Annotated in this window: 44 protein-coding genes (1 of these 44 cut by a window edge); 24 read left to right on the top strand and 20 right to left on the bottom strand. The window is 49.7% G+C overall.

Annotation, left to right across the window (positions count from 1 at the left end; genetic code table 11):
- From LX24_RS15310 to LX24_RS11055, 4 genes are all read left to right on the top strand, one after another.
- Window positions 1-96 (top strand): hypothetical protein (locus LX24_RS15310; protein ID WP_423244337.1); only part of this gene is annotated, 96 nt, incomplete at its 5' end.
- A gap of 420 nt (window positions 97-516) precedes the next feature.
- Window positions 517-861 (top strand): hypothetical protein, encoded by a 345-nt coding sequence (locus tag LX24_RS11065; RefSeq protein WP_166512218.1) that lies wholly within the window; start codon window positions 517-519, stop codon window positions 859-861.
- A 98-nt stretch (window positions 862-959) separates the two neighbouring features.
- A complete protein-coding gene (locus LX24_RS11060) occupies window positions 960-1,241 on the top strand; it encodes a DUF503 domain-containing protein (RefSeq protein WP_166512217.1) in 282 nt (93 codons plus the stop codon).
- Window positions 1,242-1,283: 42 nt separating this feature from the next.
- Window positions 1,284-1,880 carry a GNAT family N-acetyltransferase gene (locus LX24_RS11055; RefSeq protein ID WP_166512216.1) on the top strand — a complete coding sequence of 199 codons (597 nt, stop codon included), beginning with the start codon at window positions 1,284-1,286 and terminating at the stop codon, window positions 1,878-1,880.
- 175 nt (window positions 1,881-2,055) lie between these two features.
- Here the strand turns inward: LX24_RS11055 and LX24_RS11050 are convergent, their stop codons facing one another.
- Window positions 2,056-2,682, bottom strand: coding sequence for a GNAT family N-acetyltransferase (locus tag LX24_RS11050; RefSeq protein ID WP_207706593.1), 627 nt, complete (start codon window positions 2,680-2,682; stop codon window positions 2,056-2,058).
- A 147-nt stretch (window positions 2,683-2,829) separates the two neighbouring features.
- Entirely contained in the window at window positions 2,830-3,207 is a 378-nt protein-coding gene (locus tag LX24_RS11045) for a hypothetical protein (RefSeq protein WP_166512214.1), read from the bottom strand.
- 527 nt (window positions 3,208-3,734) lie between these two features.
- Here LX24_RS11045 and LX24_RS11040 point away from each other — a divergent pair.
- From LX24_RS11040 to LX24_RS11015, 6 genes are all read left to right on the top strand, one after another.
- Complete coding sequence (locus LX24_RS11040) at window positions 3,735-4,970, top strand: MFS transporter (protein WP_166512213.1); 1,236 nt, start codon at window positions 3,735-3,737, stop codon at window positions 4,968-4,970.
- A 218-nt stretch (window positions 4,971-5,188) separates the two neighbouring features.
- Window positions 5,189-5,962 carry a YkgJ family cysteine cluster protein gene (locus LX24_RS11035; RefSeq protein ID WP_166512212.1) on the top strand — a complete coding sequence of 258 codons (774 nt, stop codon included), beginning with the start codon at window positions 5,189-5,191 and terminating at the stop codon, window positions 5,960-5,962.
- Window positions 5,963-6,088: 126 nt separating this feature from the next.
- On the top strand, window positions 6,089-6,409 hold the full coding sequence (locus LX24_RS11030; protein WP_166512211.1) for a MoaD/ThiS family protein: 321 nt from the start codon (window positions 6,089-6,091) through the stop codon (window positions 6,407-6,409).
- A gap of 256 nt (window positions 6,410-6,665) precedes the next feature.
- Complete coding sequence (locus LX24_RS11025; protein WP_166512210.1) at window positions 6,666-6,845, top strand: hypothetical protein; 180 nt, start codon at window positions 6,666-6,668, stop codon at window positions 6,843-6,845.
- A gap of 61 nt (window positions 6,846-6,906) precedes the next feature.
- The gene (locus tag LX24_RS11020; protein WP_166512209.1) at window positions 6,907-8,142 is read left to right on the top strand and encodes a molybdopterin molybdotransferase MoeA; all 1,236 of its coding nucleotides are present in this window, start codon (window positions 6,907-6,909) and stop codon (window positions 8,140-8,142) included.
- 314 nt (window positions 8,143-8,456) lie between these two features.
- Complete coding sequence (locus tag LX24_RS11015; protein ID WP_166512208.1) at window positions 8,457-10,385, top strand: molybdopterin biosynthesis protein; 1,929 nt, start codon at window positions 8,457-8,459, stop codon at window positions 10,383-10,385.
- A 150-nt stretch (window positions 10,386-10,535) separates the two neighbouring features.
- Here LX24_RS11015 and fdhD read toward each other — a convergent pair whose 3' ends face one another.
- Window positions 10,536-11,312, bottom strand: coding sequence for a formate dehydrogenase accessory sulfurtransferase FdhD (gene fdhD, locus LX24_RS11010; RefSeq protein WP_166512207.1), 777 nt, complete (start codon window positions 11,310-11,312; stop codon window positions 10,536-10,538).
- Between the two features lie 173 nt (window positions 11,313-11,485).
- Between fdhD and LX24_RS11005 the strand changes: the two genes are divergently transcribed.
- The 6 genes from LX24_RS11005 (at window position 11,486) to LX24_RS10980 (ending at window position 18,124) form a co-directional block, all read left to right on the top strand.
- Complete coding sequence (locus LX24_RS11005; protein WP_166512206.1) at window positions 11,486-11,977, top strand: MogA/MoaB family molybdenum cofactor biosynthesis protein; 492 nt, start codon at window positions 11,486-11,488, stop codon at window positions 11,975-11,977.
- A gap of 386 nt (window positions 11,978-12,363) precedes the next feature.
- Window positions 12,364-12,648, top strand: coding sequence for a co-chaperone GroES (gene groES / locus LX24_RS11000; RefSeq protein ID WP_166512205.1), 285 nt, complete (start codon window positions 12,364-12,366; stop codon window positions 12,646-12,648).
- Between the two features lie 52 nt (window positions 12,649-12,700).
- Window positions 12,701-14,338 (top strand): chaperonin GroEL, encoded by a 1,638-nt coding sequence (gene groL / locus LX24_RS10995; RefSeq protein ID WP_166512204.1) that lies wholly within the window; start codon window positions 12,701-12,703, stop codon window positions 14,336-14,338.
- A 155-nt stretch (window positions 14,339-14,493) separates the two neighbouring features.
- Entirely contained in the window at window positions 14,494-15,435 is a 942-nt protein-coding gene (gene cysK / locus LX24_RS10990; RefSeq protein ID WP_166512225.1) for a cysteine synthase A, read from the top strand.
- Window positions 15,436-15,542: 107 nt separating this feature from the next.
- Entirely contained in the window at window positions 15,543-16,424 is an 882-nt protein-coding gene (locus tag LX24_RS10985) for a DMT family transporter (protein WP_166512224.1), read from the top strand.
- 95 nt (window positions 16,425-16,519) lie between these two features.
- Window positions 16,520-18,124, top strand: coding sequence for a putative polysaccharide biosynthesis protein (locus LX24_RS10980; protein ID WP_166512203.1), 1,605 nt, complete (start codon window positions 16,520-16,522; stop codon window positions 18,122-18,124).
- On the opposite strand, the gene LX24_RS10975 is transcribed toward LX24_RS10980, so the two are convergent.
- The 5 genes from LX24_RS10975 to LX24_RS10955 form a co-directional block, all read right to left on the bottom strand.
- Entirely contained in the window at window positions 18,121-18,795 is a 675-nt protein-coding gene (locus LX24_RS10975) for an HAD-IB family phosphatase (protein ID WP_166512202.1), read from the bottom strand. The two genes, LX24_RS10980 and LX24_RS10975, sit on opposite strands and share 4 nt — an antisense overlap.
- Window positions 18,796-18,930: 135 nt before the next feature.
- Window positions 18,931-19,221 (bottom strand): hypothetical protein, encoded by a 291-nt coding sequence (locus LX24_RS10970; protein WP_166512201.1) that lies wholly within the window; start codon window positions 19,219-19,221, stop codon window positions 18,931-18,933.
- A gap of 104 nt (window positions 19,222-19,325) precedes the next feature.
- Window positions 19,326-20,234 carry a 1,4-dihydroxy-2-naphthoate polyprenyltransferase gene (locus LX24_RS10965; RefSeq protein WP_166512200.1) on the bottom strand — a complete coding sequence of 303 codons (909 nt, stop codon included), beginning with the start codon at window positions 20,232-20,234 and terminating at the stop codon, window positions 19,326-19,328.
- Window positions 20,235-20,239: 5 nt separating this feature from the next.
- Window positions 20,240-20,740 carry a tRNA (N6-threonylcarbamoyladenosine(37)-N6)-methyltransferase TrmO gene (gene tsaA / locus LX24_RS10960; RefSeq protein ID WP_166512199.1) on the bottom strand — a complete coding sequence of 167 codons (501 nt, stop codon included), beginning with the start codon at window positions 20,738-20,740 and terminating at the stop codon, window positions 20,240-20,242.
- Between the two features lie 142 nt (window positions 20,741-20,882).
- Window positions 20,883-21,617 carry a heparan-alpha-glucosaminide N-acetyltransferase gene (locus LX24_RS10955; RefSeq protein ID WP_166512198.1) on the bottom strand — a complete coding sequence of 245 codons (735 nt, stop codon included), beginning with the start codon at window positions 21,615-21,617 and terminating at the stop codon, window positions 20,883-20,885.
- 294 nt (window positions 21,618-21,911) lie between these two features.
- Here LX24_RS10955 and nagB point away from each other — a divergent pair, with 294 nt between their 5' ends.
- Window positions 21,912-22,730: a glucosamine-6-phosphate deaminase gene (nagB, locus tag LX24_RS10950; RefSeq protein WP_166512197.1), complete on the top strand. Its 819-nt coding sequence runs from the start codon at window positions 21,912-21,914 to the stop codon at window positions 22,728-22,730.
- 66 nt (window positions 22,731-22,796) lie between these two features.
- Here the strand turns inward: nagB and LX24_RS10945 are convergent, their stop codons facing one another.
- Window positions 22,797-23,702, bottom strand: coding sequence for a hypothetical protein (locus LX24_RS10945; RefSeq protein WP_166512196.1), 906 nt, complete (start codon window positions 23,700-23,702; stop codon window positions 22,797-22,799).
- A gap of 312 nt (window positions 23,703-24,014) precedes the next feature.
- Window positions 24,015-24,755, bottom strand: a complete 741-nt coding sequence (locus LX24_RS10940) for a lipase family protein (protein WP_166512195.1) — start codon at window positions 24,753-24,755, stop codon at window positions 24,015-24,017.
- A 101-nt stretch (window positions 24,756-24,856) separates the two neighbouring features.
- Here LX24_RS10940 and LX24_RS10935 point away from each other — a divergent pair, with 101 nt between their 5' ends.
- Together LX24_RS10935 and LX24_RS10930 are read left to right on the top strand one after the other, a co-directional pair.
- Window positions 24,857-25,588 (top strand): hypothetical protein, encoded by a 732-nt coding sequence (locus tag LX24_RS10935; protein ID WP_166512194.1) that lies wholly within the window; start codon window positions 24,857-24,859, stop codon window positions 25,586-25,588.
- Between the two features lie 141 nt (window positions 25,589-25,729).
- Window positions 25,730-25,909, top strand: coding sequence for an HTH domain-containing protein (locus LX24_RS10930; RefSeq protein ID WP_166512193.1), 180 nt, complete (start codon window positions 25,730-25,732; stop codon window positions 25,907-25,909).
- A gap of 243 nt (window positions 25,910-26,152) precedes the next feature.
- On the opposite strand, the gene LX24_RS10925 is transcribed toward LX24_RS10930, so the two are convergent.
- The 7 genes from LX24_RS10925 to LX24_RS10895 all read right to left on the bottom strand — a co-directional run bounded on the left by LX24_RS10925 (window position 26,153) and on the right by LX24_RS10895 (window position 30,087).
- Entirely contained in the window at window positions 26,153-26,641 is a 489-nt protein-coding gene (locus LX24_RS10925) for a ferritin-like domain-containing protein (RefSeq protein ID WP_166512192.1), read from the bottom strand.
- A gap of 42 nt (window positions 26,642-26,683) precedes the next feature.
- The gene (locus LX24_RS10920; protein WP_166512191.1) at window positions 26,684-27,283 is read right to left on the bottom strand and encodes a flavodoxin family protein; all 600 of its coding nucleotides are present in this window, start codon (window positions 27,281-27,283) and stop codon (window positions 26,684-26,686) included.
- 6 nt (window positions 27,284-27,289) lie between these two features.
- The gene (gene rd / locus LX24_RS10915) at window positions 27,290-27,976 is read right to left on the bottom strand and encodes a rubredoxin (protein WP_207706592.1); all 687 of its coding nucleotides are present in this window, start codon (window positions 27,974-27,976) and stop codon (window positions 27,290-27,292) included.
- A gap of 78 nt (window positions 27,977-28,054) precedes the next feature.
- Window positions 28,055-28,627 (bottom strand): rubrerythrin, encoded by a 573-nt coding sequence (rbr, locus tag LX24_RS10910; protein ID WP_279233212.1) that lies wholly within the window; start codon window positions 28,625-28,627, stop codon window positions 28,055-28,057.
- Window positions 28,628-28,717: 90 nt separating this feature from the next.
- Complete coding sequence (locus LX24_RS10905) at window positions 28,718-28,909, bottom strand: rubredoxin (RefSeq protein WP_166512190.1); 192 nt, start codon at window positions 28,907-28,909, stop codon at window positions 28,718-28,720.
- Between the two features lie 18 nt (window positions 28,910-28,927).
- Window positions 28,928-29,308, bottom strand: a complete 381-nt coding sequence (locus LX24_RS10900) for a desulfoferrodoxin (protein ID WP_166512189.1) — start codon at window positions 29,306-29,308, stop codon at window positions 28,928-28,930.
- A 407-nt stretch (window positions 29,309-29,715) separates the two neighbouring features.
- Window positions 29,716-30,087 carry a universal stress protein gene (locus LX24_RS10895; protein ID WP_166512188.1) on the bottom strand — a complete coding sequence of 124 codons (372 nt, stop codon included), beginning with the start codon at window positions 30,085-30,087 and terminating at the stop codon, window positions 29,716-29,718.
- A 316-nt stretch (window positions 30,088-30,403) separates the two neighbouring features.
- Between LX24_RS10895 and dnaK the strand changes: the two genes are divergently transcribed.
- The 5 genes from dnaK (at window position 30,404) to LX24_RS10870 (ending at window position 37,844) form a co-directional block, all read left to right on the top strand.
- The gene (gene dnaK, locus LX24_RS10890; protein WP_166512187.1) at window positions 30,404-32,311 is read left to right on the top strand and encodes a molecular chaperone DnaK; all 1,908 of its coding nucleotides are present in this window, start codon (window positions 30,404-30,406) and stop codon (window positions 32,309-32,311) included.
- A gap of 43 nt (window positions 32,312-32,354) precedes the next feature.
- Window positions 32,355-33,350, top strand: a complete 996-nt coding sequence (locus LX24_RS10885; RefSeq protein WP_166512186.1) for a DnaJ C-terminal domain-containing protein — start codon at window positions 32,355-32,357, stop codon at window positions 33,348-33,350.
- Between the two features lie 3 nt (window positions 33,351-33,353).
- On the top strand, window positions 33,354-33,653 hold the full coding sequence (locus LX24_RS10880; protein ID WP_166512185.1) for a chaperone modulator CbpM: 300 nt from the start codon (window positions 33,354-33,356) through the stop codon (window positions 33,651-33,653).
- A gap of 49 nt (window positions 33,654-33,702) precedes the next feature.
- Window positions 33,703-36,303: an ATP-dependent chaperone ClpB gene (clpB, locus tag LX24_RS10875; RefSeq protein ID WP_166512184.1), complete on the top strand. Its 2,601-nt coding sequence runs from the start codon at window positions 33,703-33,705 to the stop codon at window positions 36,301-36,303.
- Window positions 36,304-36,458: 155 nt separating this feature from the next.
- A complete protein-coding gene (locus LX24_RS10870; protein WP_166512183.1) occupies window positions 36,459-37,844 on the top strand; it encodes a methyl-accepting chemotaxis protein in 1,386 nt (461 codons plus the stop codon).
- A gap of 235 nt (window positions 37,845-38,079) precedes the next feature.
- Here LX24_RS10870 and LX24_RS10865 read toward each other — a convergent pair whose 3' ends face one another.
- From LX24_RS10865 to LX24_RS10855, 3 genes are all read right to left on the bottom strand, one after another.
- Window positions 38,080-38,256 carry a hypothetical protein gene (locus tag LX24_RS10865; RefSeq protein WP_166512182.1) on the bottom strand — a complete coding sequence of 59 codons (177 nt, stop codon included), beginning with the start codon at window positions 38,254-38,256 and terminating at the stop codon, window positions 38,080-38,082.
- 471 nt (window positions 38,257-38,727) lie between these two features.
- Complete coding sequence (locus LX24_RS10860; protein ID WP_166512181.1) at window positions 38,728-40,086, bottom strand: acetyl-CoA hydrolase/transferase family protein; 1,359 nt, start codon at window positions 40,084-40,086, stop codon at window positions 38,728-38,730.
- A 246-nt stretch (window positions 40,087-40,332) separates the two neighbouring features.
- On the bottom strand, window positions 40,333-40,617 hold the 3' end of the coding sequence (locus LX24_RS10855; RefSeq protein ID WP_243131711.1) for a sigma-54 interaction domain-containing protein. Its footprint extends 1,104 nt past the window's final position; 285 of the gene's 1,389 nt are visible here — the last part of the coding sequence; its start codon lies off the right edge, out of view — the gene reads right to left on this strand; the stop codon is at window positions 40,333-40,335.

Below are 40,617 nucleotides of genomic sequence, written 5' to 3'. Positions count from 1 at the left end.
ATAGCTGACGAGACCATAGGCACCAGCGGTGAGGAAATCATGTCCTTCCTGGAAGAGAAAGGACACCCCGCCCTGACTATGGATCCGCTAATGTAGCTACCGGGTAGCTGACTATCAGTGTTATCTAATCGAACTGGATGGACTCTTTTAAATAATTAGCCGGCAGGTTACCCCTGGTGTCACAGGTAATGATTAACAACCGGCAAACCCGGATTAATTTTACCGGCCCACCGGGTAACCTGCAGGTTTATATAAATTTTAAATCTTGGCATACTTTAGCCTCCCCCTGGCCGGTAAAAAACTCCCCCCGACCAGGGACTTTTTTTTGGTTTACAATAAAAAGGATCTCACTCCAGGTATTATTAATGCTATACTAAATAGACACAGGTATTTTTGTCACTACACGATAGTTGCTGTACCCGCAAGAATAGTTGTTTATCCAATAAGTTGTTGACTTTGGTAATTGAAAAAAGTACAATAGTGATAAATATCACATACATTGCAGGTGGATTCAAAATGCTAAATAAAGTGTGTATTGCGTACAAAGATCACCTTCGACTGACACTTCTGGTGGCCGGTGGAGAAGCTCGAATAACGTATATTTACTGGCTTAAAGTACCTTTATTTAAAATGGAGGATTATGAGAGTTTTGAGGGAAGATGGGTGGAAGGTAATGTTGAAAAACCCGTTATATTATTTAATGGTACACCCGAAGGTATACAAAAAATTGATATTGCGCGCTATGTCGAAGAAATAGAGATTATACACCAGCTCATCGGTGTATCCCGATCGGGCAAACTAAGCTGGCGCACGGTTTCAGAAGAAGAGTATAATGAATTTATGAAAAATCTTGATTACTGACGACTTCCCCCTCCATTGCCGGTGAGGGGGTTTTTTATGGTTGCATCTTTATGATAATTTATATATGTATCGTAAATTGAAGTGTTGGAGGGAAGGTAATGGTGGTGGGAGTATTGACTCTGGAATTGTTACTGGCCGGTTCGGATTCATTAAAGGACAAGAGAAAGGTGCTGAAAAGCTTGCTGGAAAGGTTGAAGCACCGTTTCAATGTATCGGTGGCGGAGGTTGGCCGGCAGGACAACCGGAGATATTCAACAGTGGGCATAAGCGCTGTCAGCGGTGATATAGCCCATATACAAAGTGTTCTGGACACAGTTGTACGCTTTATTGAGAACCATAATGGAGTGGAAGTTATCAGTATGGAAAGGGAATTGCTGTAAAAAGTGAAAAAGCTAGCCTTCCGGCATGGAAATTGGATTGGTATGCAAATTGCAATTATAGGTTTTTTAGTGGATGTAAAACTGTCGGGGGGCGAGCGCATGGATCCTGCGGCGGTGTCCTTGTATTTGTATTACCCTGAAACGACTGCCCAAAGCAGCAGCAATATGGCATTTTCTTTTACCGGCCTGGCGGGTCGGATAACCTATTGGCAATTTATAGATTTTTTTATGCAATTCGAAGATATGGGTGAAATCAACCCTAACTATACGGGACTGAAGAGGTTAAAGGATAACTTAATACTGTTGATGGTGGAGAATACCGGTATGCCGCTGGCCTTTTGCGTGTTCAGAGTGCATAAAGCGGATTTGGTGGAAATCGATATTATCGTGGTGCGCCGGGATTTAAGAAGATTGGGACTGGGACGTATGTTATACAGCCGCTTGGAACAATGTTTTCCTGATGATACCGTTTTTTTTGTGGAGAATACAACCTTTGCAGGCAGCAGGTTCTTAAAAAGTTGTGGTTTTTACAAAGACGTGGACTTTATTAAAGTGTTGAAAGCAGCGAACAGAGTGGTATCCATTGAAAAGAGGGATAGGAGGCAGCCGGGCGGGGTGTGTAAAGGGGAAAAAAAATAGAAATCCGCCTGGCAAGGCGGTTTTTTAATTGTTGGAAATATATTATAACAATTAGTAACTTTAGCGTAAATATACAGATAATAACTTACAGTGTAAAGAGTTTTAAGTGCATAAAAGTGCAATGCAATGGGATTGACCAGGGTGACAATGCCAAAGGTTATGATAAAGAATCATATCAAAGCAGGTTTACTGCATTGCCGTACCTGTTCTGAAAACGCATGCTTTCAAATAAAGCCACGTCGCTGACGGCGACATTTTGGCCGATACGCGCCATCAGTACGTTGGCGGGGTGTTCCAGGATATCAGGGTCATCGGTGGCGGTTCTTTTCATACCTACGCTGCCAAACAGGTTGCAAAGAACTTTTTGGTAGGCCCAAATATCAAGTTTGGTATTGCGGGTATCCCAGTGCCAGCACATTTCCATAGTGATTACAATATAATCTTCCATTACCGGGTTGGAAAAACCCGCTTTGAGAATGTTTTCGGCAATTTTACAACGGCGCCAGTCCGAGCTTATTTCAATGCCCCCCAGTTCCAAAACCCGGGGGTGTTTAATCCAGCGTGAACTTTCGTCGGGACGGTGGAAGGTGATATAACCCACTATTTCCTTTTCATGCCGGGCTATATAAATCATACCGTGGGGCATTCCGGTAATGGCGATCAGTGCTTTTTTTTGTTTTTCCGGTGGGCGAAAATTGGTTAGCTTGCTGTTCATGGTCAGATCAGCCAGGTATGAGCCCGGGCAGGGACCTTCTATGTATATTGTTCCCTTGGGGGTTTCGTGGATAACCTGTTGGAACATGCTATTACCTCCTTCCATGCCTTAGTATCACCGTGTAACTCTGGTCGACAACTGTTTAATTTATTATAAATGTTATTTAAACTTATTTGCAATACATGGAAATTAAGTGTCTCTATTAAAAATTTTCTGCTTTTTGCTAATAATCACTTAAACCCAATATTCATAAAAACGCAGTTCTAATTCCTTTAAGCTAATCTTGCGGGTGGAGATTTTATTTAATATTGTTGCAGCGGTATCCAGGGCATATACACTGACTCCGATACTCCTGGGATCAACATCATCCAGCTCGATTTCGTGACCGCCCAGTCCCGCTGAGCGTATTTTGCCCCACAGGCTGGGTAATATTATTCCCACATAAGGCCGGTCAACCGGCACAATAATAACCTCGTATACCTTTTTTCGCACACCGTCGAATTCAAACTCCATTTTCATCACCGGGTCAACCTTTGACTCGTAGTTGTCCCAATCGATGATATCTTCATATATCAACAGGCCGATACCGAAATGTCTTACCATACCCGCCATGGATAAAAACCGCCTTTCTGAAAAAAGTTTGTAGTCAGAGATATTTAACATGTTATCGTCTATTATTTCCCATTATACGTGGCTAATTTGAGGTAATCATTACCTTGATGCAGTTGCCTTCCTGTCTTTAAAGATGCAGTAGCTTTCTAAAATACTGTCCAGTTTCATTTCATGGGTAATCAGCGGGGTACCGGCCCGGGTGTTTCCTCCAGTGAAAGCCGGTTGTTTTTTTTAAAGAATAAAGCTTTCATTATGAGGCATCATTCCTTTCCTTATTCAATTGCCAATTACACATTTAATCAATTATATCAATGTGGGGGCTGCCGGGAAAGATCTTCAAGCAAATTAGCTCAAAAACAACCGCAACTAGTCAGGCTATATCATGGCGGTATTATTTTGTATAATATACATAGAACAGCACCTAAAAATATATCATTATGTTGGCTATGATAAATCTTTGCTGCTCGTTTTTCAGTGGTGATTGCAACGGTCCCAACTTGTATGCCAAGAAAGCGGGGTAATTATTAATGGTCCGGACGTCCAGTCAAAAGAGTTTGCATGCGCCGGAGGCTTATTCCGGTAAACGTTTCTTGCCGGGAACAGCGGGTTTTAAAAGGGCTTCGCTGGCGCTATTTATTGCCTCATTTCTTACCTTTGCCAATTTATATCTTACCCAGCCACTGTTGCCGTTGTTTGTTGATGAGTTCGGGATATCCCCCGCCGCGTCCAGCCTGTCAATCTCCCTGGCTATTTTCTCTTTGGGTGCTGCGCTGCTTTTTTGGGGTCCTGTATCCGATGCAGTGGGGCGTCGCCAGGTGATGTTCTGGACCATGGCGCTGGCGGTGGTGCCGGCGCTGGTGGCCCCTTTTGTCGAATCATTTAATCAGTTACTGGTAATGCGTGTGGCCCAGGGGCTGCTGCTGGCCGGCCTGCCTTCGGTGGCCATGGCTTATTTGGGTGAGGAATTTGATATCCGGGCACTGGGATTGGCCATGGGTCTGTATATCAGTGGCAATTCCATTGGTGGCATGAGCGGGCGTATCATCAGTGGTATTTTAGCCGATGCTTATTCCTGGCGTGCTTCTTTTCTGGTTATGGGTATTGTCGGCGTAGTGGGGACGGTACTGTTTTATTATTTACTGCCCCCGTCCACTCATTTTAAGCCCCGTCCTGCGGGACTGCATACTGCGATTACGTCCATGTGGTCGCATATGAAAAATACCACATTACTAAAAGCGTATGGTATTGCCTTTGTTTGTATGTTTTGCTTTGTTGGTATATTTAATTACATAGCTTTTCGTCTGAGCGGTCCCCCTTATTATCTTTCCACCGCCGCCATAGGTTGGTTATTTCTGACTTATCTTGCGGGCACGGTGAGCTCCACGCTGTCAGGTCGTTTTATCGACGTGGCCGGCAACCGGTTGGCCGTGGTGCTGGGGGTGCTGGTGGCTCTGGGCGGAGTGTTTACCTTGCTATTGCCGTCCCTTTGGACAATTGTCGCCGGCCTATTAATATTTTGCTTTGGCTTCTTTGCCGCACACGCCGCCGCCAGCGCCTGGGTGAATAAACACGCGGTTAAAGCCAAAGCCAGTGCAACGGGACTCTACCTGGTGTGTTATTATACAGGCGGCAGTTTCGGCAGTACCGGCCTGGGGTTTTTGTGGCACGACCATGGCTGGCCGGGGGTCACTGCAGGTCTTGTTATTGCACTGGCCGTGGCATTGCTGCTGGGGTTATCCCTGCGGGAGAAACAACACCGGTAATACAGCAGGTGCTTGCCTCGACGGAGGCAGGGTGCTTAAAAGGTCGAAGTGTTTGCCAAAGCAGGCATTACGGTATATGATCGAATTAACAACATTTGTATTAAAGTTTTATAAGCTTTTATCCCGTATGTACGAGCGGTAACGGAAATCCTCATGATTTTAACAAAACGAAATAAATCAAGCCAATTACATATTATTCCCTGAGGTGATGTGATAATATGTCCAACCAACCATCCAACTCCCGGCCTTTGGCGGTGCAGGGACGGCATACCGAATTTGCCGGGGACACCAAGTTTCGATTTTTGTGTCACGAAAAATTGACGTGTTTTAACCGATGCTGCCGGGATATCAATATTTTTCTTTCCCCCTATGATGTGCTGCGCATGAGCAGAAAACTGGGTCTTGACACGGGCGATTTTCTGCAGCGCTATACCACCAGGCTACAGCTCCGGGGGCAGCGGTTTCCTTTGGTGATCATTAAAATGCGGGAGGATGCCGGCCTGGCTTGTCCCTTTGTTACGGAGCGGGGCTGTTCGATTTATGATGAAAGGCCCTGGTCCTGCCGGATGGCCCCGGTGGAAATCCGGGGTGAAAACAGGTACGGGTTTGCCTTTGACAGCGATCACTGCCACGGCTTACTGGAGGACCGGGAGTGGACAGTGGGGGAATGGATGCGGAACCAGCGTAACGATAACTACGGTGAACTGGAGCGGGGATTCGACAAAATCCCCCAATTAATAAATTTTACCGGGATGCTGGCCCTTGACGAGCATATACGGGAAACCTTTTACATGACCTGTTACGACCTGGACAAATTCCGCCGTTATGTATTTGAAGGGAGCTTTCTAACCGCCTTCGGGGTGGACGGGGATACGGCCAGGAAGATTAAAAACGACGATCTGGCACTGCTGCAGTTCGGCTTCCGCTGGCTGGCCCGGGATTTTGACCTGCGCAAATCGATGGAAATTAGGGATGAAGTCTTGGGGAGTTAACACCGGCTTTCATAAATAAAAAGATGTAGTTATGCTTTTTAAACCATATCGGAAAAAGTCTTATATATTATGATATACTAACGATACCTTACAAAATTGGTAGTATATTTGGGAGAGTGATTGGTGATGACGGTACCAAGTGGTGTCGTGGAGGTCAGAGGTTTTTCTTTTCTTAAAGAAATTTTTGATCAGCGTGGCTGGCCCTTTCCCGTGCAAGTGCCCCTTGATGGTAATTGTACTGCCGAAGAGTTGGCTCGGCGCATGGAACTTCCCCGGGAGAAAATAGAGGGAGTTTTTATCAACGGCCTGGCCGGGCCGCTGAATCGTACAGTGCACCCCGGTGATCGGGTGGCCTTTGTACCACCGGGAACCCCCGGTCCATACCGGGTTATTTTGGGTTTGGTCAAACCGCCCGAAAATCAACAAGACCAGAATAATGACAAATAATTTGCTATGACAAAGTGTACCGCAAATTTTATTCCTGCGGCGTGTAATTAATCGCCGACAGGTTTTTTTGTGGGTTAAGTTGTCTATAATTGTTGTACAATATGGCTATAAAGGGTCTCTTTATAAAAAATATACTTTTATCATCGCAAAGAGTGTCGCTGGGTGCAAGGAGCTTACTGCACCGGCTTACTATTTTAGTGCTGCATTGGGGTGAATGTGTAGTGGTTATGCCTCAATAAGAAAGGAGCTTTAAAAAATGGCCAAAAATATCGAGAAGATAAAAACAGCTTTACTAAACGCTGCCAAGGACGGTAAATTAAGCTGTACCGCAGCCAGAAAACTGGCCGAAGAATTGGGCGTTGCTCCCCGGGAAATCGGTCAGATGGCGGATGAATTGAAAATAAAAATTTACGGCTGCGAACTGGGCTGCTTCTAGTCCGGCTAGTTTTAATAATGTGACGCCGCTTTAGTAAGACAAGCGTTGGGAGGAAAATTTAATGGGTGAACTGTTTCAAGTCCGGACGGTGCGGGATGCTCGGGAATTGTTGAGAAAACATATTACTGCGACCTTACCGGTTGAGCAAGTCCCGCTTCTTGAGGCACTGGGCCGCCGGCTAGCCCGGGACCTGTCGGCTATGGACGCGGTACCGGGTTTTGACCGCTCTACCATGGACGGCTTTGCCGTGCGAGCCCGGGATACCTTTGGGGCAACAGAGAGCTTGCCTGCTTACCTTAATGTAACCGGTGAAGTGTTGATGGGCCGGAATACCACGGCTGCGGGAAAGTTGAATGCGGGCCAGGCCTGGCGCATACCCACCGGGGGGATGCTGCCGTCCGGGGCGGATGCGGTGGTGATGGTGGAATACACCGAGGAACTGGATGAGCGGACTATAGGGGTGACCAGGCCGGTGGCGCCGGGGGACCATATTGTGCGCGCCGGCGAAGATATAGCCCCTGGGGACGGGGTGCTGTCCCGGGGTCACGTGCTCAGGCCCCAGGATTTGGGGCTCTTGGCGGCGGTTGGACTATCCGGTGTGCCGGTGTTTGAACCGGTACGGGTAGGTATCATATCCACCGGCGATGAGCTGGTGGAAACCCTGGAGCAGCCCGGACCGGGCCAGGTACGGGATATTAATTCCTACGCCTTATACGGCCAGGCGGCGGCTGCCGGAGCCCGCCCTCGCATTTATGGCATCGTGCGGGATGACTTTGCATCTCTACTGGACAAACTCCGGCAGGCGCTGGTGGAATGTGATCTTGTGCTGCTTTCGGGCGGCAGCTCGGTAGGTATCAGGGACGTGGCCGCCCGGGCGCTGGATACCCTGGGAGCGCCGGGGGTGCTGTTCCATGGCATTTCCATCAAGCCCGGTAAACCCACGGTGGGGGCTGTGGTGGATGGTAAGCCAGTATTCGGGCTGCCTGGCCACCCGGTATCCGCCATGGTGGTCTTTGATTTACTTGTCACGCCCCTGTTGAGATACGGCGATTACCCCGACGATCCGCTGGAGTTTCCCGTACGCGCCAGGATGACCCGTAATATGCGTTCGGCTGCCGGTCGGGAGGATTATTTACGGGTCAGGCTGTACCGGGAAAACGGGATAATTTTCGCTGATCCCGTGCTGGGTAAATCAGGGCTCATCAGCACTATGGTGCGAGCCAGCGGCCTGGCCCGCATTCCCGCCGAAAAAGAAGGGGTTGAGGCCGGTGAGTACATCGAGGTCAAGCTGTTTTAAGGGGTCAGGCTTAAACTTTATTAAACTAATACTGGCGTAATTTATAGCTCAGCGAAATTTGCCTGCGGGGCTCCTGTCGTTTTGTTGCGGTGGCGATATGAAAATAGCCTGAATGTTTATGTTGCTAACACAACAACAATAATTACAGCCGGATTTACCGTGGTGACGGGTGTTGAAGTTAATAGCCTGAAAGAAATTATTTCATGAAGTTTTGTGCTCTGGAAAGGGATGTATATAAGGTTGTAAGTTTATACGTGAAACTAGTGAGGTAATGGTCCAATGTAATTAACTATATTGGCGAACGGAGTGAAATTATGAAAAGGGATGTTTATCTGGAGGACAAGCCGCTGGAAGAGGCGCAGCAAGAATATCTTGCCCACCTGGCCGGGGTTGGAGCCCTTGCCCCGGGGCCCAGTGAAGTGATTGCAGTGGAAGAAGGGGCGGGCCGGGTGACCGCGGCTCCTGTGTACGCCCGGACTTCTTCGCCCCACTATCACGCGGCGGCGATGGACGGGGTTGCGGTACGGGCTGCGGATACCTTTGGCGCGTCGGACGCCACGCCTAAAAAACTAACCCTGGGCGCCCCGGCGGCCGTGGTGGATACCGGGGATCCCCTGCCGCCCGAATGTGATGCTGTCATTATGATTGAGGATGTGCATTTTATAGACGAAAACGTATTTGAAATAACCGCCGGGGCGGTGCCCTGGCAGCATGTACGGGTAATCGGCGAGGATGTGGTGGCTACGGAAATGATCGTGCCCGCCAATCACCGGCTGCGTCCTGTTGACCTGGGGGGTATACTGGCCGGTGGGTTGACGGAAATTGCCGTGCATCCCCGGCCGAAGGTGGCGCTTTTACCCACGGGTACTGAACTGGTACAGCCCGGTGTACCCCTAAAGCCAGGCGACATCATTGAATACAACACCCGGGTACTTGGGGCCATGGTGGCTGAATGGGGTGGCTCCCCCCAGCGCAGGGAAATTACCGTAGACGATTACCAGGCCCTTAAAGAGCGGCTGGAGGAAGCGGTTGCGGAATGTGACGTGGTGCTGATTAACGCCGGCTCTTCGGCGGGCCGGGAGGATTATACCGCAGAGCTTATAGGCGAGTTGGGACGTGTGCTCACCCATGGTGTGGCCATTAAGCCCGGTAAGCCGGTGGTGCTTGGGGAGGTGGCGGGCAAGCCCGTGATTGGTGTACCCGGTTACTCGGTATCAGCGGTGCTGGCGGCCGAGTTGTTTGTTAAGCCCATCATCTACAGTAAATTGGGCGCAGTACCGCCCGTCCGGGAGAAAACCAATGCCATAGTATCCCGGAAAATAGTATCGCCCATGGGCACCGAAGAATTCGTCCGGGTTAAACTGGGGCAGGTGGGTGATAAAATTATCGCCACCGCCATATCCCGGGGGGCCGGTGTGATTATGTCCATGGTGAGGGCCGACGGCATATTGCGGGTACCCAGGCTTTCCGAAGGCTATAACGCCGGGGAGTCTGTGACGGTGGAATTAATGCGCCCGCTGGCCGAAGTGCGGGAAACAACGGTGATTATCGGTAGCCATGACATAGCTCTGGACGTGCTGGCCAATCACCTGCGTCAAAAATATCCATTTGCCACCCTTTCATCGGCCCATGTGGGCAGCCTGGGTGGTTTGAGCGCCTTGAAGCGGGGTGAGGCCCACTGTGCCGGTACCCATCTGCTGGACGAGGAAACCGGGGATTATAATGTATCTTATATTAAACGGCTGTTGGCGGACCAACCGGTGGTGCTGGTCAACCTGGTATACCGGGAGCAGGGGTTAATCGTGGCACCGGGCAATCCCCACGGTATTCGTGGAGTGGAGGATCTGGCGGCCCGGGGTCTATCTTACATTAACCGGCAACGGGGTGCGGGAACGCGTATTTTATTTGACTTTAAACTCAAAGAGCGGGGCATTGACCCGGATGACATCAAGGGTTACGAGCGTGAAGAATACACCCACATGGCTGTGGCCGCAGCGGTGGCCTCGGGATCAGCCGATGCCGGTATGGGCATCCGGGCAGCTGCCAAGGCCCTGGGACTGGACTTTGTGCCCGTGGTGGAGGAACGTTATGATTTATGTATTCCGGGCATTTATTACGATACACCTTATATAAAACGCCTGTTGGAGATTATGATTGAACCGGCCTTTCAGAAGGAAGTCCAGGGGTTGGGCGGCTACGACCTGCGGGACTGCGGTAAAATCATGTACGACAGCCGGGGTTGATTCCGGTGCCGCCGGTTTCGTGCAACCACCTCCGGTGCCACCAGTTTCGGTGCGGCTGCCCGGTGCCGCCAGCCCCGGTGCCGGGTGTTGAAAGATTGAAAGGTTAGAGATGGACACCCGGGGTTTCCTGGCTTAAGAGTTACTGGCTTTCTAAACGATTCGCTCGCCCCGGGTGTAAATATTCATTCGGTTGCCTCTAGCAAAGCCCACTACTGTAACATCCAGCTGGTTGGCCAGCTCCAGTGCCAGGTCGGTGGGGGCGGAGCGGGATACAATCACGGGTACACCCAGGCGGGCGGATTTAACAAGTATTTCCGAAGAAATTCGTCCGGAAAAAAGAAGCATTTTATCCCGGGTGGCTACACCTCCCAGCAGGCACCATCCTGTGACTTTATCCAGCGCATTGTGGCGGCCTACATCTTCAAAAAAACAAAGAATTTGTTTACCATCGCTGAGGGCGGCCCCGTGTACGCCCCCGGTACTGGCAAACAATGCAGAGCGGTGCTCCACTTGCTCCCGGAGGGAGGCAATGGCGGAAGTGGAAATGCGCAGCTCGGACGTTACAGGGACAATGCCGGTATCGTTGACAAAGTAAAAGGAAGCCCGCCCCCGGCCGCAGCAGGAGGCCACATGGCGTTTCAAAAAATTCTTTTCGGCCTGTACCTGGCGATGGGTTTCCACCCAGGCCAGGCCGTCCTGTTCATTAAATGAGAAACTGGCTACGTCTGCAGCGCTGGCAATCATGCCTTCGGCGTAAAGGAACCCGTAGCACAGTTCCTGCAAATCCATGGGGGAGCAGATTAGTGTTACCAATTCTGTGTTATTCAAGTAGAGGGTTATGGCTGTTTCCCGGACAACTACATCCTCTGTGCGCGTACGGGCGGGGCCGGCTACTTTTTCAAGCATTACAGGTACCTGGCCAGTCAAAAATCATCCCTCCAAAGTAGCTTAGTATTCCAATTGTACACTTTTATTGAAAAAAAACGCAATATTTATTCCAAAAATACTTACTTTAAACAAAATCAAATGGCGGTAAAAATGCGGCAAAAGCTGCACAAGTACATAAGGGCACGCTAAACACCGGTAAGGGGGTTTGAAAAATGTTCAATGTAGCTATTTTAACCATGAGTGACAAGGGGGCCAGGGGTGAGCGCGAGGACCGCAGCGCCGGGGTGATAAGGGAATTGATGGCGCAGCAGGGTTGGACGGTGGCCGGGTACCGGGTTATCCCTGACGATTATGATACCATTGTGGAATCATTAATTGATTTGGTTGACCGCGGTCAACACGATCTAATTTTAACTACGGGGGGCACAGGTTTCGGCCCGCGGGACAATACCCCCGAGGCTACGCGGGCGGTAATCCACCGGGAGGCTCCGGGGTTGGCCGAGGCCATGCGCCTGGAAAGTTTAAAGAAAACCAACCGGGCCATGCTGTCCCGGGCGGTGGCCGGTATCAGGCACCGTACCCTGATTATTAATTTGCCCGGCAGTCCCAAAGGGGTGCGGGAGTGCTTGGAAGCCGTTCTGCCCGCGCTGCCTCACGGCCTGGAAATACTCACGGGACGGGCTGTAGAGTGCGGAAAACCCTGATTTAAATATGGCAAACCGAGGTATAATATGGCTGTCCTGGTAGAACAAGGACAATTATAAATTTTTTAGAATTACCGTATAAAACCAAAAAATAGTGGGAAAATATTGCTAGGACATATTTTTAAAGCATTGCCTGGCGCCACAGCGAAAAATAAGGTTAAACTAAACTACGGCACCAATAACAATATAGAAGGAGAAAGCCTGAGCAATATTAAATAAATTGTCCTTTTTATAAAAAATAAGGGTAATTTCTTGTTAAAAAATACTTGCTTTTGGCTGGCTCGTTCTATATTATATTACTTGGGTATTAGCACTCGGTTTAAATGAGTGCTAACAATAAATAAAACCACTCAAAACCTTAACAAATATTCTAAGGAGGGGTTTTTGTGATTAGACCATTAGGCGATCGGGTAGTTGTCAAGCCTCTGCCCAGCGAAGAAGTAACTAAAAGCGGTATTGTGCTGCCGGATACGGCCAAGGAAAAGCCACAGCAAGGTGAAGTAGTGGCCGTGGGTTCCGGTCGTTTGCTGGATAACGGGCAGCGGGTGGCCATCGATCTCAAAGCCGGTGACAAGGTGTTATTCTCCAAGTATGCCGGCAATGAGATCAAAATGGATGGTGTCGAATACCTGATTTTACGGGAAATGGATATTCTTGGCGTAATTGAGTAGTTTTAAAGATTTTTACATGATGATATATACCCATTGGAGGAGGTAAGTTAAAGTGGCAGGTAAAGAAATTATTTTCCGCGAAGATGCCCGCAAAGCACTGGAAAGGGGCGTAAACGCGCTGGCTGAAGCGGTTAAGGTTACTCTGGGTCCCAAAGGCCGTAATGTAGTTTTGGAGAAAAAATTCGGTTCTCCCATGATTACCAACGATGGTGTAACCATTGCCAGGGAAATTGAACTGGAAGATCCCTTTGAGAATATGGGTGCTCAGCTGGTTAAGGAAGTGGCTACCAAGACCAACGACGTGGCCGGTGACGGTACCACCACTGCCACCCTGCTGGCCCAGGCTCTGGTACGGGAAGGTCTGAAAAACGTAGCTGCCGGTGCCAACCCCATGATAATCAAGCGGGGTATTGAAAAGGCCGTTGAAAAAACTGTGGATGCCATTAAAGGTACCGCTAAAACTGTGGAAAGCAAAGCTGCCATTGCCCAGGTGGCATCAATTTCCGCCAACGATGATTCCATCGGCAACCTGATTGCAGACGCGATGGAAAAGGTGGGCAAAGACGGTGTAATCACAGTTGAAGAGTCCAAGGGTATCGGTACCACTTTGGAAGTTGTGGAAGGTATGAACTTCGACCGGGGTTACATATCCCCGTACATGATTACCGACACCGATAAAATGGAAGCCAACCTGGACGATCCCTATATCCTAATCACCGACCGTAAGATTTCTGCGGTGGCTGATATCCTTCCGGTACTGGAAAAAGTGGTGCAGTCCGGTAAAGCTTTGCTCATCATTGCCGAGGACGTTGAAGGAGAAGCCCTGGCAACTTTAGTACTGAACAAACTGCGCGGTACTTTCACTTGCGTAGCCGTGAAAGCCCCCGGCTTTGGCGATCGCCGCAAGGCCATGCTGGATGATATCGCCATTCTTACCGGTGGTACCAAGATATCTGAAGAAGTGGGATTAAAGCTGGATAAAGCCGATATCTCCATGCTGGGCCGTGCTTCAAAGGTACGCGTTAAGAAAGAAGAAACCATTATCGTGGGTGGTGCCGGCAAGGCCGAAGATATTACCGCCCGGGTGTCCCAGATTAAGAAACAAATTGAAGAAACCACTTCCGACTTTGACCGGGAGAAACTGCAAGAGCGCCTGGCCAAACTGGCCGGTGGTGTGGCCGTCATCCAGGTGGGTGCCGCCACCGAAACCGAAATGAAGGAGAAGAAGCTGCGCATTGAGGATGCCCTGAACGCTACTCGCGCTGCTGTGGAGGAAGGCATTGTTTCCGGCGGTGGCGTGGCTTACGTGCAGGCTATTAATGAGCTGAACGATCTGACTTCTGATACCATGGACGAAAAAGTGGGTGTGGACATTGTCCGCCGGGCCCTGGAAGAGCCTCTGCGCCAGATTGCCAATAACGCTGGTATGGAAGGTTCCGTTGTTGTGGAAAAAGTTCGGGCTGCCGAGCCCGGCGTGGGCTTCAACGCCCTCACCGGTGAATATGTGAATATGATTGACTCCGGTATCGTTGACCCGGCCAAAGTAACCCGCTCTGCACTGCAAAACGCAGCCAGCATTGCCTCTATGATTTTGACCACCGAGACACTGGTGGCGGAAAAGCCCGAAGAAAACAAGGGCGGCATGCCTCCGGGAATGGGCGGCATGGGCGGAATGGGCGGAATGATGTAATAAATACGAAAGACCCCTGTTTTTACGGGGGTCTTTTTTTGTGTAGCTAAACAAGCCGCCATGGCATACCTGGCGTTTGCGCCCTTAATTGACAAGCGCCGCCGGTGATGATAAAGTTAAATAGTATCTGTAAAATTAAGGTTGTGGATGTGATTATGATGCCGTTTGCCCATGATATCAAACATTTAATCGGTAACACACCCCTTTACGAACTGAGGCGCTTTGGCGGCGGGTTACCCGGCCGGATACTGGCCAAACTGGAATATTTTAATCCCGGCGGCAGCATTAAAGACAGGGTGGCGCTGGCCATGATTGAACAGGCGGAAAAGAAGGGCATGCTGGGTGACGATAAGGGTAACGTGGTAATCGAACCCACCAGCGGTAATACCGGTATCGGCTTGGCCATGGTTTGCACCGCCCGGGGCTACCGCTGTATCCTCTGCATGCCGGAAACCATGAGCGTGGAGCGACAAAAACTGCTCCGGGCGCTGGGGGCCGAGGTGGTACTTACCCCTGGGGCAGCGGGTATGTCCGGTGCTATTGCCCGGGCCGCCGAACTGGTGGAACAAATCCCCGGCTCATTCATGCCTGCCCAGTTTGATAACCCGGCCAATCCCGAAGCGCACCGGGCCACCACGGCAGAGGAAATCTGGCGGGATACCGCCGGGCATGTGGATGTGCTGGTGTCAGCGGTGGGTACCGGTGGTACTATAACGGGTATCGGAGAAACATTGAAGCAAAGAAACCCCGCCCTCAAGGTGGTGGCGGTGGAGCCCGCCGAATCGCCCGTGCTGTCCGGCGGTAAACCCGGGCCCCATAAGATCCAGGGTATCGGGGCGGGTTTTGTGCCCCGGGTACTTAATGTGGGCATACTGGATGAAATTATCAAAGTGACAGGTGATGAGGCCATGGAGGCCGCTCGCAGCCTGGGCCGGGAAGAGGGGCTGCTGGTGGGCATTTCCTCGGGTGCGGCGGCTTGGGCGGCCCGGCAATTGGCGGGGCGGGAACAGAACCGGGGCCGCACCGTGGTGGTTATTTTTCCGGATACCGGTGAGCGGTACTTATCCACGGAGCTTTTTTCGCCAGAGGGCAATTAAGGGTTATTGACATTGTGGTTACGGGGTTTGGAGTGTAAATGAATTATAGCGTCGGGAGAGGAAAAACCGTTCAATTAATGCCGCACCGGGGAAGTGAATACATAGTAATGTCGCAACCGCTCATAAATCCTTACCTGGCAGTATTGCTGGGTGTACTGGCCTCAGCTTTTTCCTCCATATTCACCAAGGCGGCCGAGGCACCGCCGCTGGTTATTGCCCTGTACCGGATGACCTTTACCGTGCTGATGCTGGCACCGGTAACGCTGGTTACAGGGCGGCATGAACTGCAGCGGCTGGCCCGGCGGGATATTTTGCTGGCCTGTGGGGCTGGTATAATGCTCGCCCTGCATTTTGCCGTGTGGGTAACCTCGCTGGAGTATACTTCCATAGCCAGTTCCACCGTACTGGTGACCATGCAGCCCCTTTTTGTTATCACAGGAGGTTATTTGTTTTATAAAGAAAAAATATCCCGCCGGGGGTTGCTGGGTGCTGCCCTGGCGTTGTCCGGCAGTATGGTGGTGGGAATCAGTGATTTTCAAGTGGGAGGGCAAGCCCTGTGGGGTGATTTGCTGGCCTTTCTAGGGGCAATTTTCGTGGCGGGTTATATGTTGATAGGCCGGGGACTGAGGGAGCGCCTATCGCTGCTGCCATATATATTTGTAGTTTTCGGGTCCGCCGCTGTTACCCTGTTTGTGGCGGTGCTGTTATTTAGACTGCCATTGACTCCCTATCCACCCGCCACCTGGTTGATGTTTGTACTGCTGGCTGTGGTGCCCACCATAATGGGGCATACTGTATTTAACTGGGCGCTGCGCTATGTCAAGGCGGCGGTGGTATCGGTTAGCATACTCGGCGAGCCGGTGGGAGCCACTATACTGGCTTATTTTATCTTTAGCCAGGTACCCACCGGGCTGCAGGTGGCTGGTGGGCTGATAATTATAACCGGTCTGGTGATATTCATTAAATCAACCGCCCAATCTGAAAAATAGTTTTGCATAGTAAAGGCGGCGTTATGATTGGTATATGCAAATAAGATAGTTAGTTTAAAAAAGTTTAAGCCTGACCCCTGGGGGAGAAAAATTAGATGGCCAGGAATTTATTAAACAAACAAACAGTGCTGCAGGGTGCCTTGACCCTCACCGCTGCATGGCTGATCATTAGAATACTGGGCGCCGTATACCGCATTCCCCTGGGCCGGCTTTTGGGGGACGAGGGACTGGGTATCTATGCCGTGCCCAACCAGATTTACCTGCTGTTTTTTACCCTTTCGTCGGCGGGCATACCGGTGGCCGTGGCCAGTGTAGTTTCGGAAAAAATGGCCCGGGGCCATTTCCGGGATGCGCTGCGTACCTTCAGAGTGGCCCGGTTTGCCATGCTGGTGCTGGGCGGCACTTTTTCTTTATTGCTTTTCTTCGGTGCAGGCTGGTTGATTGAGGCTGGTTTGGTGCGCATACCCGAGGCATACCTGGGCATGCGGGCCATTGCCCCGGTGATATTCTTTGCTGCCGTCACCGCCGCTTACCGGGGCCTGTTTCAAGGGCTGCAAAATATGCGGGCGGTAGCTTACTCGCAACTGGCCGACCAGGTGATGCTGGTGGGGGCCACATTATTGTTCAGCTACCTTCTGTTGCCCCGGGGTTTGTCCATCGCCGCTGCCGGGGCCAATCTGGGTGCTGTTCCCGGGGCGGTGGGGGCCACGCTGATGCTGGTTTTTATTTATCGCCAGCAGCGCCGGGATATGCTGGAACTGGCCGCGCAGGATTTTTCCATGGCCAGGGAGGGAACCCTGTCCCTGCTTAGACGGATCTTCAGCGTGGCGATACCGGTATCATTTGCTGCGGTGGCTATGTCCGTTACCCACCTGATCGACCAGTGGCTGATTATTGACCGGCTGCAGCTGGCCGGTTTAAGTCACCAGCAGTCCGTTGCCCTGTTCGGGCAGTTTAACCAGATGGCCATGGCCTTTGTCAATATATCCATCGCCCTGGCCGTTTCACTGGGGGCCAGTTTGGTGCCCGCTGTGTCGGAATCCTTTGCCAAACAAGATATGGACCGTATCCGTTACCAACTGGGGCAGTCGCTGCGGCTGGCCGTGTTGTTTGCCCTGCCCGCTGCGGCCGGCCTGTACCTGCTGGCCCCCCAATTGACCCAGTTGCTGTTTGCCGAAGTGGAAGCCGGGGTACCTCTGGCCGCCCTGTCCGCCGTGGTGGTATTTTGGTCGGTACACCTGGTTACGGCTGGGGCGCTGCAGGGCATGGGTAAAGCCATAGTACCCGTGCGCAACCTGGTATGCGGAATTATATTTAAAATCGCCATTACTTACTATCTAACCCCCACCCTTGGTATCCGGGCCGCTGCTTACGGCACCGTGGTTATCTTTTTAATTGCTTCGCTGCTTAATATGGTGGCGATGTCGCGCCTAGCCGGCATGCGTTTTAACCTCTGGGATATGCTGTCCCGGTCCGTACCCGCTACACTGGTAATGTCCGCCGGGGTGCTGGCCGTCTATAAGGTGGCCCAACTGGAAATGGGGGGTAATACGCTGCCCACCCTGCTGGCCGTGGCGGCCGGAATGGTTATTTATCCGGTGGCTCTTCTGGTGTTGGGCGGTGTGCGGGCCGAAGATGTGCGCCGCCTACCCGGCGGTGGACGGGTAGCAGCTTTTCTGGAAAGGATAGGGCGGGGTTAGCGGTGCAATATGGCCTCAACCAAACGCCGCAGTTCGCCAAGGCCCTTTATTTCCCGCGTGTGGCCCGGGTAGCCCGGGCCAGCGTTATTTTCGCTGTCAGCCCCGTCACCGGTCATTAAAAAGGCATAGCTGCTTTCCTCAAACATCTCTATATCGCCGGGACTGTCACCCACTGTCATAACCTGCTCGCTCTTTACCACGTACTGGTGCATCAATCTGGTAAGATAATCCCTTTTGGTAATACCTGGCTCATCCGTAGATACATTGATGATGGCCCGGCCGGTAAACAGCCCGTTCCGGGTTTCCAAATCGTTGGCCACAAAGTAGTCCAGTTGGTGCCCGCTGTTAATCCTGGCCGCCAGCATGGTAAGCCCGGTGGAAATAATTGCCACCGGTACCCGGTGGCTTTTAAGGGTGACAAGCAGCTCACGAACCCCGGGGCGCAGAGGTATGCCGTCAATCAGTTCCTTTACCCTCGCGACGGGCAGGCCGGCCCAGTCCCGGGCATCCAACTGGCAGAAGGTATAGTAGTTTATTTTGCCCTCTAAAAATAATTGCTGGTACCGCTCGGCCTTTTGATTCCATAAATGCAGTTTACGGTGGACGTACTCCCAACTGCTTCGCTCCAGGGTTAAAGTACCGTCCATGTCGAATACAGCCAGTTTAATCAAGATAAGCCTCCTTTGGCTATTTTTAAGTGTACTGGTGCGCAATGTCTTTTGCGCAGTAATTATTATAGCCTGTCCGCTACTTATTGTACACAGACAGGCTAAACAGAAAAACAATATGCTTATAGATTTTGCATGCTAAGCATTGGGTTTCCTAAAGGGTATTACTTTGCCGCCGTTGGTACGCTTTGGTGCCTTTTGTTGTTGGCAGGATTGACAGCCACCGCCGCAGCCGGATTTAAAACCGGCAAACACTTTGCGCCAGGATACCTGCCATTTGCCCTCCACCTGTTCTATCCGGGTTTCCACCTCATATTGAGGACCATTGGGGTTACTGGCTAACCTGGACTCGGTTGTGGCAACAATATTGGCGGTTTTTATAGCCTTTTCTTCATTATCAAACAAAGTCTGTAATGTTACCCATTCCATTATGAATCGCTCCCTTGGTAAAACATTTTCTATAATGATCATAATACATTACTATAAAAGACTTCAATGGCAATATGAGCATAGTTCCAATATTTATAAAGTGATCAAAACCAGTAACTTAAAACCAGCCCCGCAGCTAATAACAGTCCAAAGGCGGTATTGGTTTGGGCGGTGGCCTGCATAGCCGGCATCATTTCCACCGGACGGGTCTTGCCATGGAAGCCGCGGACGGCCTGCCGTGCTTTAGGAATACTGGCCAGACTCAGCAAGGCCCAGGGAGAAACAATTCCCATCAGCACCAGGCCAGTAACCCAGAGATAGGAAAAGGTAAACAATACCGCCAGAAGATTAATTGCATTGCTCCTACCCATCAATATTGGCAAGGTCCGGCGGTTTTTGGCCCGGTCACCGTCAAGATCCCGGATATTATTGGACAGCAAAATACCCCCGATGAGCACGGTAATGGGCACTGACACCAGTACACTCTCCAAACTTACCGAGCCGGTCTGGATAAAGAAGGAAATAAGAATAATGGTGGTGCCCATTAACACCCCGGATAACAATTCCCCCAGCGGGGTGTAGGCAATGGGCCAGGGACCGCCCGTATAAAGATAGCCGGCCGCCATGCAGCCAAGGCCCACCAGGGCTAGCCACCAGCTGCTTGCGGCGCAAATGTAGACCCCGGCGACAACAGCCAGGGCATAAAAGGATATGGCTATGCGCAGTACAGTGGATGGCGGAACCCCGTCACGAACGATGGTACCGCCTATGCCCACCGATTCGGGGGTATCCAGCCCCTTTACATAATCATAGTATTCATTAAACATATTGGTGGCCGCCTGGATAATAAGTGACGCCAACAGCATGACCAAAAACAGTGGAACATTAACTTGTCCCGCGTGAAGGGCCAGTGCGGTACCAACTGATACGGGAACAAAGGCGGCTGTTAAGGTATGGGGCCGCAGCAGCCTCCACCATACTCGCCAGTTTGTTTTTTTGCGCTGCTTGATCATCTGCTTCACCGTCCGGTCGAAGGGTATGAACAAAAACGTTCATCGGCATGGTGCCGGTCACTGTTGTCTATTTTCCCTTTCATCCACCCGATACTGCAATTATCCCTGTGGTCAAAGGGGGGAGCAAAGGGTTTGATGTCTAAAAGAGGTGTCCCGTCAACAACATCCACTTCACTGATGTGCAAAATATTGCCCTCAATGCTCTCCAGGCGCACCACCGATAGCCCGATGGGGTTGGGGCGTTTGGGTGCCCTTGTGGCAAATACACCGTGCTCCACGTCTTCCAAAAAGGGTTTAACAGTTAAGGACCAACCCCGGGACAAATGGAAATGGTAAATAAGTATAAGATGCGAAAAACCGTCCAAATCCCGCAAACCCGGCACATAATCAGGGTTCAGGTCGATATATCCTTTGGCCTTCCCGGCCAGTGCAGCCTGGATGGGAGTGCCCCGGGGAGTTTTATGGTCACTGTGGATAGTTCCAATGGGTTGGTATTGTATCACCATGACTTGGCCTCCGTTTAAATTTTATTTAATTATAACATCATTGCTATTGACTAACCCGGAGATAAGCGGTAAAGATTAAATTTATCCTTCTATAAAGCTCTTATATGAAGCTGGTTTTACCACCCGGCCCTTACAGGTTCGGTTACAGGGTAGCTGTGCATTTTCCCAGCATGTCTATAAGGCCCTGTGGGTCAATGATTAAATACAGGGCGGCCAGTATAAGGGGTTGGTGAACAAGGTAAATAACCAGGGTATGCCGCCCAACTACAGTAAGGGGAAGGAAATATTTGCCCAAATCCCCGGTGAGACTCTTCCTTTGTTGGTACACCAGCTTACTTATGGCTATGCCCAGCAAAAATACCCCTAACCACGGAATCAGCGGGAAGTAATCCACGGAGGAAAAGCTTGGTCCCCAAAAGCCCAGCGGCACCAACCAGTTTTGGCTGACCGGTATTTGGGCGGTGAATTCTCCGGCAACAATAACAGCGGCACCGCCGGCGACCAGTATATAAGGGGGGAGGTTTTTGAAAACCGGGTAAAGTAACAGGCAAGTGCCTAAAAAGTGCAATATGCCGAAGATAATGTTTGATCCCGGTACAGTGATATATGTCACCAGGAAAATGACCGAGCCCCAGATAATTAATTTGACACCCCGCAGGGTGTTATTTTTACTGAAAGAACAGCTTACTCCGGCAATTAATATAAACAATATGGCAGCTGACTTACCCAGTAAATAAAATACGCCTTCATTATAGGCGATATCGTAATTGAAAAATTCATTAAGGTCGTAAAGAAAATGATAGGTAACCATTAAAATGAGAGCAAAGCCCCTGAGCATATCGATTTCCCATAAACGCGTGTTGCTCCGCTTTTCCATGTATAATTCCCTCCGCCATGCCTACTGGCAATATAACAAACAAGGTGCTTAAATGGCAAGCAAAAAGGGATTGAAAATTATGTCGAAATAACAAGGTGTAAAGCAAAGGTTTTTCATTATAGTAAAATTTTTTTCACATTGCGGCATTTCATTATAGTAAAATAATAATATGATGGATTTGAATAATCAATTGCTTAAGAAGGGGGGTAAGTTTAACAAGGCATTCAATATTTATACGCGGTACAGCAGCAATAGGTTTGCAATACATATGCAGGAGAATAGAGGGGAAAAGGTTTGAATATTATTGTCAAGGATAATTACGCTGAGCTTAGTAAATATACGGCCGGGCTAATTGCCAGTTTTATCAAAAAAAAGCCGGATTGTGTGCTGGGGCTGGCCACTGGAAGCACACCCATAGGCACCTATAAAGAACTTGTAAGAATGCACAGGGAAGATGGACTGGACTTTTCCAACGTAAAAACTTTTAACCTTGATGAATATTTGGGGGTTGGTATTAATTTAGAACAACCATATGAATTGGACCAAAGTTATGCCAGGTTTATGTATGAGGAATTGTTTAAACATATTAATATTAAAAAGGAAAACATACGCATTCCCGATGGGCTCACCAAAGATCCGGAAAAGCATTGCCAGTGGTATGAGGAAGAAATTAAAAAGGCAGGGGGAATTGATTTACAGCTTTTAGGCATTGGTGGTGACGGTCACTGGGCATTTAACGAACCGGGATCGTCACTTGCCTCAAGGACAAGAATCCAGGCTTTAACAAAACAAACCCTCGATGACAATTACGAGAGTTTCTATAAAAAAGCCGGCATAGCAAGGGAGCAAATGCCGCATTTTGCCATCACAATGGGCGTTGGAACAATTCTGGAGGCAAAAAACATTATCATGATTGCAAATGGTATAAAAAAGGCCGGTGTGGTTGCAAAAAGCATTGAAGGCCCCATAACTTCCCAAATTACCGCTTCGGCGATACAACTGCACAGCGGTGAAATTACAGTTGTGCTCGATAAAGAGGCTGCCTCCAAACTAAATAACCTGGAATATTACCTGCATATAGAAAAGCTAAAGCGTGATTACGGTTTGTGTTAATCCTGAAAATAGCGTGAGGTAATTTTCATCCTCCGCTGGTGCCGCGTTGGCGGCACGGGTGTCCAGTTAGAAAAACTCTTCTTTTTCTTCCTTAGTGTAAAAAAGCTTCATAACATTTTCGTCAGCCAGTGTTCCTTCACATTTTAGGAGATATGCTTCGGCGTTAACCCTATTGGTTAAGGCTTCCTTTTCCAAAGCCGCAATTTTCTCGGGTATGCCTTTGTCAGAGAGTAATTTTTTAACTTCGTTAAAAATATCTAAACTACCATACAGAAATTGACCTTCATCAAGAATTTTTGAAGCAACCATGGATTCAAAACAATCAAACTCCATTTGGGCACGTGCTTTTGAAATGTCTTTAACAATATAATCGATCTCTTCTTTATAACTGGGGTTCTTGAGAAGAAAATTCTTTTCGTTGTATATAGCCAGGTCGAGACCTTTAATAATGTTATCGGGCAGGTCCCGGGTAATAACAACAATATCAAGATCAGAACCTTGCACAAGCTCTCCGGTGGAGGTTTCGGGCCTGGGCTCAAGGTGCGACATTCCATAAGCTACGTCGCCCGCAATGATGAAACAAGCGCATTCTTTAATAATTTGTGAATCCTCGAGGGATTCACAAATTTTTTTTATTACCTCACGGGCCAGTTCCAGTTTGTTTTTGCTTATTTGCACTATTTCCTGCTGTAGCAACTCCGCTCTTTTGGATATCTCTTGCAGGTTGTTTACAGTGCCTATGATGGTATAACCATAAAACTCCCTTATTATGGAGGGTGAAAGCCTTGCATATCCCTCCACTTGCTTATCCAGCCTGAGGTACCTTTTACCAATTGTTTGTGTTATTATTTTTTCTGAGCTATTACAAATTTTCCACAAGCTAAACTGATCTATTTTTGTTTTTTCAAGAAGGGATTTGCCGGTTAAAGGTCCTTCGGTTTCCAATAAGTTAACAATTTTATCTATTTGCATTTTATTTGCCGCCAGCTTCCTTTATTGAAATTTTATCTCGTAAACCTTCACTAAGATTCCTGCCTCTTTGGGCGAAAGTCTAAGCGGTGATAAACTTGAAATAAGTGTGACTAAGGTCAGGTGGGGTCAAAATCCCACCTGAACCAGGTCTTATTTATCATGGACTAATATTTGTTTTAAACTACGGCTATATTCTTTGGTGTAATAAACAATGCCAATTGAACCGGGGCCTACATGTAAGCCTATTACAGGTCCTATGGAGCCAATGGGTAAACTTATCCCCAGCCAGTCTTCAATAAGCTGGAAGAAGATTTACTTTACTTGTTTTTCAAGCTGCTTTAGGTAGTTTCTAATATCGTGGTTGGCCATGGCGCCCCCGGCTTGAAAGGATATGGTATAGGGATAATTAACATGCTTGTAAACCCAAAATTTATTAAATATTGGTGATAACGTAACCCTGTTGGGGTTCTTGGGGGCTATATCCATGTCATTGACGACCCGGATGCTGTTTTTGACTAATCTATTGTATACTGAAGCAAAATCATAATTACCGGTGCGAGGGGCGCCGAAATTTAACATGATGGGATTTTTGTGTTTTGTGTTGACGGCAACATCCAGGGCGTTTAATACAGCCAACCCGCCTCCCAAACTGTGCCCGGTAATATATATTTTTAAATGCGGGGACATGCCTTCCAGTGTATTTAAAATATTATCCCGGCACGAACTATATATATGATAAAAACCTCTATGTACTTTGCCGGCATTGGGTGCGAATTGATAATTTGTTTGGGCGACACCCAGGTCAGTGATCCAGTCCCTTCTGGACAGTGAACCCCTAAAGGCAATGATAGCATCATTTTCCGACTCAATAATGTAACCAAACCATTCAAAAACCCGTAAAACTTTGGCTTTAAAAACTTGCACCAGACTGTACCCGCCGGGTACAATCAATTTACCATCATATTTAAACTGTTTGTAAGTCTGAACACACGCTTTGGCCAGGAAAATCATTTTCTTTATGTCCAATTCCTCTTCAAATTGGCTTGTAGACATAAATTGTCACCTTGATTCCGGTTTATCTTTGTTCTAAAATACAATACCTAATGAAAATTTATAACAGCCCGGGTAATTTTGCAACTTAAAGGAGTGAAAACATGGTCCGAAAAAGCAAACAGCAGGAGAATATATTCACACCCTCCGGTCACCAGGTGGACAGGGATTTAATGAAAGTGTCGGTAAAGGTTTCCCCGTCACTGCAAGCCCTAATCGCCAACCAGATTGATTTGATAGAGATGCTGGAGGGCAAAGCGGCTAAAAACCCTGTATTAGTGGAGCAGCACCGGGTGGAAGTGCTGCAGGTGGAAGAGGAAATAGCCAGTGCGTTTTCAAATTATCTACAAAAAAAGGAAAAGGCCAGAGAGCAGCGGTTGAAGAAAAAACAGTTAGTGAATGAAGGTAAATCACTGAGCGATGGTGAGGATTCCGGTAAGGCGATGGTTGAAGAACAACCCGTGGTGCAGCGGCAAATGCGTAATCAAGGGGATACGGCGGTTCCCTTTGAAATTGAAGGCGGAACCGGAGGCGGTATATACACGGACAAACCGGTTTTGGACAGAAAAGAAGTTGGGGAACCGGTGCCGGACACGGCTGACCGTTTACTAGAGTATGACATGCACTTTGATATTGAACCGGCCAGCCACGGGCCGGGTCTGCCATCATCCAGGTATGTAAATGCCAATCGTTCCGCAGTTGCAACCGGCGGGGTGGATGTGCGGCGGGTAGCTTTGGGTGCCTCCATAAGGGCTTTACAAAGCTTCCTTGGCCGGGAACTAAGTGAAGATGAAATCAAGTTTCTGGAAACCCAGGTGGACAATAATTTGAAATAAAAGCGTACCAGGTGCTGCCGGCCGGGTAAGTTGAAAAAGCACTTTTTTCATGTTATACATAATTACATAATTTTTTGCCGGAAAGGGTATAACTGGCTAAATATGATTTATCAAGCAACTGTGAGAGGGGGTGTAATAAAAATGGCTGTAAACGAGATGGTATTAAAAACATTGCAGGAAGCTCAAGAACCTTTAAAGGCAGGGGATATTGCTGAGAAGGCGGGTATTGACAAAAAGGAAGTGGACAAAGCCATCAAGGCGTTAAAAAAGGAAGGGAAAATCACCTCACCCAAAAGGTGTTACTATGCTGCAAGTGAATAGCCGTATGTGCCGGTATAGCGGTTATCTTGCCGGATTGTCGTTTGTAAACGTTATTTAAGGCTTTGGTGCCGGGTGCTTCCAGGGTTGAAAAATTAAAATCTTTCAACCCTGGAAGCACCCGGCACCAGCGTTTGCACCACAGAAACCGGTTAACGTGTAAATCATAAGTTGATTTCGCGTAGACATTTCGAACAGTCTCTAAAAGAGGGCTTGTCAGCCCTCTTTATCTTTATTAGCTAAAATTTAATTATATGGCACCACGTCCGTAGCCAGCTTGCGAATATGTTGTTTTTCCTGGTTGATTAACTTACCAATTATCTCCCGGCCTGAGTCGTCCACCACATTATATAACTCCTGGAAAATCAGTATGGAATCCTTTTCAAATCGAAGTGCTATGGCCAGAGCTTCCCGGGTTACTGTGATGCCGTCAATCAGCTTGTCAATATTGTCATGATTGAATACGTGGTTGTCAATAAGTGCTTTTATGTAGTCACTGTATTCACCCACGTAACTTTCATTGGGGGTAAAGTCATTACTCAATTTGGCGCCCAGGGATTCAAAATCGCTGATGTGCTGTTTTTCTTCCCCGGCCAGATATTCAAATATACCCTTAATTTCCGGGTCGTCAACTTTTCCGGCTGCTATTTCATAAAACTTCTGACCCTGCTTTTCAATGGTCACTGCCAGCCGTACAATTTCTTCACCGCTGAAATTAGTAATACTCCACGCCATGCACATGCACCTCTCATTTCTTATTATCTTAACAATTTATTTTTACTGCATCCTTGGACGACCGGCGGCCAGCATACGGCCATATGCGGCGGCCTGTTCCAATGCATGTTGGTGTTTTAAAATATCGCCTTTATCATCCACACCGTCAAAACACAGTTGGGCCAGTAATTCCACCTCCAGCATTTTGAAAAAATACTGAACCACCCGCTGGGCACCTGTGAAAACTCCGGGCAGGGTAGTACCCGCACAGCTGATAAAAATACCTTTGCGGGGAGTCCTGTTATTACCGGTTATTACATTACGCTTCAACAGGTATTTAGTGGCCCAAAACTGCTGGGCCCGGTCAATGAGCATTTTGGCCTGGGCGCAAATGCCCATGGAAAAAATGGGGGCGGCGACAATCAAACGGTCGGCAGCCAGTATTTTTTCATAAATAACCCTGGCATCATCGTCAATTACACAGCGGCCTGTTTTGTTACAGCCGCCGCAAGCCTGGCAGGGCCTGTAATTATACCCTGCCAGGTACAGGTAATCGGTTGTACATCCTGCGGCCGCACAGGCATCCAGCGCGCGTTTGGCCAGTATGGCGGTATTACCGTTTTTTCGGGGGCTGCAGGCCAGCGCCAGGCAACTGATAGTCATTGTTTCTCAACTTTCCGGTGAAAACTCATCTTTGCCGACGCCGCATACAGGGCATGTCCAGTCATCCGGTAGTTTGTCGAAGGGGGTGTTCGGTGCTATGCCGTTTTCCGGGTCGCCCTGGGCCGGGTCATAAACATACCCGCACACATTGCATACATAGTTATTCATGTTCGCTTTCCTTTCTATTTGTTTTGGCACATAGGCCGGGGCTGTTTTGGGTACGGAACCTCTTTTAATTTGGTGATAATAGGCATATGTCATGGGGATGCCTTCCAAAAGCACTTCGGCGTTGGTAATACGGCCGATAAAGATGTGGTGCGTTCCGGCATCCACCTGGTGTATTACTTCGGCCTCCAGGCAGGCCAGCACGTGCTCGGTTATGCAGGGAACTCCGCTGGTGCCCGTTTTGTAGTTGATGTCCTTGAACTTGTCCACTTCCCGGCCGGATTTAAATCCAAACTGTCCAATCAGCGACAGGGGAGCTTCCTGGGCCAGTATGGACACCCCGAAAACTTTGCTTTCCCTGATAAACTCATTGGTTAAGTTTTGTTTGTTAATGCTCACCGCCACGGTGGCCGGGTCGCTGGAAATTTGAAAAACCGTATTGGCTATCTGCCCGTTGATTTGCTGGCCTTTTTTGGATGTAATGATATACAGGCCGTAACTTATTTTATGCAGGGCCTTTAAATCCAATATTTATACCCCCTTTGGCGCTTTGCTAAATACTATTGCCGTTTAGTGGATGATTGAAACCGGAAAAACGGGCGTTTATTAATAATTGGGTTGCCACAGTTCATAAAAACTTTTCGGGTGGGCACAGGCCGGGCAGCTTTCGGGAGCCTCGGCACCCTCGTGCAGGTACCCGCAATTGCGGCATTTCCAGGTTACCTTTTCGGAACGCTTGAAAACTCTGTCCTGCTTAATATTTTCCAACAAGGCCAGGAATCTTTTTTCATGGCCGTCTTCCGCCACGGCAATGGCCCGGAATACAGACGCGATTTGTGGGAAGCCTTCCTCTTCGGCAATTTTGGCAAATTCGGGATACATCTCGGTATGCTCGTGATTTTCTCCTGCTGCGGAGGCTTGCAGGTTTTCTATTGTGGTGCCGATTTTACCGGCGGGAAAGGCGGCAGTGATTTCAAGGTCTCCACCTTGCAAGAATTTAAACAGGCGCTTGGCGTGCTCTTTTTCATGATCCGCTGTCTCAGCAAAAATGGCTGAAATTTGCTCGTACCCTTCTTTTTTAGCCACGCTGGCAAAGTAGTTGTAACGGTTTCTGGCCTGGGATTCACCGGCAAAGGCGGTGAGAAGATTTTTTTCGGTACGGGTTCCTTTAATATTCAAAATAAATCCCTCCTCATTTTCTAAAATTACTATTTATTATGTTAAAAAATCCAAAACAGCAAACATTCAAGCTTTCGTTCAAGTTTACAGCTAACCTCTGGGATTGCCCCGCATGACCTGGTGAGCTGCGTATTCAACAACAAAACGGTCCTTTTCAGCCAGGCATTCCGGGCAGACCCAATCACCGGGCAGTTCTTCAAAGGGAGTACCGGGCGCCACTTCACCGGCACCCCGGGCCGGGTCATATACATAGCCGCACAGTTCGCATACCCATTTATCCATTAAGTGTTCCCCTTTTCGTTACTCCCATTTCCAAAGGCCGTGCAGGTTGCAGTATGCCCGGGCTGTAATGTCGCCGGCGCTGATGTTGAATACCGCTTCGGGTTTATCCCCTGCCTCCAGGTACTGCCTGTATGTTTTGCCGTCGTCAGTTGTTACTTCAATCCACTCAATGTAGTGCTTTTCCTCCATCGGGTGTGCTGCGCTGCCCACCTTGACCGTTACCTGGTCGCCGGCCTTTTCCACCACTGGCACATGCTTTTCCCGGGAGGCGTCCACGGTATTCTCCACCTGCAGTGTCATGGGTTGGTTACAGCAAACCAGTTGACCTATACTCGCATGCACAACTTCCACCATATTACCGCAAACGTCGCATTTGTAGACTTGTCTTAATTCAGTCAATTTTAGAAGCCTCCTTTTTTTAATTTAATTAATGTATTGGTTGCGTATTGCACATGTCTATCTTTAGTGGTTATTTATAAAAAATAAACAGGTGTAACGTATATTTATTTTTACACAACCTTTATTATTTTATAATGATTGTAAGTTAATAATAACGGGATGTCAATACTTTCGGAGGATATTTTTCGGTTATTTAATTCGGCTGTATTATAGATCGAAAAAACTGCCGGGGGTGAGATATTCCTTGCGATGGGACTAATATATACTATATTAATTACCTGGTGTTTAAATAATTATTAATTTTTTCTTTCATATAAAAATGGTCATCTGATAAAAATGGCCACCTGAAAGCAACCACCACAAAAACTCCCCGTTATGCCGGGAGCGCATTATTCAGCTCTATAGATTTATTTTATAATGGTAACCGGTATATCAGATTTGCCCAGCACCTTATAGCTTACGCTGCCCAGCACCATACTTTTCAAGGCACCCATGCCCCGGCTACCCATGATGATGTGATCCACATCATGTTCATTGGCATACTGTATTATGGTATCGGCCGGCTCTCCTTCCATGAGAGCGATTTGCACCGTTAAACCTGCATCCATAAAAGCGTTTCTTGCCTTTTCCAGGGCAATTCCGGCATGGGATTCCGTAAACGGGTGGATTACGCTGATAACGGTAACCTGTATATTGGGGTTTTCCCCAGCCAGCTTAACGGTGTAATGGACAGCCCGCATAGCATTGTCGGAACCATCGACGGGCACCAGAACATGCATTTATGATTCCCCTTTCTTACTCCGTTATACAAAAGTAACTGTTGTTTGATATTATAAGTGGTTGAAATATTTTTCACAATAACAGGGGGATGAAAATCTTTCAAAAAAATTTATTCAAAGTATTGACAAGTGAATAACTGTTGGTTAAGATAAAGTCAAGGAAGGTCAAAGTCAAGGTTAAATATTGCGGTTAGTACATTTATCGTCCTTTAAACACTGTTATTTGGGGAGTTATAGCTGTAATTGGTCTGTTTAATAATAATATTGGACTAGCGAAGCCCTTTACACCAATATTTTATTCGAGGAGGTTTTAAAAATGGGAAAAACTGTGGGTATTGACCTTGGAACCACCAATTCGGTGGTGGCGGTGATGGAGGGCGGCAAGCCCACGGTCATCGTAAATGCCGAAGGAGCTCGTACCACCCCGTCGGTGGTGGCTTTCAAAAAAGACGGGGAAAGGCTGGTGGGCCAGGTGGCCCGGCGCCAGTCGGTGTTGAATCCTGAAAATACACTGTATTCCATAAAACGTTTTATCGGGCGGAGGTATTCCGAAGTGGCCGGTGAGCGGGAGCTGGTTCCCTACAAGGTGGTGGCCGGTCCCAATGATGCAGTGCGGTTTGAAATTAACGGTAAGCTCTATGCCCCCGAAGAGATTTCGGCCATGGTACTGCGCAAGCTGGTGGATGATGCCTCCAAATACCTGGGGGAAACCGTTACCGATGCCGTGATTACCGTGCCGGCCTACTTTAACGATGCCCAGCGGCAGGCTACCAAAAATGCGGGCAAAATAGCGGGTTTAAACGTGCTGCGGATCATTAATGAGCCCACGGCGGCGGCCCTTGCTTACGGGCTGGATAAAAAGGCCAACCAGACCATACTGGTATTCGACCTGGGCGGTGGTACCTTCGATGTATCCATTCTGGAAGTGGGGGACGGGGTATTTGAAGTGAAGTCCACCAACGGGGATACCCACCTGGGCGGTGATGATTTTGACAAGGCCATTGTTGATTGGCTGGCGGTAGAATTTAAAAAGGATTATGGCATAGACCTGCGCAACGACAAGCAATCCCTGCAGCGGCTGACTGAAGCGGCTGAAAAGGCCAAGATGGAGCTTTCCACCACCATGGAAACCCAGATCAGCCTGCCCTTTATCACTGCTGATGCCACGGGTCCCAAGCACCTGGAAACCAAGCTGACCCGGGCTAAATTTGAAGAGATGACCCGCCACCTGGTGGAGCGCTGCCGGGGTCCGGTGCAGGCGGCTTTGGCGGACGCCAAATTATCAGCCCGGGACATTGACGATGTGATACTGGTGGGTGGTTCCACCCGGATACCGGCGGTGCAAAACCTGGTGCGGGATATGACCGGCAAACAGCCCAACCAAAGTGTCAACCCCGATGAAGTGGTGGCCGTGGGTGCAGCCGTGCAAGGCGGGGTACTGTCTGGGGAAGTAAAAGACGTGCTGTTGTTGGATGTCACCCCGCTGTCCCTGGGGGTGGAAACCCTGGGCGGTGTAATGGCCAAGATTATTGAGCGTAATACCACCATTCCGGTGCGACGGGGTCAAGTGTTTACCACCGCCGAGGATAACCAGCCCGCCGTGGACATTCATGTGCTGCAAGGCGAGCGGGAAATGGCCCGGGATAACCGTTCCCTGGGGCAATTCAAACTGGAGGGTATCCGCCAGGCGCCACGGGGCGTGCCTCAAATTGAAGTTACCTTTGATATAGATGCCAACGGTATTTTGAAAGTAAGTGCCCGGGACAAGGAAACGGGCAAGGAGCAGGCCATTACCATTACGGGTTCCACCAGCCTGGACCAGGCGGAAATAGATCGCATGGTTAAGGAAGGGGAAATGCATGCTGCCGAGGACAAAAAGCGCAGGGAGGAAGCCGAACTGCGCAACGAGGCAGACGCTTTGCTTTACCAGGTGGATAACCAGCTCAGGGATCTGGGGGATAAGGTGCCTGTGCATGACAAAGCCCGCATTGAGCAAATGCAAAACGATTTGAGAACCGCTCTAAAGGAGAACGCAGCTGCGGACCGTATCCGCGCCCTGGTCGATGAGCTGAAACAGGCGGCCTACAGCCTGTCCCAGGTGGCCTACCAGCAGGGAGGCCCCGGATGTGGTACCCGCGCCGGTACCGGTAATTGCGGAGACGCCCGGGCCGGGGATGACGACGACGTGGTGGATGTTGATTACGAAGAAAGACCCAACGCCTAAATTAAGCAAAGGACTACCCGGCAAGAAGGCAGGTGAGCAATAAATGGGTGTAGCCTATCAGGACTATTATAAGGTCCTGGGCGTCAGCCGTGACGCCACTGAAAAGGAAATCAAGGCGGCTTATCGCAAGCTGGCCCGCCAGTGGCACCCTGATGTGCATACCGGCAAAGGGAAAGAAGAGGCTGAAGAAAAATTTAAACTAATTAATGAAGCCTATGAAGTATTAAAGGACCCCGAAAAAAGAGCCAAATATGACCAGTTGGGAGCCAACTGGCAGGCGGGGCAGGATTTCAGGCCGCCGCCTGACATGGAGGGATTTCATTTTTACACTGATTTCACCGGCGGGGCCGGGGGGTTTAGCGATTTCTTCGAAATGCTGTTTGGCGGTGCGGGGGGCGGCGGTTTCGGCGGGGCCGGGCGCGGAGTGCGCCGCGGCCCGGTGCGCGGCCGGGATATTGAGGCCGAACTGGAGTTAACTTTAGAAGAAGCCTACCGGGGTGGTGAAAAGGTGCTGCAGCTGGCCAACCGGGAAGTATGCCAAGCTTGCGGCGGCACGGGGTATGATAACGACGGCTTTTGCCGCCGCTGCGGGGGCGCCGGTGAAACAGCGGGCCACAAGACCCTGACGGTGAAAATTCCCCCGGGGGTGCGCCAGGGCAGTCGCATTCGGCTGAAGGGCCAGGGGGGCGAAGGCCTGGCCGGGGGCGGCAAGGGAGATCTGTACCTGAAGGTGCGGCTGGCGCCCCATCCTGTTTTCAAGGTGCAGGAGTTGGATTTGGAAACCGAGATAACCCTGCGGCCCGATCAGGCTGTGCTGGGCGACAAAGTTACGGTGCCCACCCTGGATGGTCCTGTAACCATGAAGGTGCCACCCGGCACCCGTGCCGGTAAGCGCCTGCGGTTGCGGGGCAAGGGAATGCCCGGGCGGGATGGCCGGGGCGACCAGTACGTACGCATTAAAATAGATATTCCGGGGCAGTTGTCGGTGGAGGAAGAGCAGCTTTACCGGCAGCTGGCTGCGTTAAGGAAAGGGGTGTGACCGGTGCGGCAATTTTACCTGCAATTATATCGACATACCCTGTCCGACGATAACGAAGACGCCTGGGTGGAGTTATCCGGCCTGGGCTTGCATCCCGATATGATACAGCAGTTGGCTGAATTCGGTATAGTGGAAGTCCGGCAAGGCCGGGTGCCGGTGCGGCATGCCCGTCGGCTGCACAGGCTGGTGCGCCTGCGCCAAAACCTGGGGGTAAACCTACCCGGGGCGGCTGTCATACTGGATTTGCTGGAGCGTATAGAACATTTGGAGGATGAAATAGAAAAATTAAAGAGGAACCGTTAAATTACTGGCAAATATTAACTATGGTCAAGAAAAGGGAGGTGACCATTGCATGGATATCAATCGTTATACGCAAAAATCCCGGGAAGCCCTGGGGGCCGCCCAGCAGCTGGCGGCGGCCAGGCATCACCAGGAGGTCACGGGTAAACACCTGCTGGCGGCACTGCTGGCCCAGGAAGGGGGTATGGTGCCTCGTTTCGTGGAGCACGCCGGGGTCAGCCCGGTGAGCTTGACCGGCCAGGTGGAAACCCTGCTGAAAAAAATCCCCGTGGTAACGGGTTATGAAGGGTCCCTGCATTTGGGCGGCGGGTTGGCCCGGGTGCTGGCCCGTGCGGAACAGGAAGCCCGGGATATGAAGGATGATTACATCAGCGTGGAGCATTTATTGCTGGCGCTGCTGGAAGAAGGGGAACCCGAAACCCGTGATGTACTGCGTAAAAGCGGCCTGACCCGGGATGTGCTGCTCAATTCACTGCGGGCGGTGCGGGGTAACCAGCGGGTGACGGGAGAAAACCCCGAGGAAACTTACGAGGCGCTGGAACGTTACGGTCGTGATTTGACCAAACTGGCTTCCGAGGGCAAGCTGGACCCGGTAATCGGCCGGGACACTGAAATCCGGCGTACCATGGAAATACTCTCCCGGCGCACCAAGAACAATCCGGTACTCATCGGCGAGCCCGGCGTGGGCAAGACCGCCATTGTGGAGGGCCTGGCCCGGCGCATTGTGGCCGGTGACGTGCCCGAAGGGCTGAAGGAAAAACGCATTATCGGTCTGGATATGGGGTCGCTGCTGGCCGGGGCCAAGTACCGGGGCGAGTTTGAGGAACGGCTGAAGGCGGTGCTCAAGGAAGTGCAGCAATCCCAGGGCCGTATCATACTGTTTATCGATGAGCTGCATACCGTGGTGGGGGCCGGTAAAGCCGAAGGGGCGGTGGACGCGGGCAATATACTGAAACCCATGCTGGCCCGGGGGGAACTGCGCACCATCGGGGCCACCACCCTGGACGAATATCGCAAGCATGTGGAAAAGGATGCCGCGCTGGAAAGGCGTTTCCAGCCCGTGCAGGTACAGCCGCCTTCGGTGGAGGATACCATCTCCATACTGCGGGGCCTCAAGGAACGCTATGAAGTGCACCACGGGGTACGCATCCAGGACAGCGCTCTGGTGGCGGCGGCCACTTTATCCGATCGCTATATTTCCGACCGCTTTTTACCCGACAAGGCCATCGATTTGATGGACGAAGCGGCGGCCCGGCTGCGCACCGAGATTGACAGCATGCCCGCCGAGCTGGATGAAATCACCCGGCGCATTATGCAACTGGAAATTGAAGAAGCCGCTTTGAGCAAGGAAACTGACCCGGCCTCGGCGGAGCGTTTGAACAAAATCAAGGCTGAGCTGGCCGAGCTGCGGGAGGAATCCGGTGCCATGCAGGCCCAGTGGCAGGTGGAAAAGCAGGCCATATCCCGGGTGCGGCAGTTGAAAAAGGAAATTGAAGAAACCCGCCAGGAAATTGAACGGGCCGAGCGGGAGTATGATTTAAACCGCCTGGCCGAGTTAAAATATGGCCGGCTCAATGAACTGGAACGTCGCCTGAAAAGCGAGGAGGAAAACCTGGCCGGCAAGCAAAAACACGGTATGCTGCTGAAAGAGGAAGTGGACGAAGAGGATATCGCCCGGGTGGTGAGCCGCTGGACGGGTATACCGGTAACCAAGCTCATGGAAGGTGAAAGGGAAAAACTGATCCACCTGGATGAGGAACTGCACAAGCGGGTGGTGGGGCAGGATGAGGCGGTACGGGCCGTGGCCGACGCTGTGCTGCGGGCCCGGGCAGGTATCAAGGACCCCAACCGCCCAATTGGCAGCTTCATTTTCCTGGGACCCACCGGCGTGGGCAAAACCGAGCTGGCCCGGGCGCTGGCCCAGACATTGTTTGATGACGAGCGCAATATGACCCGGTTGGATATGTCCGAATACATGGAAAAACACACCGTGGCCAGGCTCATCGGCGCTCCCCCGGGTTACGTGGGCTATGAGGAGGGCGGCCAGCTCACCGAGGCGGTGCGGCGCAAGCCCTACTCGGTGATATTATTGGACGAAATCGAAAAGGCCCACCCCGATGTGTTCAACGTACTGTTGCAGCTTCTGGATGACGGGCGGCTCACCGACGGGCAGGGGCGTACCGTTAATTTCCAGAACACGGTGGTGATCATGACCTCCAACCTGGGCAGTCATGAAATACTGGCCCAGCAGGAGCGGGGCGGTGATTTTGAGCGAATGAAGGAGTCGGTGCTGGGCATACTGCGGCAGCATTTCCGTCCCGAGTTTTTGAACCGGGTGGATGAAATTGTAGTGTTCCACGCCCTGAACCAGGCCCAGGTGCGGCAAATTGCGGAGCTGCTGCTGAAAAGGCTGGCCAAACGCATTTACGCCGGCACAGGTATCAAACTGGTCTGGGATGATAGTGCTTTGAACTACCTGGCCAATAAAGGTTACGAACCCGTTTACGGTGCCCGGCCCCTGAAGCGGGTGATCCAGCAGCTGGTGGAAACTGCTTTATCCCGAATGATTATCAAAGGGGAAGCGGGGCCGCAACAAACGGTTGCCTTGCGGGTGGAAAACGGTGAATTGCAGCTGGGTGTTAAAAATAAGTAAATTATTCCTTATAGACAGGTTGACAGAATAGATATCATAAACTATAATTCAGCTAAACATAAATAATTAGAATACAATGATGTATTCAAACAAGTAAAGAGGCTGTCCGTGTATGCGGGCAGCTTTTTGTGCTTATGCTGCAAAGGGTGATTATAATGGCTTGGTTTGAATTTATCGGTGGATTTTCATTGGCTGCAGCAACGGGCATTGCAGCATATTGTTATATGAGAAAACGTTATAAAATTATAATAATTGAATTAAAGAAAAATATTGACAATTGGCAATATGTTCAGTTGCCTCCAACAGATAAAGAAGTTGCTTCCACCGACTTTAAACAGCTGGCGGAGGCACAGGAGGAACTCCTGGCCAAAGTTAGATCCCTGGCCCAGGAAATACAGCTGACTTCCCAGCAGGTCAGGGCTGCGTCCAATCAAGTGGAGACTTCCGTAGCTTCGGTTTGCGGTATGAAAGAGGCTTTGAGGCAAATGCAAGATTTGGCTGCGACATTGCAGCAAACCTGTGCCGGTCTTGAAGGTGACTTTTCGGCAAGTAAAGAGGCGACCTCCCGTGTGCAAGATGCCATGGGGAGGATAAATGAGACGGTACAGGCCATTACCGGTGATAATAATGAGATGAAGCAGCATATTGACACTCTTGAAAGCGCGGTTGCCGAAGTGCGTTTGATAGCCGAGAATATTGGCGATATATCCGGTCGTACCAAAATGCTTGCCTTAAACGCGTCTATCGAAGCTGCCCGGGCCGGTGCGCACGGCAGGGGGTTTTCAGTGGTGGCCGGGGAAATAGGTAAACTTTCCGATCATACCGCCGGAGCGGTTCGACAGGCCTTCAATCTGTTGGAAGGTATGAAGTCAAATGTGGATACGGTGGTGAGCAGTATCACCGGCAGCCTTGAATCTTCTGCCATGGTTGCACAACAGTTAAAGGACATTGAGGAGACATTCACCGGTAGTTTTAAAATTTTGCAAAGAGTGAACGATATTGTCGTTGAAAGTTTTTTGGAGGCCAATAAATCCCTGCAGAGTTCGTCCGAGGCATTGGAAACCCGGTTTAAGGACCTTGAAAAAATAGAAAACACGGGCAAACTGATGTCCAAGCTGGCCGGCAACCTGGAACAGGTGGCGGATAGAAACCGGTTGTCGTATGTTATCAATCAAGAAATTGATTTACGCATTAAAACCGTTAAGGAATTATTAACCAATACTGCCGGGCAGGTAGATATTATCAATATGCAGCCAAACCGGCACGAAAATATACTTACCGGTATAAAAAAAGATCATCCCTATCTTGAGGCTATCTGGTCAAACGACCATACCGGGAATTTTATTTTTTCCCTGCCGCCCGCAGGATTGGCTTATGCCGGAGTAAGGGAATGGTGGCGCAGGTCTATGGCCGGGGATAAATATACCTCGGAAATTTACATATCGGCCATTACCCGGCAGCCATGCATAACGGTTTCGGTGCCTATTTGCGATAAGCGCGGAGTGACCGGCGTACTGGGTGCAGATGTGAAGTTAACTTAAAATCGTTATCAAGTATAAGAAAAGCGCCCCCGTTTAAGTTCTGCCTGAGCGCTTTTCAGTACTTTAATCCTTGGCGCTTGCCATAAATAGGGCAAGCATAATTTTCTAAAGTATAAAAAAGGTTGAAAGCCTTTGACTTTCAACCTTTTAACACCCGGCACCAAAGGGTAACGAGTATAAAATGCAAAACATATTAAAAAAAGCCCGGTTTTACCGGGTAATAATGTCGAAAGTTTTAGTTGCAGCATTTAAAACCGTTGGCCGAGTCTCCCCATTCGTCGGTCATGTGCAACTTGCTGACAAAACTGTCACAGGGGCGGTTGTTGGCCTCTACCGGTTGTTTGGTTTTTTCGCACATTGACGCCTCAATTTTTTTCCACTGCTTGAAATGCAGGCAATCTTTACATAACATTTTCCCACCTCGGTTCCTACTCGAAGGTATACCCAAAGACGCACAAGTATATTATAAGCAATTGCAGGTGTAAATGCCAGGGAAAGTTATCCTGAATTGCCCAGTAAGATTTTATAATTTTTGACAACAAAATCACTATAATTTCAATTTTCAACAACTGGTATAAAAATAACAACCTAAAAAAATAGACCTGAAATAAATCAGGGCTCTGTTCTATAAGGAGGCATACAACAACTGCGGTAATTTACAAATTCTATAATAACACACCGGCATTGATTGCAGGCAACCTAAAATATTTACTAAAAAGGGCTGGGGGCCGGGCTTTTTAAAGCTTGCCGGCCAGGTTGTAAATTTGTACTTGTATGAACTCACAGGGCTGGATGACCGCAAAACCATGCCCTCCGGGCCCATTCAGATACGCCGCTTATCTAAAAAAGCCCGGTATTCTACCAGGCCTTTTAGTGTTCTAATTTAGCTTACCATCTGGTCCAAGGTGGGTTTCTTGTTGGTTTTGGTCCAGATGTTCATTTTAGTGGCTTCCCGAATCAGTTCGTCCTGGAATTTGGGATGGGCCAATTCCACCAGTGCTTCGGCCCGCTCCCAGGTGGATTTGCACTTCATATTGGCAATACCGTTTTCCGTTACCAGGTACATAACCATGGGCCGGGGGGTGGTGACAATGGTGCCCGGGCTCAGCGTTGGTTTAATGCGGGAGAACATTTCGCCTTTCTTGTTGGTGTAGGTGGAGGGCAGGCATAAAAAGGCCTTGCCGCCCTTGGACAGGTATGCCCCTTCCACAAAGTCCACCTGACCGCCGGTACCGCTGATTTGCCGTGGGCCGCTTGATTCCGCAGCCACTTGGCCGAACAGGTCCACTTCCAGCACTCCGTTGATGGACATAACCTTATCGTTCTGGGCAATGATATGGGGGTAGTTGGTGTAATTTACCGGGTAGGAAGCCACTGCCGGGTTGTTGTGCACAAAATCGTACAGCTTCTGGCTACCCAGGGCGAAGGTGAACACCATCTTTTCCCGGTCGATGTTTTTGCGTTTGCCCGTTAGTTTGCCAGCCTCCCACATATCCAGGTAAGCGTCGCACAGCATTTCGGTATGGGCCCCCAAATCCTTGAGATCGGACTGGGCTATCAATTTGCCCAGGGCATTGGGCATACCCCCGATACCTAGCTGGATGCAAGCTCCGTCCTCCAGTTCGTTTAACACCAGGGCGGCTATTTTGTGGTCCACTTCAGTGATAGGCAGGTTGGGAATGGCCGGCATAGTCCAGTCGGCCTCCACAATCATATCCACTTCGGATATATGAATGCTTTCGCTGTTGCCGCCGGGCACCCGGGGCATTTTAGGGTTCACTTCCACAATAACCTTTTTGGATATATCACAAACTGCTTTGGTATAGGTATTGGAAAGTCCGAAATTAAAGTAACCGTGCTCATCCATGGGAGATACGGCGATCATAGTAACGTCGGCCTTGACATACTGGGCGTAGCTGGGACATTCCCGGAAAAGAATGGGGATAAAATTACACAAGTTGTAATCGTGCATGCGCCTGTCAATCAAGGTGAAGTGGCCGCTGTTGAAGATAAAACTTTCCTTTTTAGGGTCGGCCAGCACCGTCATGGGCGGCCCGTAAGCCCGGGCGGCCGAGCGGATATTAACATTCTCCAGCTCGTCTTTGCGCTTGGCCAGGGCCTTGTCCAGTTCCACCACCTGATTGGCAAAGGTGCCGTAATCCACCCAATCACCGGATTTTACTACTTTAACCGCTTCATCGGCAGTACATAATTTAGATTGATACTCCGCGCTATACCGCATAGATACTCTGCCTCCCCTATGGTATTCTTGTTGTCTGTCATTAAGGGGTGCAAGAACGGTGCCAACAGGCAAACCCAATGGTTTAGGCAAATTATAATATTTAGAATATTTTTTTTAGGGCGAATTTAACTTTGATGTCTCTATTTAGCGTCACGATTATTGCCATATAGCGCTGCCCGCGGTACTGATCCCGGTATGTCTCAAGTGTAGCAAAAATGCGACACTTGGTTTATGTCGATGTAGCATTTAATTCATTCTCTCCATTTTCCTGTACAGAACAGAACGGTGTATACCCAGCAACCGGGCCGTTGCCGTTTTATTGTGCCCCGTGGCGGTAAGTGCTTTAAGAATGGCCTTTTCTTCGGCTTCCCTGACCACTTCCTCCAGGGGTCTGATGGTAAGATCCAGGGATTGCCCCCTTAACTGTTTTTGCAATCTTTTCTCCAGTACAGGGAAGTCCCCGGGGGAGAGGATATCCCTATCCCTTAGATTGATGGCCTGTTCCAGGAAATTTTCCAACTCCCGCACGTT

This window comes from Desulfallas thermosapovorans DSM 6562 (assembly GCF_008124625.1).
Lineage (GTDB): Bacteria > Bacillota > Desulfotomaculia > Desulfotomaculales > Desulfallaceae > Sporotomaculum > Sporotomaculum thermosapovorans.
The sequence above is the reverse complement of the archived record's forward strand: the minus strand, read 5'-3'. Positions and strand labels throughout refer to the sequence as shown.

Coding starts and splice junctions, on each gene's coding strand:
- LX24_RS10970 (WP_166512201.1), bottom strand. CDS start 19,221: ATGGAATGGGTAACATTACAGACTTTGTTTGATAATGAAGAAAAGGCT.
- LX24_RS10965 (WP_166512200.1), bottom strand. CDS start 20,234: ATGATCAAGCAGCGCAAAAAAACAAACTGGCGAGTATGGTGGAGGCTG.
- LX24_RS10865 (WP_166512182.1), bottom strand. CDS start 38,256: ATGTTATGTAAAGATTGCCTGCATTTCAAGCAGTGGAAAAAAATTGAG.
- LX24_RS11060 (WP_166512217.1), top strand. CDS start 960: ATGGTGGTGGGAGTATTGACTCTGGAATTGTTACTGGCCGGTTCGGAT.
- LX24_RS11025 (WP_166512210.1), top strand. CDS start 6,666: ATGGCCAAAAATATCGAGAAGATAAAAACAGCTTTACTAAACGCTGCC.
- LX24_RS11020 (WP_166512209.1), top strand. CDS start 6,907: ATGGGTGAACTGTTTCAAGTCCGGACGGTGCGGGATGCTCGGGAATTG.
- LX24_RS10930 (WP_166512193.1), top strand. CDS start 25,730: ATGGCTGTAAACGAGATGGTATTAAAAACATTGCAGGAAGCTCAAGAA.
- tsaA (WP_166512199.1), bottom strand. CDS start 20,740: ATGGTGATACAATACCAACCCATTGGAACTATCCACAGTGACCATAAA.
- cysK (WP_166512225.1), top strand. CDS start 14,494: ATGATGCCGTTTGCCCATGATATCAAACATTTAATCGGTAACACACCC.
- LX24_RS10905 (WP_166512190.1), bottom strand. CDS start 28,909: ATGGATAAATGGGTATGCGAACTGTGCGGCTATGTATATGACCCGGCC.
- LX24_RS11035 (WP_166512212.1), top strand. CDS start 5,189: ATGTCCAACCAACCATCCAACTCCCGGCCTTTGGCGGTGCAGGGACGG.
- dnaK (WP_166512187.1), top strand. CDS start 30,404: ATGGGAAAAACTGTGGGTATTGACCTTGGAACCACCAATTCGGTGGTG.
- LX24_RS10920 (WP_166512191.1), bottom strand. CDS start 27,283: ATGACTATCAGTTGCCTGGCGCTGGCCTGCAGCCCCCGAAAAAACGGT.
- LX24_RS10860 (WP_166512181.1), bottom strand. CDS start 40,086: ATGCGGTATAGCGCGGAGTATCAATCTAAATTATGTACTGCCGATGAA.
- LX24_RS10925 (WP_166512192.1), bottom strand. CDS start 26,641: ATGGCGTGGAGTATTACTAATTTCAGCGGTGAAGAAATTGTACGGCTG.
- LX24_RS10895 (WP_166512188.1), bottom strand. CDS start 30,087: ATGCATGTTCTGGTGCCCGTCGATGGTTCCGACAATGCTATGCGGGCT.
- LX24_RS10945 (WP_166512196.1), bottom strand. CDS start 23,702: ATGCAAATAGATAAAATTGTTAACTTATTGGAAACCGAAGGACCTTTA.
- LX24_RS10940 (WP_166512195.1), bottom strand. CDS start 24,755: ATGTCTACAAGCCAATTTGAAGAGGAATTGGACATAAAGAAAATGATT.
- LX24_RS10870 (WP_166512183.1), top strand. CDS start 36,459: ATGGCTTGGTTTGAATTTATCGGTGGATTTTCATTGGCTGCAGCAACG.
- LX24_RS11005 (WP_166512206.1), top strand. CDS start 11,486: ATGTTCAATGTAGCTATTTTAACCATGAGTGACAAGGGGGCCAGGGGT.
- LX24_RS11045 (WP_166512214.1), bottom strand. CDS start 3,207: ATGGCGGGTATGGTAAGACATTTCGGTATCGGCCTGTTGATATATGAA.
- LX24_RS10985 (WP_166512224.1), top strand. CDS start 15,543: ATGTCGCAACCGCTCATAAATCCTTACCTGGCAGTATTGCTGGGTGTA.
- LX24_RS10885 (WP_166512186.1), top strand. CDS start 32,355: ATGGGTGTAGCCTATCAGGACTATTATAAGGTCCTGGGCGTCAGCCGT.
- clpB (WP_166512184.1), top strand. CDS start 33,703: ATGGATATCAATCGTTATACGCAAAAATCCCGGGAAGCCCTGGGGGCC.
- LX24_RS10980 (WP_166512203.1), top strand. CDS start 16,520: ATGGCCAGGAATTTATTAAACAAACAAACAGTGCTGCAGGGTGCCTTG.
- LX24_RS11015 (WP_166512208.1), top strand. CDS start 8,457: ATGAAAAGGGATGTTTATCTGGAGGACAAGCCGCTGGAAGAGGCGCAG.
- LX24_RS10935 (WP_166512194.1), top strand. CDS start 24,857: ATGGTCCGAAAAAGCAAACAGCAGGAGAATATATTCACACCCTCCGGT.
- LX24_RS11050 (WP_207706593.1), bottom strand. CDS start 2,682: ATGTTCCAACAGGTTATCCACGAAACCCCCAAGGGAACAATATACATA.
- LX24_RS11055 (WP_166512216.1), top strand. CDS start 1,284: ATGCAAATTGCAATTATAGGTTTTTTAGTGGATGTAAAACTGTCGGGG.
- LX24_RS11065 (WP_166512218.1), top strand. CDS start 517: ATGCTAAATAAAGTGTGTATTGCGTACAAAGATCACCTTCGACTGACA.
- LX24_RS10955 (WP_166512198.1), bottom strand. CDS start 21,617: ATGGAAAAGCGGAGCAACACGCGTTTATGGGAAATCGATATGCTCAGG.
- LX24_RS11030 (WP_166512211.1), top strand. CDS start 6,089: ATGACGGTACCAAGTGGTGTCGTGGAGGTCAGAGGTTTTTCTTTTCTT.
- LX24_RS11040 (WP_166512213.1), top strand. CDS start 3,735: ATGGTCCGGACGTCCAGTCAAAAGAGTTTGCATGCGCCGGAGGCTTAT.